Source organism: Chitinophaga niabensis (assembly GCF_900129465.1).
Taxonomy (GTDB): Bacteria; Bacteroidota; Bacteroidia; order Chitinophagales; family Chitinophagaceae; genus Chitinophaga; species Chitinophaga niabensis.
Map to the genome: position 1 here is coordinate 2,270,510 of NZ_FSRA01000001.1, position 57,671 is coordinate 2,328,180.

General features: G+C 44.0%; 53 protein-coding genes and 1 tRNA gene (1 of these 54 cut by a window edge). 20 read left to right on the top strand and 34 right to left on the bottom strand.

Annotated elements, in window-relative coordinates:
• Window positions 1-60: 60 nt before the first annotated feature.
• From BUR42_RS08735 to BUR42_RS08745, 3 genes are all read right to left on the bottom strand, one after another.
• A complete protein-coding gene (locus BUR42_RS08735) occupies window positions 61-738 on the bottom strand; it encodes a hypothetical protein (RefSeq protein WP_074238862.1) in 678 nt (225 codons plus the stop codon).
• A 157-nt stretch (window positions 739-895) separates the two neighbouring features.
• Window positions 896-2,842 carry a beta-L-arabinofuranosidase domain-containing protein gene (locus BUR42_RS08740; protein ID WP_074238863.1) on the bottom strand — a complete coding sequence of 649 codons (1,947 nt, stop codon included), beginning with the start codon at window positions 2,840-2,842 and terminating at the stop codon, window positions 896-898.
• A gap of 73 nt (window positions 2,843-2,915) precedes the next feature.
• A complete protein-coding gene (locus BUR42_RS08745; RefSeq protein WP_074238864.1) occupies window positions 2,916-3,665 on the bottom strand; it encodes a sialate O-acetylesterase in 750 nt (249 codons plus the stop codon).
• 129 nt (window positions 3,666-3,794) lie between these two features.
• On the opposite strand from BUR42_RS08745, the gene BUR42_RS08750 reads away from it, so the two are divergent.
• The 4 genes from BUR42_RS08750 to BUR42_RS08765 all read left to right on the top strand — a co-directional run bounded on the left by BUR42_RS08750 (window position 3,795) and on the right by BUR42_RS08765 (window position 7,505).
• Window positions 3,795-4,622, top strand: coding sequence for a COG1470 family protein (locus BUR42_RS08750; RefSeq protein WP_074238865.1), 828 nt, complete (start codon window positions 3,795-3,797; stop codon window positions 4,620-4,622).
• 6 nt (window positions 4,623-4,628) lie between these two features.
• Complete coding sequence (locus BUR42_RS08755; protein WP_074238866.1) at window positions 4,629-5,627, top strand: ABC transporter ATP-binding protein; 999 nt, start codon at window positions 4,629-4,631, stop codon at window positions 5,625-5,627.
• On the top strand, window positions 5,569-6,576 hold the full coding sequence (locus BUR42_RS08760) for an ABC transporter permease (RefSeq protein WP_074238867.1): 1,008 nt from the start codon (window positions 5,569-5,571) through the stop codon (window positions 6,574-6,576). The genes BUR42_RS08755 and BUR42_RS08760 overlap by 59 nt, the downstream gene beginning before the upstream one ends.
• Window positions 6,577-6,695: 119 nt before the next feature.
• Complete coding sequence (locus BUR42_RS08765) at window positions 6,696-7,505, top strand: alpha/beta fold hydrolase (RefSeq protein ID WP_234979627.1); 810 nt, start codon at window positions 6,696-6,698, stop codon at window positions 7,503-7,505.
• Here BUR42_RS08765 and BUR42_RS08770 read toward each other — a convergent pair.
• Entirely contained in the window at window positions 7,497-8,360 is an 864-nt protein-coding gene (locus tag BUR42_RS08770; protein WP_074238869.1) for an alpha/beta fold hydrolase, read from the bottom strand. The genes BUR42_RS08765 and BUR42_RS08770 overlap by 9 nt on opposite strands.
• Window positions 8,361-8,419: 59 nt before the next feature.
• The gene (locus BUR42_RS08775; protein WP_074238870.1) at window positions 8,420-8,986 is read right to left on the bottom strand and encodes a Crp/Fnr family transcriptional regulator; all 567 of its coding nucleotides are present in this window, start codon (window positions 8,984-8,986) and stop codon (window positions 8,420-8,422) included.
• A 29-nt stretch (window positions 8,987-9,015) separates the two neighbouring features.
• Here BUR42_RS08775 and BUR42_RS08780 point away from each other — a divergent pair, with 29 nt between their 5' ends.
• Window positions 9,016-9,768 (top strand): HNH endonuclease, encoded by a 753-nt coding sequence (locus BUR42_RS08780; protein ID WP_074238871.1) that lies wholly within the window; start codon window positions 9,016-9,018, stop codon window positions 9,766-9,768.
• A gap of 368 nt (window positions 9,769-10,136) precedes the next feature.
• On the opposite strand, the gene BUR42_RS08785 is transcribed toward BUR42_RS08780, so the two are convergent.
• From BUR42_RS08785 to BUR42_RS08800, 4 genes are all read right to left on the bottom strand, one after another.
• Window positions 10,137-10,949, bottom strand: coding sequence for a hypothetical protein (locus BUR42_RS08785; RefSeq protein ID WP_143197393.1), 813 nt, complete (start codon window positions 10,947-10,949; stop codon window positions 10,137-10,139).
• 203 nt (window positions 10,950-11,152) lie between these two features.
• Window positions 11,153-11,617, bottom strand: coding sequence for a hypothetical protein (locus BUR42_RS08790; RefSeq protein ID WP_074238873.1), 465 nt, complete (start codon window positions 11,615-11,617; stop codon window positions 11,153-11,155).
• A gap of 5 nt (window positions 11,618-11,622) precedes the next feature.
• Window positions 11,623-12,084 (bottom strand): hypothetical protein, encoded by a 462-nt coding sequence (locus tag BUR42_RS08795; protein WP_074238874.1) that lies wholly within the window; start codon window positions 12,082-12,084, stop codon window positions 11,623-11,625.
• Window positions 12,085-12,312: 228 nt separating this feature from the next.
• Window positions 12,313-13,239 carry a hypothetical protein gene (locus BUR42_RS08800; RefSeq protein WP_234979628.1) on the bottom strand — a complete coding sequence of 309 codons (927 nt, stop codon included), beginning with the start codon at window positions 13,237-13,239 and terminating at the stop codon, window positions 12,313-12,315.
• A 42-nt stretch (window positions 13,240-13,281) separates the two neighbouring features.
• Between BUR42_RS08800 and BUR42_RS08805 the strand changes: the two genes are divergently transcribed.
• The 3 genes from BUR42_RS08805 (at window position 13,282) to BUR42_RS08815 (ending at window position 15,901) form a co-directional block, all read left to right on the top strand.
• Window positions 13,282-13,635, top strand: a complete 354-nt coding sequence (locus BUR42_RS08805) for a hypothetical protein (RefSeq protein ID WP_074238875.1) — start codon at window positions 13,282-13,284, stop codon at window positions 13,633-13,635.
• Between the two features lie 8 nt (window positions 13,636-13,643).
• On the top strand, window positions 13,644-14,297 hold the full coding sequence (locus BUR42_RS08810; protein WP_074238876.1) for a hypothetical protein: 654 nt from the start codon (window positions 13,644-13,646) through the stop codon (window positions 14,295-14,297).
• Between the two features lie 89 nt (window positions 14,298-14,386).
• Window positions 14,387-15,901, top strand: coding sequence for a family 43 glycosylhydrolase (locus BUR42_RS08815; RefSeq protein ID WP_074238877.1), 1,515 nt, complete (start codon window positions 14,387-14,389; stop codon window positions 15,899-15,901).
• Between the two features lie 84 nt (window positions 15,902-15,985).
• Here the strand turns inward: BUR42_RS08815 and BUR42_RS08820 are convergent, their stop codons facing one another.
• Window positions 15,986-17,551 (bottom strand): family 43 glycosylhydrolase, encoded by a 1,566-nt coding sequence (locus tag BUR42_RS08820; RefSeq protein WP_074238878.1) that lies wholly within the window; start codon window positions 17,549-17,551, stop codon window positions 15,986-15,988.
• A 153-nt stretch (window positions 17,552-17,704) separates the two neighbouring features.
• Between BUR42_RS08820 and BUR42_RS08825 the strand changes: the two genes are divergently transcribed.
• The 5 genes from BUR42_RS08825 (at window position 17,705) to BUR42_RS08845 (ending at window position 22,857) form a co-directional block, all read left to right on the top strand.
• The gene (locus BUR42_RS08825) at window positions 17,705-20,872 is read left to right on the top strand and encodes a ligand-binding sensor domain-containing protein (RefSeq protein WP_074238879.1); all 3,168 of its coding nucleotides are present in this window, start codon (window positions 17,705-17,707) and stop codon (window positions 20,870-20,872) included.
• 6 nt (window positions 20,873-20,878) lie between these two features.
• Entirely contained in the window at window positions 20,879-21,646 is a 768-nt protein-coding gene (locus tag BUR42_RS08830) for a response regulator transcription factor (RefSeq protein ID WP_074238880.1), read from the top strand.
• Window positions 21,647-21,707: 61 nt separating this feature from the next.
• Window positions 21,708-22,076 carry a nuclear transport factor 2 family protein gene (locus BUR42_RS08835; RefSeq protein ID WP_074238881.1) on the top strand — a complete coding sequence of 123 codons (369 nt, stop codon included), beginning with the start codon at window positions 21,708-21,710 and terminating at the stop codon, window positions 22,074-22,076.
• A 50-nt stretch (window positions 22,077-22,126) separates the two neighbouring features.
• Window positions 22,127-22,516 carry a hypothetical protein gene (locus BUR42_RS08840; protein WP_074238882.1) on the top strand — a complete coding sequence of 130 codons (390 nt, stop codon included), beginning with the start codon at window positions 22,127-22,129 and terminating at the stop codon, window positions 22,514-22,516.
• A 71-nt stretch (window positions 22,517-22,587) separates the two neighbouring features.
• A complete protein-coding gene (locus BUR42_RS08845; protein WP_234979629.1) occupies window positions 22,588-22,857 on the top strand; it encodes a hypothetical protein in 270 nt (89 codons plus the stop codon).
• 114 nt (window positions 22,858-22,971) lie between these two features.
• Here BUR42_RS08845 and BUR42_RS08850 read toward each other — a convergent pair whose 3' ends face one another.
• The 5 genes from BUR42_RS08850 to BUR42_RS08870 all read right to left on the bottom strand — a co-directional run bounded on the left by BUR42_RS08850 (window position 22,972) and on the right by BUR42_RS08870 (window position 31,701).
• Entirely contained in the window at window positions 22,972-27,792 is a 4,821-nt protein-coding gene (locus tag BUR42_RS08850; protein ID WP_074238884.1) for a DNA repair ATPase, read from the bottom strand.
• A 13-nt stretch (window positions 27,793-27,805) separates the two neighbouring features.
• Entirely contained in the window at window positions 27,806-29,833 is a 2,028-nt protein-coding gene (locus tag BUR42_RS08855; protein WP_074238885.1) for a flotillin family protein, read from the bottom strand.
• 63 nt (window positions 29,834-29,896) lie between these two features.
• Window positions 29,897-30,568 carry an OB-fold-containig protein gene (locus tag BUR42_RS08860; protein ID WP_074238886.1) on the bottom strand — a complete coding sequence of 224 codons (672 nt, stop codon included), beginning with the start codon at window positions 30,566-30,568 and terminating at the stop codon, window positions 29,897-29,899.
• Window positions 30,569-30,574: 6 nt separating this feature from the next.
• A complete protein-coding gene (locus BUR42_RS08865) occupies window positions 30,575-31,285 on the bottom strand; it encodes a PspA/IM30 family protein (RefSeq protein WP_074238887.1) in 711 nt (236 codons plus the stop codon).
• A gap of 23 nt (window positions 31,286-31,308) precedes the next feature.
• Window positions 31,309-31,701, bottom strand: a complete 393-nt coding sequence (locus BUR42_RS08870) for a YbjN domain-containing protein (RefSeq protein ID WP_200798238.1) — start codon at window positions 31,699-31,701, stop codon at window positions 31,309-31,311.
• Between the two features lie 103 nt (window positions 31,702-31,804).
• Here BUR42_RS08870 and BUR42_RS08875 point away from each other — a divergent pair, with 103 nt between their 5' ends.
• Complete coding sequence (locus BUR42_RS08875; RefSeq protein WP_074238889.1) at window positions 31,805-32,482, top strand: helix-turn-helix domain-containing protein; 678 nt, start codon at window positions 31,805-31,807, stop codon at window positions 32,480-32,482.
• 71 nt (window positions 32,483-32,553) lie between these two features.
• On the opposite strand, the gene BUR42_RS08880 is transcribed toward BUR42_RS08875, so the two are convergent.
• From BUR42_RS08880 to BUR42_RS08920, 8 genes are all read right to left on the bottom strand, one after another.
• Window positions 32,554-34,902, bottom strand: a complete 2,349-nt coding sequence (locus BUR42_RS08880) for an FdhF/YdeP family oxidoreductase (RefSeq protein ID WP_074238890.1) — start codon at window positions 34,900-34,902, stop codon at window positions 32,554-32,556.
• Window positions 34,903-34,909: 7 nt separating this feature from the next.
• Window positions 34,910-35,749: a formate dehydrogenase accessory sulfurtransferase FdhD gene (fdhD, locus tag BUR42_RS08885; protein WP_074238891.1), complete on the bottom strand. Its 840-nt coding sequence runs from the start codon at window positions 35,747-35,749 to the stop codon at window positions 34,910-34,912.
• 120 nt (window positions 35,750-35,869) lie between these two features.
• Window positions 35,870-36,847, bottom strand: coding sequence for a hypothetical protein (locus BUR42_RS08890; protein ID WP_074238892.1), 978 nt, complete (start codon window positions 36,845-36,847; stop codon window positions 35,870-35,872).
• A gap of 126 nt (window positions 36,848-36,973) precedes the next feature.
• Entirely contained in the window at window positions 36,974-37,966 is a 993-nt protein-coding gene (locus BUR42_RS08895) for a nucleoside hydrolase (protein WP_084185471.1), read from the bottom strand.
• Between the two features lie 415 nt (window positions 37,967-38,381).
• Window positions 38,382-38,597, bottom strand: coding sequence for a hypothetical protein (locus BUR42_RS08905; RefSeq protein ID WP_074238895.1), 216 nt, complete (start codon window positions 38,595-38,597; stop codon window positions 38,382-38,384).
• An 11-nt stretch (window positions 38,598-38,608) separates the two neighbouring features.
• Window positions 38,609-39,130 (bottom strand): hypothetical protein, encoded by a 522-nt coding sequence (locus tag BUR42_RS08910; protein ID WP_074238896.1) that lies wholly within the window; start codon window positions 39,128-39,130, stop codon window positions 38,609-38,611.
• Between the two features lie 116 nt (window positions 39,131-39,246).
• Entirely contained in the window at window positions 39,247-39,948 is a 702-nt protein-coding gene (locus tag BUR42_RS08915) for a hypothetical protein (RefSeq protein ID WP_074238897.1), read from the bottom strand.
• Window positions 39,949-40,027: 79 nt separating this feature from the next.
• Window positions 40,028-41,011 (bottom strand): DUF3871 family protein, encoded by a 984-nt coding sequence (locus BUR42_RS08920; protein WP_074238898.1) that lies wholly within the window; start codon window positions 41,009-41,011, stop codon window positions 40,028-40,030.
• A gap of 363 nt (window positions 41,012-41,374) precedes the next feature.
• On the opposite strand from BUR42_RS08920, the gene BUR42_RS08930 reads away from it, so the two are divergent.
• Window positions 41,375-42,112: a hypothetical protein gene (locus tag BUR42_RS08930; RefSeq protein ID WP_074238900.1), complete on the top strand. Its 738-nt coding sequence runs from the start codon at window positions 41,375-41,377 to the stop codon at window positions 42,110-42,112.
• A 68-nt stretch (window positions 42,113-42,180) separates the two neighbouring features.
• Here BUR42_RS08930 and BUR42_RS08935 read toward each other — a convergent pair whose 3' ends face one another.
• The 7 genes from BUR42_RS08935 to BUR42_RS08965 all read right to left on the bottom strand — a co-directional run bounded on the left by BUR42_RS08935 (window position 42,181) and on the right by BUR42_RS08965 (window position 49,145).
• Window positions 42,181-42,519: a hypothetical protein gene (locus BUR42_RS08935; protein ID WP_074238901.1), complete on the bottom strand. Its 339-nt coding sequence runs from the start codon at window positions 42,517-42,519 to the stop codon at window positions 42,181-42,183.
• A 152-nt stretch (window positions 42,520-42,671) separates the two neighbouring features.
• Window positions 42,672-43,514 carry a hypothetical protein gene (locus tag BUR42_RS08940; protein ID WP_074238902.1) on the bottom strand — a complete coding sequence of 281 codons (843 nt, stop codon included), beginning with the start codon at window positions 43,512-43,514 and terminating at the stop codon, window positions 42,672-42,674.
• A gap of 273 nt (window positions 43,515-43,787) precedes the next feature.
• Window positions 43,788-44,447, bottom strand: coding sequence for an Asp23/Gls24 family envelope stress response protein (locus tag BUR42_RS08945; protein ID WP_074238903.1), 660 nt, complete (start codon window positions 44,445-44,447; stop codon window positions 43,788-43,790).
• 63 nt (window positions 44,448-44,510) lie between these two features.
• The gene (locus BUR42_RS08950) at window positions 44,511-45,695 is read right to left on the bottom strand and encodes an AlbA family DNA-binding domain-containing protein (RefSeq protein ID WP_074238904.1); all 1,185 of its coding nucleotides are present in this window, start codon (window positions 45,693-45,695) and stop codon (window positions 44,511-44,513) included.
• A 68-nt stretch (window positions 45,696-45,763) separates the two neighbouring features.
• On the bottom strand, window positions 45,764-47,329 hold the full coding sequence (locus tag BUR42_RS08955; protein WP_074238905.1) for a hypothetical protein: 1,566 nt from the start codon (window positions 47,327-47,329) through the stop codon (window positions 45,764-45,766).
• A 406-nt stretch (window positions 47,330-47,735) separates the two neighbouring features.
• Entirely contained in the window at window positions 47,736-48,956 is a 1,221-nt protein-coding gene (locus BUR42_RS08960; protein ID WP_074238906.1) for a tyrosine-type recombinase/integrase, read from the bottom strand.
• Between the two features lie 115 nt (window positions 48,957-49,071).
• Window positions 49,072-49,145, bottom strand: a tRNA-Pro gene (locus BUR42_RS08965).
• 164 nt (window positions 49,146-49,309) lie between these two features.
• Between BUR42_RS08965 and BUR42_RS08970 the strand changes: the two genes are divergently transcribed.
• Genes BUR42_RS08970 through BUR42_RS08990 form a run of 5 tightly spaced genes read left to right on the top strand, consistent with a single transcriptional unit; the run spans window position 49,310 to window position 54,165 of the window.
• Window positions 49,310-50,575, top strand: a complete 1,266-nt coding sequence (locus BUR42_RS08970) for a dihydroorotase (RefSeq protein ID WP_074238907.1) — start codon at window positions 49,310-49,312, stop codon at window positions 50,573-50,575.
• A gap of 16 nt (window positions 50,576-50,591) precedes the next feature.
• Window positions 50,592-51,077, top strand: a complete 486-nt coding sequence (locus BUR42_RS08975; RefSeq protein ID WP_074238908.1) for a DUF4199 domain-containing protein — start codon at window positions 50,592-50,594, stop codon at window positions 51,075-51,077.
• Between the two features lie 4 nt (window positions 51,078-51,081).
• The gene (locus BUR42_RS08980; protein WP_074238909.1) at window positions 51,082-52,023 is read left to right on the top strand and encodes a glycosyltransferase family 2 protein; all 942 of its coding nucleotides are present in this window, start codon (window positions 51,082-51,084) and stop codon (window positions 52,021-52,023) included.
• Window positions 52,020-53,150, top strand: a complete 1,131-nt coding sequence (locus BUR42_RS08985) for a glycosyltransferase (protein WP_074238910.1) — start codon at window positions 52,020-52,022, stop codon at window positions 53,148-53,150. The genes BUR42_RS08980 and BUR42_RS08985 overlap by 4 nt, the downstream gene beginning before the upstream one ends.
• A gap of 28 nt (window positions 53,151-53,178) precedes the next feature.
• Window positions 53,179-54,165, top strand: coding sequence for a hypothetical protein (locus BUR42_RS08990; RefSeq protein ID WP_143197394.1), 987 nt, complete (start codon window positions 53,179-53,181; stop codon window positions 54,163-54,165).
• Window positions 54,166-54,228: 63 nt separating this feature from the next.
• Here the strand turns inward: BUR42_RS08990 and BUR42_RS08995 are convergent, their stop codons facing one another.
• The 4 genes from BUR42_RS08995 to BUR42_RS09010 all read right to left on the bottom strand — a co-directional run.
• Window positions 54,229-54,555, bottom strand: coding sequence for an ArsR/SmtB family transcription factor (locus BUR42_RS08995; RefSeq protein ID WP_074238912.1), 327 nt, complete (start codon window positions 54,553-54,555; stop codon window positions 54,229-54,231).
• Window positions 54,556-54,667: 112 nt separating this feature from the next.
• A complete protein-coding gene (locus tag BUR42_RS09000; RefSeq protein WP_074238913.1) occupies window positions 54,668-57,205 on the bottom strand; it encodes a DNA gyrase/topoisomerase IV subunit A in 2,538 nt (845 codons plus the stop codon).
• A 25-nt stretch (window positions 57,206-57,230) separates the two neighbouring features.
• Window positions 57,231-57,644: a hypothetical protein gene (locus tag BUR42_RS09005; RefSeq protein ID WP_074238914.1), complete on the bottom strand. Its 414-nt coding sequence runs from the start codon at window positions 57,642-57,644 to the stop codon at window positions 57,231-57,233.
• A 5-nt stretch (window positions 57,645-57,649) separates the two neighbouring features.
• A protein-coding gene (locus BUR42_RS09010; RefSeq protein WP_084185472.1) for a DUF1835 domain-containing protein crosses the window boundary here: on the bottom strand, window positions 57,650-57,671 show its end. The gene runs 833 nt beyond the window's last position; the window shows 22 of its 855 coding nt (coding positions 834-855); its start codon lies beyond the right edge, outside the window — the gene reads right to left on this strand; the stop codon is at window positions 57,650-57,652.

The window sequence follows — 57,671 nt, forward strand, 5'->3', positions numbered from 1 at the left end:
AGCAATCCCCCGGGTTTTAAGCCGGGGGATGTTTTTCTCCATTTGCAATACAGCATCCGATTATCTGTTAGGTATAGTAGCGAGGATCGCGTTTAAAGCTGCACGGTCCAGGCCGTCATGATCAGAAATAGACCACACCAGGTCCTGTACATCTGAATTGACGTCTAAGTAGTCATTGTATACAGGGTATTCACTTTGTTCCAGTTTCTTGTTCTTCAGCAGGTTGATCAGCTCTCTCATCAATACACTGTTAGAAACAGGGCCTAAGGTGTAGATAGCGCTTTCCCGGCTCGCATGTTTGGTTGCATTGATACAATACGAATCGAGGCTTACACGGGTAAGTTTGTTCGCTTTCAGCGTAATACGCGTTTCCTGGATAACAATACCATGCTGGTATTCCTGGGCATTGGTGGCAAGGATGATAAGGCCGGCTGGTATAACGAGCGTGACGTCTTCCTGTTTACTGTTGAAGATAGCCACACAAACTTCTACGAGGCTACCACTACCTACCTGGTAAACAGTGTCACAGTCGTCACCTTTAATAGTTCCTACAACTGAGATACCTGTTGGCAGCACGAACTGTTCTCCATCAGGCGTTCCCGTGTTCTCTCCCATTCCCCGGATCTTACCGGGTTGTTCTGTGGGTTTATTATCGCCTCCCTTTTTCTTACAGGCGTTAAAAGTAAAGGCCATTAATAGGGCCGCCGTTAACAATACAAAGGATTGTTTCATTTTCATATAGTTTGGTTTCCGGAGGCAAAAATAATACCCTGTGTGTGATTATTTTGCAGCAGGTGCAAAAATACAGGGATACCGGGAAGGATGATCTACTGGTTTTTTGGTAGTTTTTCTGACAGAATGAAATAAGGCAGGTGAAGATCACCTGCCTTATTACCTAACGTTTGTTTAATACGGGAAACTGTGAGATCCTCAGGTTCGTGCAGCCATAGGGCACCAGGGTGATCTCTTCTTCTTCCTTCGCAGATTCAAACCGGTACGTCATGCTGTAGGGCAAGGGGCCTGCCATTTCGTTGTATAATTGCCAGGAGGGAATGCGCCTCGCTTTGGTTTTTATGCTGATGGGTGCATTCTCCAGGTTCCAGGGATATTTGTTCACCGCATTACTTTGCGATACTTTGTAATGGTCCTCCATTTTATCCCTGCCGGTTTGGATCAGGCCATAATTCCAGGGTGTGGTGGGGCGTACTTCGTAGAATTCTTCGCCACCATAGGAACCGGGAGGGTTAGGGTTTTTCACCATTTTCATTTCCTCTCCTATTTTTAATCCGTAAGTAAGCGGGCCGCGTTCTATGGAAACGGAATTCTCCTGCCAGGTGTTCCTGAAAATATGCATGGGTAAATGAAGTTCCACCACATCACCGGATTTCCATTCACGATCTATTTTTACGACCTGGTTTCCTTCTGATTGCTTCCAGGTTTGGCCGTTTATTTTAATAGTGGCGTTCTTACACCATGCAGGTACACGCAGGTGAAAAGGGAACTTTGACTTTTTTACGGCACTAAAGGTGAATTTGATATCCTCACTGAAAGGGTAATTCGTTTCCTCCTTAATGGTAACCTCTTTTGTTTTTACTTCACTGGGAGAATATACCAATGCAGCCAAACCGCCGTCTGCCGTGGCATACCAGAGGTTCTGCGTGAATTTCGGCCAGCCCTGGTGCATGTTGGCTGTGCAGCAGGGATAACCGGTGAGCAGGCCGTAACATACATCGGTACCATCATGATTGGTGTCAAAGTTGCGCATTTTGGTAGTTGCCATTACCTGGTTGGCCTGCTGGAAGTACTGGCGGTACATAAAATCATCTGTGGCCTGTGCAGGTAATGCATTGAAAGCGATCTTTTCCAGGTGATCTGCATAGCTTACCTGGCCCGTGATCTCCAGGATGCTTTCCAGGGAGAACATCATCTCTACTGCCGAACAAAATTCAGAACCCTGCGTGGGATTGTTGCCGTGGAGGGCTTCGTCTCCTCCGTATAATCCATGCGCCAGGCCATTGAATTTGCGGATGTCAGCAAAACCGGTTCTTACGGCGTCGAGGTATTTTTGCTCTTTGTGACGTTGATAGTAAATGATGGGCTCCTTGATGCCTTGTGCAAGATTTACACAGTGAATGCTTCCGTTAGTGGCCAGCATATTCCTTTCCAGGAATGCGGTGGTATAATCGAAGGTTTGTTTGTGAATGAGTTCACCGAGTTCTAACAGGAAAGGTTCCTTCGTGATATCGTAAAGCCAGTATACCACCATCAGGTTATCCCCGCCGCGGTATCTTGCCCAGAAGGTCCATTTATCGAGCGGATTGTTGGGGAGTTCTTTGAGTTGATAGCGGAAATAATTGGTCATTAGCTTAATAACTCTTTGATCCTGCGTGGCAGAATAGTATTGTTTGAGTACTTTCAGCATCACCATTTTTGGCCACCAGTCACGGCTGTTATCTCTTTGTACGCCAGGTTCGGGGCCGTAATCTTTTGAGGGGCCGAAATAGCCATCCGGCTGCTGGCTGTTGATGGTCCATTCTATCCATGGTTTGGTTTTGGCAATGAGTGCTTTATCATCCAAAATATAGGCAAGTGGCAATAGGCCGTCTATCCAGTAAGGGCCCCGCTCCCATTGGTCGCCATCACCTCCCAGCCATCCGTTGCGGTTGTTCATCACTAAGGGATAAAGTTTATCCAGGTTGCCGGTGGAGCCGGTTTTCTGGCGTACCAGCATTTCTTTGAGCCATCCATCGGCTTTGATGGCGCCGAGGGGGAGTTCTTTGTAAGGGTTCTGAGCGCTTGTTTGCAATGCGCACACGAGGAATAGTAGGAATAATGATCTCATGCGGGTTAAATTAATGCGATAAAAGATAAAGAGATAGTCAATTTGCATCATAATCTCATGTATTCGTATCAAATTATAGCTGCTTCATTTTTTCCGCATACCTTTTTCCGAATAAACGCTGCGAGGCAGCATCTATATGCAGGTTGTCCGCATTAGGCGTGAGCCCTTTCCCGGATACCACACCATAAAACTTTAATTTTTTGCCGGCCTCGTATAATTGGGTATTTATTGCTGCTGCGCGTTTATTGAATTCAGGGAGTTCGCCTGCAATGAATGGTAATTTAGGCAGGTTAAATTCTTTCCTGAACCTGATCACCAGGCTTTCCAGTTTGCCGGCATAGCGCGCTGCTTTTTCGGGTGCGGAATCTGATTCGCCCTGGTGCCATAAAATTCCCTTCAGGGTTCCTTCCTTCATGGCGAGTTTCGTTCTCATGATAGCATTATCCCAGGGGTAGGATTTGGTTTGTTCCCAGTATTGGTTATAGCGCCAGTGATCTATCCCGGAGCCACCGGCGGCACAGGGGATCAGGCCTATTACGATGTCCGGGTCCTGCTTCAGCATTTCGCGGGCAAAGCTTAATCCCGGGCCCACACCGGCGGCACTTTTATCGAAATGAACGGGGTCTTTGGCTATTACCCAGTTGCCTTCTTTGTTCAGGCTCAATATTCGCGGGTTTCCGATGGTGTCTTCCGGTTCCACGATACCTCTTCCTGCCATATTGGACTGGCCCGCCAGGAGGTATAGATGGAAGTTTTGCTTTTTGGTTTGGGCATGCAGTGCCGCTGTAGATAAGAGCGCTATGCAAAAAAGGATCATTTTCATGTATGCAAAGATATTTTTAATGGAATTTTAAGTTTTGCAAATAATTTTTTCTTTTTAAATTGTTCGCCGTTTAGGAAAGGTAAATAGCTATTATTTCATAAAAGAATATAATCATTATTTATTAATCTTATGTTAGCACGTAAAGTAAAGTACCAGCGGCCGATCAAGGCACTTTTTCTATTCTGCGTTTTATTCAGTTTTCAGGGGATGGCACAACAGACCAGCCCGCCATTCACAGCAAGGTTGATCAACCTTGAAGCAGCAGCCAACACCACGTTCACCTACAATGCCAGGCTTACCAATTCCGCCAAAGTTCCGCGGGTCTACCAGCTCTCAGCCAATGTACCTCCCGGGTGGAACATTGCCTACAAAACGGAAGGTTACCAGGTAACTTCCATCAACGTTGATTCGGGAAAAACGCAGGACATCAACATAGAGATCAATCCTGCTTTAGAAACCAAACCGGGTAAATACAACATCACAGTTACTGCATTAACGGGAGCAGATTCCCTCAAACTAAACCTGGAAGCGGTGGTGAAGGGTACTTATAACGTTACACTTTCCACGCCCTCCGGCAGGCTCAGCGATGATATCACAGAAGGCAGCCGCAGGGAAATACAGCTGGTGGTAAAGAACACAGGCAGCATAATGCTGGACAACCTGGAACTTTCCGCACAGGCCCCTCCCCAATGGGAAGCCAGCTTTTCGCCGGCTACCATTAAACAGCTGGAACCCAATAAGGAATCCACGGTTACCGTTACACTGAAAGTACCCAATAAAACTATCGCCGGTGATTACGTAACTACTTTCACCGTTAAGAATAACAACGCCACATCAAATGCCGCTTTCCGCATGACGGTTAAAACCTCTATCCTCACGGGATGGCTGGGCATACTGATCATACTCGTAGCGCTGGGCGCTGTTTATTACCTTATCCGTAAATATGGCAGGAGATAGTACGTTATGGAACAACCAATCATCGAGATCGTTGGGCTGACCAAATACTACGGCTCCCTGAAGGCCGTGGACAATCTGCATCTGTCTATCAACAAAGGTGAGATCTTTGGATTGCTGGGTCCTAACGGGGCCGGTAAATCCACTACCATACTCATGTTGCTTGGTTTAACAGAACCATCCTCCGGCATGGCGCAGATCTGCGGCATCAATGCCTCCCGTAATCCCATTCCTGTTAAACGCAAAGTGGGTTATATGCCGGATAACGTAGGCTTTTATAATGAACTCACTGCGCTGGAAAACCTTACCTATATAGGACGGCTGAACGGCATCCCGGCAGCAGAAGACCGGGCCCGTGAAATGCTTACGGAAGTTGGGCTGGAAGCTGCCATGCATAAGAAAACAGGTACCTTTTCCCGGGGCATGAAGCAACGGCTTGGGCTGGCAGATGTATTGATCAAACAACCGGAAGTGATCATCCTGGATGAACCTACGCTCGGGATTGACCCTACAGGAGTAAGGGATTTCCTGGCACTCATCCAGCAGCTGAGTGAGCAGCGCGGGCTTACCATCCTCCTCTCCTCTCATCACCTGCACCAGGTGCAACAGGTATGTAATCGTGTAGGCATCTTCGTGGGCGGGCAATTACTGGCAGAAGGGAATGTAAACAAGCTGGCGGCCGAACTGTTTAAAGCGGCTCCTTATGTAGTGCAGATAACCGGTTCCGGCAAAGTACCTGAAAGCGAAGTACTGCAAATGCCGGGAATTGAAAAGGTGACGGTAACAGATGCGGCAGTGGAGATCTCCGGACAGCAGGATATTACGCCGGACCTTGTGCGGCTCTTTGTGAGCAAGGGTTTTGATATCAGCAGCGTGCAGAAGAAAAGTTATGGCCTGGATGAGATCTATCAACAATATTTTGAAAATAATATAAAGGAAAACGTTTCTAATGAAAAGTCAAGCGGCCTTTTTCAACGGTCTTTTTTCGGCAGGTTCAAAAAGCGTTAGTCCCTCTCCGTTCTTTGTAATGGTGAGAAAGGAAGTGGCAGACCAGGTACGCAGCTGGCGGTTTATCATCCTGGCGGGATTGATACTGCTTACCTTCTTTGCGTCCATGTATGTGTCTATGATCAATATCAGCAAAGCCGTTTCAAACTATGACGATCCGGACAGGTTGTTCTTATACCTGAAACTGCTGACCACATCGGATGGAGCGCTGCCGCCTTTCCATGTATTCATTGGTTTCCTGGGGCCATTGCTGGGGATCAGTCTTGGTTTTGATGCTATTAATTCCGAACAGTCCAATGGTACGCTGATCAGGCTGATGGCGCAGCCTGTTTACAGGGATTCCGTGATCAATGCTAAATTTGTGGCATCGCTGATCGTGATCAGCACCCTTTTCCTTTCCCTCAACCTGCTAATGATCGGCGGCGGACTGTATATTACCGGTGTAAGCATAGAGCCATCTGAATGTATACGGATCCTTGGCTTTGTATTACTGAGCATTATTTACGTGGCATTCTGGCTGAACCTCTCCATACTTTTATCCGTTAAGTTCAAACAGGCGGCCACCTCAGCGCTTACGGCGATTGCTATCTGGCTGTTCTTTACGGTGTTCTACCAGATCATCCTGAATATTGCGATCAAGGCATTCCTGCCTGATCCCAATCAGCTCACGCAGGACCAGGTGATCTCTTATAACGGCATCATCTTAACCTTCCTGCGTTTGGTACCGAGCCAGTTGTATGCGGATGCTACCACTACCCTGCTGATGCCTTCCGTGCGCAGCCTGGGGCCATTGACCATGGAACAGATGGCGGGGGCTATTCCTTCTCCTTTATCAGTAAGGGAAAGCCTGCTGGTGGTATGGCCACAGGTGAGCGGGTTGATCGCAGCTACGGTGGTATGTTTCGCGCTTTCCTATTACCTCTTTATGCGGAGGGAGATAAGAACGTAAGCTGCTTAGCTGTTTTGTCGGAAATCACCCTTAAGTTGTCGTTATTGCACCGGGTCAAACCCCGAAATGTGTTCCATATTTGGGGTATGAAAATTCTATTCCTTTTAATTGCAATAATTATGACAGCATCTTCATCAAATGCCCAGATCAAACCTCTGGACAGCGGCTACGCAGCGGTTAATGGCATCAAAGTTTATTACGAAGTATATGGTGAGGGCCGGCCTATCGTTTTACTACATGGCGCTTATATGACCATTAGCAGCAATTGGGGTCAGTTGATCCCCGAGCTGTCTAAAACGAGAAAAGTGATCGCCATCGAATTACAGGGGCATGGGCATACACCGTATTCAGAGAGAAAACTATCCCGTGCTACTTTAGCAAGCGATGTGGAAGGCGTAATGGACCACCTGAAAATAGACAGCGCAGATGTACTGGGCTATAGTTTTGGTGGCTCAGTGGCCTACCAGTTCGCCATTCAAAGCCCTCAGCGCTTAAATAAATTAGTGATCATTTCTGCTGCTTATAAAAGTACCGGCTGGATGCCCGAAGTAACCAATGCGTTTAAAAACCTGAAGCCCGAACTTTTTGAGAACACGCCTATGCACACGGCATACGATGCAGTGGCGCCTGATAAAACAAAATGGCCAAACTTCCTGGAGCAGATGATGGCTTCTGCCCGTGAACCATACGATCTGGGGGACGACAACATTGCGAAGATCTCCGCACCCGTATTGATCATCTCCGGCGACAATGATGGCATGGATAAAATTGAGCTGATAAAAACATATCAACTATTGGGAGGTGCCGTGATCGGCGATTTCGGAGCCATGCCAAAATCACAACTGGCCGTTGTTCCTGCGCAGAGCCACGTTAGCCTGATGAAGCAGACCAAAACGATACTGGGCTACCTGGATAGTTTTTTACAGTAGTGATAAAAAACTGCGTATCGCATTGGTTACTTTTACGGGTTGCTCTTCCTGCGGGAAATGCCCTGCGGTTTCCAGTTTTACCGTTGTGGCATTGGGGAATCCGGTCAGGAACTTATCCAGGTAAGCCGGTTTGATCACAGGGTCTTTCATACCCCAGATGAACAGTGTTGGTTTGTTTGCTATAGGTTGCTTTGTTTGCCATAGCGATTCAAACCAATCCTGATCGTTGAGCAATGATCTTGCAAAAGCGAGTGCTCCCATGCGCTCGCTTTTGTTTTGAAAAGGTTTTGTGTATTGGGATAATAACGCTTTGGGAAGTTTGTTATCGCCAAACGATTTTGGTAAGATGAATTTTGGAGAGAAATTCAGGTAGCGGTATAAGAATGGCAATAAGGGACTGTTCAGCACCTTACTTACTTTAATGAAGTCCGGATCTGCTTTGCTGCTCCATAACCAGGAGTTTAAGACGATCATGTTCTTTATTCTGCCGGGGTGTTTTATGGCTACGTTCAATCCTATCGGGCCACCGAAATCATGTACCACTAAAGTGATATCCTGTAAGTTCTTTTCTGCGATGAATGCTTCCAGCGTTCTGCTGTGGTGCTGCGTGGAGTAATCATATTTTCCCGGCTTATCGGAAAGCCCGAAGCCGATGTGATCAATGGCAATACAGCGGTGGGTTTTCCTCAGTTCCTTCATGATGTACCGGAAATCGAAGCTCCAGGAAGGGGTTCCGTGAATGAATAAAATAGTTTCCCCCTGCCCTTCTTCGATGTAATGCAGTTTGTGCCCGTTGATGTGGAAGTATTTGGAGGGGAAAGGATATTCGCTCTTATTTAGCCAGTCGTGTTTCATCTCTTTTTATTTGCAAAGTTGGGGTGTACTTTCCAAATAAAAGTTCTTCTATACCAACATCAGATCTTCACCGTATTAAACAACTTGCTGAAATTGGTAGGGCTGATACCTAAATAGGATGCGATATATTTATGGCTTACCAGGTGCAGCAGATGGGCACTTCGCTGGCAGAAGGCTTTATATCTTTCTTCCATGGTCAATGCCTTTAATTCATGATGGCGGTTGATGACCCCTGCCAATACGGCTTCCGTCATCTTCCTGAACAACCTTTCTATCTGCCGGGACTGGTCGAACAGCTTTTGTAAGTCTTCAAACGAGATGTAATCCAGTTCGCTGTCAGTTAAGCAGCTGAGGTAACATTTTGAAGGGATTTGAAATGAAAATGATTCCGGGATAGCGCAGATGTTCGGGGGATAGGTGAAGGCAATCACTTCCGGTTTCTTTTCTGCGGCGAAGTAAGACATCTGGATGCCGTTCTTCACGAAGTACAGTTCCTTCTGCGTTTGGCCTGGAACAATGATGAGTTCGTTCTTTTTGAATGACCTTGTTTGCAACTGCGCTGTCAGCAGATCATCATCTTCCCTGCTGATGTTGTGAAAAAGCCTGAAGTATTCATATTGTGTCATCACCCGCCAAATATATCTATTTTTGCCGCATGAACTGTTACAATTGTGGCGTTATCCTGAACAGGAAAAACAGGTCGGTGGAGCATATCATCAATGCTTCCATTGGTGGTTTCAGGAAGGGGTATAACCTCTTATGCGCTCCCTGTAATAAAGCGTTCGGGCGTACGATCGATTTTGACCTGGGGAGACAGCTGGGTGTTTTTGGGCGTTTGCTGAACATTCCCTTAGATCGTGGAGCGCATTCTTTGTCTTCTGAGATCGGTGTGATTGATTGTGACAGGGCCATTGCCAAAATAGGTCTTAATTATTATTTGTCGAAGGGGTATGCCAAAGCATATATTGGCCCGGTGAGGGATTTTGTTCGCGGGGGTGCTGAACCTGTTTCCTATTACTATTTACCTGCTTCCGATATACATGAAGAAGACGAGGTTTCCCATATCATACATCTGCATGGTGGCGGCGGGGTTTTGTATGCCTATATTGAGCTGTTCAATATGCTGAACCGGGTGATCATTTTCAGTATGGATTATGCGGGGGAAGATATCCATGTTACTTACTGCCGGGATGTGGTACACAACCGGGAGTTGGCGAAGGGTGTGGATTTTCGTTTGGGGAGGAAGGAGTTGGAAGGGCTGCGGGTGGCTTCCGATCTGCGTGGTGAGGGGCTGCGGGTGGCTTCAGATATGCGTGATGAAGGGCTGCGGGTGATGGAGGCCTCCCCTGTGCGGTATGAAAGGCTGATAAGGCTCATTGAGCGCCGCAGGGGCTCTACCGGGGCATAGGCTGCCAGGAAGAAGCTGTATGGGAGTGATCATTAGGTGTAGTATATGGGGAAGATACAGGGCAGATAAGGGATTGAAGGAGGGCAACCGGGAGATTGGTGGAGATGGGGTGAAAGGGAAGTTAAAGGGATGTTGATCCCGGGTAACTGGCCTGTGCCTGGGGAAATTGGGGGCATTTTGAATAAGATGGCGTCTGTTTTGGGCATGATCTTATGCCGGCGCCTTTAAAAAGGGTTGTTTTTTGAGAAAGACCTTTCATTGTTCAGTGTATTTTTTGCTGAGTTCAGTGCATTTTTTGCTGAATTACATAGTTATCCCGCCGGAGGCCTATACTTCACGTTAATTCCTGTCACCCGCCTCCTTTGGCCTTATTCCATTTGGGGTACAACAAGGGTATCCTTCCACATGAATACCGGCTTTTGTTCCCGTTCGATGTTGTACGTTGGTAAAATAATTTCCTCCGGCAGTGAGGGAATGATGTCGATGATATCTGCCGCAAAGTATTTACGGTTCCCCAATGCATACAGCCTCCCTCCTTCTTCGCTGAAGGCCTTCACCTGGAACACCACAATTGTTTCTGCCTCTCCTGCTTTAAACGGAAGCACCAGCTCAGTTGCTTCCGCAGGCTGGCGGATGTCGATCATTACTTTGGCTGAAACGGCCTGTTCATAATCGCCTTCACTGAAGTTCACGCCTACTGCAATGGCTTTTAGCTCAATGTGTGTGGTGTTCTTTGCATGCCGGATACTGCCCTTTTCAATGGCTGGTATGGCAATGCGGAGGCTGTTCACGTTCTGCGCCACTGCAGGCTTCAAGGGCAGGAGTTTACCCAGCTCCGTATCCTCGTTGAGCTTAAAGCCTGCCAGCATGTTCAGGTGTTTACGCTGAATGCTCCTGGCCCCTCTTTGCTGGCTGCCTGCATAGAGGACTTTCAGCAGCGAGGTGTTCAGCCGGTTGGTGAGATCACTGTCGTGATGGATCCCCAGCTCCGGCTTCAGTGCATAACGTACCAGTTTCCCGGCTTTGCTGGCGGTGCCGAAATCCGTTGCAGAGAGCTTGGTGGCCTCACTGATGTTTACGTGTTCAGGAAGGCTTCGCATGCAGAGCTTCCCTTTGTGGTAATAGCCGACCGTGTTGCCGACCCTACCAGTGTACCTTACGATACTTGTTTGTTTTCCCATAAGATTGTTTTTTGGTTAAGTAATCCCCAAATTTACGGGTATTACCCCCCTAAAATCTTGATATACATCAAGTTTCGAGCGTATCTAAGGGTAGTGCATGGAGGATTAGAGCATATCAAAAGGGAGTGCAGGGAGGATTAGATATTATCTGTTAAAACGACGCGCCGTTGTGCATCAGTTCCCGTCATTTGGCCCAGGACTGGTTATCCCTTCGCCCGGTTCCGGTTCAGCGTATAACTGTATTTCTCATTGCCTACCAGGAACATCTTTTGTTTATCGAGGATGAACAATACCTGTTCGTCCCCTTTCAGTAAAAACAGGCTTACTTCTCCCATGTCCAGCCGGTATACTATTGCCTCCGGGTGACCAGGTATTCCTTTCTCTATTGACCATTTCCCTGTACCGGACCTTATGCCCAGGCCACCTGCTTTGTAGGTGGAAGGAAGCTTGGTAACCTTATCTACATACAACACCATCCAGATCTTCCGTTTAGCACATTCTTCCCGGTCTGGCATATTCAGTGCCTGTAAAAGTTCCCGGCAGGCAGTTCTGCCTTCATAAAAAGCCAATATGGAGGAGCCTGGCGGAACGGTATCTTTGGGGGGAACCTGTGCCTTTAATTGTATGGTAAGTGATACAAGCATGATCAGCAATACTATCTTTTGCATAGGAACTATTTGATGCGGTTAAGGGTATAGCTTTGAAAAAGATCACCGGTCATATAACGGCCCTGTTCATCCAGCAGGTGCAGGAGATCGTCGCCCAGTTTTACAAAGCGTACTGCGGCTCCTTTTTCGGGGCTCAGCTGATAGATGAGGAAGCCGGTGTAATTTCCCGTCCCCTGCTGAATGCTCCATTTACCGGCAGACTCACTTTGAACATCCGGCTGAGAGTGCGTATTATCCGGCAGGATATGACAGCTTTCCCCTGTTAACCTGTAAGTGGTGGGCTGCTGCGTACGCGGGTCATGAAACAGGGTGAGTTCCCATTTCACAAGGGCACAATCCTTATTGGCAGGGATATTATGCAGTGGCCTTATTAACTGGCCACAGGGTGTGGTACCGGCAAATACTTCCCTGGGACTGGGGGAACCCAACATGGAAAGAAAGAGCCAGGCAGATAAGAACAGATGCATAACATAGAATTTATCACAAGCTACTTAAAACGTTGCGCCGTATATATCTTTTACATGAAATGCGGGATTTCCTTGATGAAGTGTTGTTGCTTTTACCGGGTTATTGATGAAGCGCTTTACCGGGTTATAGATGAAGTGCTGTTCCCTTTACCTTGTTATTGATGAAGCGCTTTTACCGGGTTATAAATGAAGTGCTGTTCCCTTTACCTTGTTATTAATGAAGCGCTTTCACCTGGTTAACTGATGCAGGACCTGAAAGCCGATCCCCATTGTCATCATCCGTTCCTTTTTGTTAGCCAACAGCTGCTGCGTCCAGTCCAGCAATCCGCCATCGCCGATCTCATACACAACATCGTTCAGTACTATTTTCATCTTTATCCTGAAGCCATAGTAGTAATTATTACTATTGTCCGGCTCAACAACAGAGATTGCCGGAATATCCGCTATCATGCTGCTCAGGCTGTCGAATCCTTTGGCCGGGATGATCTCAAAGTACATCTCCTGTATGCCAAAGACCTCTTTGCAGATCCGGGATGACATGGATATTTGTTTCAGCAGTTCTTCCCGCTCAAAATTAAAACTACCCGTATCCATGCCACAGGAAACCAGGCAAAGCACCGAAAAATGAGGAGTGAAATGAGGATTGGAAACTGCCTGTGTGCGCAGTACCCTTGAAATATTGCTATAGTTGCAGGTTGTTTTTCCTAACGCTCTTTTTTTCTTTAACCAGGCATAATGCAAGGCTATTGCGTTGGTGGGGTCTGCCTGTACTTCTGTATTCCTTAATGCTGTGAGTACTTTCTTCTGATCCACCGTAGCTATCACACTGCTCGTTCCCAACTGGGCAACCGGTGAGAGTTCTACAGGCTCAAATCCTTTTGACGCTAATAACTTATAGCAGCTTAATTCATCCTCTTTAAACTTTATAACATCTGTTTCAAAAGGTTTAACCAGCTTATTACGGGCATATTTGTTCAGCAAAGAGGAAGCCGTTTCCTGTTGAAGACGTTTGCTAAATACATCCAGCAGGATGGTATTCAATTCTGAACCGCTTAGTTCGGCAGATAAGACATTGACAAAGCTCTGCAAATCTAACCTGCTGATAATATGAGTGCTGATATTCTTTTTCATATTTTCCAGGAGCTGTAAGTTCAAATTTATCTGTATTTTCGGAGACACCCTAAAATCTATGAGCTTATGCCCGAAAGTTTTTTAAAAGAAGAACATGGAACTGATCGTGCCGGAGGTAGGCTTATTCCAATAAAAGCAAAACTGACCTTGAAGAGAACTGAAGAAGGCGGGCGGAAAAATGGTATTATCAGTGGCTATAGGCCAAATCATGTTTTTGAGTACGATAAAAGTGGACAATTATTACAGACATTTATTGGCGACATCGTTTTCGAAGGACAAGCGACCATTGAACCTGGTGAAACAAAAGATGTAATCGTTCGCTTCCTGGTCAACCAACCAATAGAAAAATACCTTACCAAGGGAAGAAAATGGTGGATCCATGAGGCATCAAAAGTTCTTGGAGAGGCTATAATTTTATAGATCATTTTATGGATCAGGTAATAAAACAAACATTAACGCCAACAGACATCCTTAATATATTTATTGAACAACACCGGCTCTGCAGTCCGCTGGACCCTGAAGCAGACCCAGGTGAAGAACTTTCCTTTCTCTCTACCATTGATGAATGGAGGAATGCAAGAGACCTTTTACCATGGCAACCGCTTTCTGTGGTTTTAAATGAAGAATTTCAGATCTCAGCAACAGCGGTAGAATGGAAATCAGTGTTAACCCCTTCAGACATCAAGACCTTAAAAGACGTTTGTGCATTAATTTCAAGTCATGTGTCCCGGCAGAATATCCTTCCAAAAAAGTTGTTCGGGCAGGAATGCCTTAGTGCAGCTGTTTTTCTGACTTTAAAGAAATACCTGGAACAATGTAAGGTAAACGTAACAGAAATCCGGCCATCTACGCCCGTAGCCCCATACCTTGAAAAACATTTCTCTGAAATAATGCAGCAAACAACCATTATTTCAAATGGTAAAAAAGTTTTTGAGCAGTTGGATATCAAAATAAAAAAACCGGGACTTCTGAACTACATAAACATCTTCGGCAAAGACCGTTATACATTTCTGACAGGGGATATAAAAACATTCAGGGACCTGGTTTTAAAGATCATAGCAGTGAACCAGGAAAAGGTTTAGTATCCTGCAAAAACAAGTTGCATGGTGTAATAATTTATTGTATTTTAATCCTGTTGTCCACGTTACTTTAATCGTTAATCCAAAACTCCATGAAAACAAACATCACAATTTGTTTGCTGGGCTGCCTAAGCCTTGCGCTCCTCTCTGCGTGTCAAAAAAAGATCGCTCTCGAACGCCCCCTGTTGCTTAGTATGGTGGATAGTGTTTCAGAGGACGATTTTAATGTTGAAAGTACCTTCACCAATCCGCTGAAATCGAGCGGCGCCGATCCCTGGGTGTCTCAAAAAGATGGGAAGTATTATTTCACCTATACTCAAGGGAGTAAACTGGTGCTTTATGAAACAACCGCCATGTCCGAACTGGCATTGGCCAAATACGATGAAGCCTGGGTACCTCCAACAGGTATGCCCTACTCTAAGAACATCTGGGCGCCGGAGCTGCATTTCCTGTCTGGCAAATGGTACATCTACTTTGCTGCGGACAATGGCAGTAATGCCAATCACCGTATGTATGTAGTAGAGAACAGCTCAGCAGATCCCATGCAGGGAACCTGGACGCTGAAAGGAAAAGTAGCCGATTCTACCGACCAGTGGGCGATAGACGGAACCGTTGTGGAGTATGGCGGGCAATTGTATATGTTATGGTCCGGCGGTAACGCAGGTGCTGCACCACAGCGGATCTACATTGCTCCCATGAGTGATCCCTGGACAATTTCAGGCCCCAGGGTTGCTATCTCCAGCCCTTCTTATTCCTGGGAAATGAATGGCAGCGCCATCAACGAAGGACCGCAACCGATCATCAATCCAGGCGGACAATTACTGGTGGTATATTCCGGCAGTGGCTACTGGGTGGATACCTATTGCCTGGGATTATTAACGCTTCAGGCAAATGGCGATCCGTTGAATCCTGCGCATTGGGTTAAAACGTCCACGCCTGTTTTCTCCATGAATGCTGCCAGCGGTGCCTATGGGCCAGGGCATAATGGATTTTTCAAATCGCCTGATGGTACGGAAGACTGGCTTATCTATCATGCACGTAGCGCTGCTGGTGGCGGAGGCCGTAATGCACGCATCCAAAAATTCACCTGGAATATGGATGGTTCGCCGAACTTCGGGATCCCCGTCGCTATTAATTCTCCTGTAACCAAACCTTCCGGAGAACCCATACGGTATGTCTATAAAAAAGCCACCTGGTCTATTGCCGGTTACAGTTCACAGGAGCTTAACAATAACCGGATTGCTACCAAGATCATAGACGATAATGTATTAACTCCCTGGATAGCACGTTATTCCTCTCCGGCAACCAGTTATCCAGACCATTGGATCGCAGTGGATATGCAGGATACGATCCCTGTAGATGGTTTCATTTTTGTGCAGAAAGATGGCGACCGGAAAATAAAGGATATGGAAGTGCTGGTGGGCAATGATAATGCAACATGGGAAAGTCTTGGTACTATCCAGTTGCTGAACCTTCATCCCAACAAACAGTATTTCACGCTTCCGGTGAGAAAGCAGGCCAGGTATTTTAAACTGGTACCGGTTTCAGGCCACGATACGCAGCCGCAGCCAGGTTTGGCAGAAGTGAGTGCTTTCATACTTGATTAAATAAAGGAAGCCCCGGTAAACCAGGGCCTCGTTCGTTTTAGTAGAATTACCAGAACCTTTCGGGTCTGATAAGAGCATCTTTAATCAATCGCCAATCGGGATCGGATTACTAACACCCGTTGCCTGGGCAGTGCCGAAGTTTGGTGACCCATCTGTATTCCATGTTAGTTTTTGCATCCTTGCTGTTCTGGAACCACCGGTGGTGGCGGCTACACTGCGTGCATGATATACAAACCAGTTTTCAGTATGTAACACCCCGTTTGCATCCGTATAACTACTCACAAAAAAACTGTTGTGGCCCGGCCCATACACCGCATTTGCATCGTTCCTCACGAAGACCTGTTTTTTATTGATCCAATCCGCTGCTACAGTAGGGTTCCCGCCGCTTTTCAATTGTATTTGCGCCAGGCAATAGTTATCGCTCGTGTAACGGCTGGCGGAATATATTATAAACACCGGGCTGCCCGCATCTTTTTGTAACATGATGGGCCCTTCATTAACACCCAGTCCTATGGAACTGGGCTCATGTTTTTCCCAGGTATTGGTGGGTGATGATATGGCCACCCTTGCACCGCTTATTGTCCATGGGTTAGACATGGGGGCCAGGTAGATGTATTGTTTAAACTTAGTAGCCTCGCTTTCCCAGCCAGACCATATAAAATAATTGTTCGTACCAATGGTCAGCACAGAACCATCAATTGCCCACTGGTCCGTTGCATCAAAGATCTTTCCTTTGAACGTCCAGGTGCCGGTTGTGGGATCCGCATTGGCATTCTCCAGTACATACATGCGGTGATTATCTCCCGTTGCTGCATCATCCGCAGCAAAATAGATATACCATTTGCCTGACAGGAAATGCAATTCAGGAGCCCATATGGCAGTGGAATAAGCGGTGCCGGTGGGAGGCGTCCAGACGATGGTTTCTGTCATCGCTGCTAATAAGGACATGGATGGGGTTTTGGTAATGCCTATCTTATTGCCTTTGGTATACAGGAAATAATAATACCCGTCTTTCTGCGCTACATGAGGGTCTGCACGGCTGGCATTCACCAGGGGGTTCACAAAATAAAGGTTACGGAATTCAAAGAGGTCCTGCGTACCTGTTACACTGCTTTTCTGCCTGAGCTTCCTGCCAGGCACCGTATCGTCAGGGTCCAGCACCATTTTCATGCCCGTTTGTTTATTGGTGAGTGAGAAAAGATTAGTACTGCCGGCGGAATAGGTAATAGCCCAACGTTGTGCGTCTGTGCCACTATCCGTTCCCTGCTGCAATACATCGCCTGAAGTGGCAGATGGGGATTCCAGGCATTTATTACTGGTAACATTGATCACCTTGTAATAAGTGGCATCTGCCTTTACCAGCTTCCATTTCTGCCCGTTATTAGGGAACCATCCCCATTGCTGGATTTTTGCACCGGCAGCAGTGGAGTTGCCGGTTACTTCAACTACAGGGCCATTAGGTAACGACACTACGGGCCGGATACGATAAATACCACTGTCTATCACTGTTCCTAATGGAGGTGCGGCACTTATCAACTGATCCGGCAGGCGGAGCTTTTCTTTTGTGATACTGTCCGGCTGGTTCTTTTGACAGCCGGCTGCCAGCCATGCGATGGCAATCAGGATTTTGGTAAATAATACTTTTTTCATGTGGAATTGTTGTTAGGTTATCAATACAGGACTTACTGCCAGTTAAAATAAATAATAGCCGGTGCTTAAATTGTTCAACTTTTTGCCTGTTTGTCTCATGCCTGAACTAGCCTCATGTAAACAGTTGATTTTTATTATATTTGGTTACCCGTTATGCGATTATACTTATGCTCCCTTTTATTAAGCCTGGTGTTACTGCTTGCAACGCTACCCTGTTGCGGAAAATACTATTTTACACATTACCAGGTTGAAGATGGATTGGTACATAATGCAGTGACTTCCATTCTACAAGACAGCAAAGGCCTGATATGGATCGGTACCCGGGGAGGGTTAAGCAGGTTTGATGGTTATACTTTCAAGACCTGCAAAAATTCCCAAAACAAATTTGGCAGGATAGGGAACAATCTGATCACAGTTATCACCGAGGATAAAAAGGGCATGTTATGGATCGGTACGGGTAAGGGCATTTTTATGTATAATCCCTATAATGAAGTTTTTACCTTACTCGAAGCTGCCCCGCAAACCTACATCAGCCACTTGTTGACAGATAGCGATAACAATCTATGGTTCGTTGCTAATTATTCCCTCTACAAATATGATCAGGGTGAAAAAAAGGTGGAGCATCTGAAGATCCAGGCATCCTGCATAGCCCTTGACAGTAGCAGGAACCTATGGGTAGGTAATGATGATGGCGTTATTGGCATCTACTCACATGCCAGCCGTGCTGTTGCCCGGATCCGGATAATTGATCAGCGGGTACCTGCAAACATGCGTTCCATCAGCAAAATATACCCTGTCAATGAAAAGGAGGTCCTGGTAGGATGTTTTAAACAGGGGCTGAAAAGTTATAACACGGCAACGGGAACCATCAATTCTTTACCTCTTCAGCACAACAACAAAACCGATATCTATGTAAGGGATATTACGGCGGGCTGCCATGAGCAATACTGGATAGCCACCGAATCAGGGATCTACCTGTACGACCCTGCCACTAATACCAGTCAAAACCTGCGCAAACAGATCAGCGACCCTTATTCTCTTTCAGACAATGCGGTGTATACAATCTGTAAAGATTCCCGGGGAGGTATGTGGGTGGGTACTTATTTTGGCGGGTTAAATTATTATTCAAAAGAAAATGCACGTTTTGAAAAATATTATCCCCTGCAAGGTACCAATTCCATATCAGGCAATGCCGTGAGAATGATCTGCCCTGATACAAGGGGTAACTTATGGATCGGTACGGAGGATGCGGGGATCAATCAATTTAATCCCAAAACAGGGCTATTCACACATTATGCTGCCACCGGGAAAAAGGGAGATATTTCCTATCCCAATATCCACGGCCTGCTGGCCCTGGGCCACCAGTTGTTCATTGGCTCGTTCTTACACGGCATGGAAGTAATGGATATGCGTACCGGAAAGGTAACTGACCATTTTGAATTCATTGGTGATAAAAATGATAAGGTGAGTGACTTTGTGCATCGTTTCTATTTCACCAAAGACAGTACCTTACTCGTTGGTACCGCTTACAATGGTTCCGGCCTGTTCCATTACGACAGGAGGCGCAGGACCTTTAACCGCATTAAACAGATCCCGTATAACTCGTATGTTTTCGATATCACGGAAGATAGCGAAGGGAATATCTGGACGGGCAGCGTATCGCAGGGAGCGTTCTATTACAATCCCAAAACCGGCCGGCAGGGGAATTTCCGCTTTGGCGATACCATCAATGAATTTCCCGTACATTATATCTTTGAGGACAGCCAACATTCCCTCTGGTTTGCCACTAACGGTGGCGGCCTGATAAAATTAGCGCCGGACAGGAAAACCATCAAAAAATTCACCACAGAAAACGGCCTGCCCAGTAATGTGGTGTTCTGTATCCTGGAAGACAGTTCGAAACATCTATGGATAAGCTCATTAAAAGGGCTTATATCCCTTGATATGGGTACAGGCCAGTGCAAGACCTATACGCAACCGGACGGGCTCATAACAGATCAGTTCAATTATAATTCCGCTTACAAGGCCGCTGACGGAAAAATGTATTTCGGCTCTGTGAAAGGAATGATCGCTTTTAACCCGGCTGAATTTGACCGGAAGAACGTATCTCCGCCAACCTACATTACCGGGTTTAAAATAGACAACAGGGAGATAACACCCAGCGATAAAGATGGCCCACTCCACAAGTCTGTGCTGTTTACAGATACCATTGTACTCGCGCACGATCAGAATAACTTCAGCATTGAATTTGCGGCGCTGAACTATTCCTCCGCCAGGGCCACAAAGTATAAATATTTCATGGCCGGCCTGGATAAGGAATGGACCTATCTTAACACCAACAGGAATGCCTGGTTTACAGACCTTTCACCGGGGAATTATACCTTTACCGTACGTGCGGAAAGTAATGTGGGCGATTGGACCGGCGAAGAAAAACGTCTTTTCATCAGCATTTTACCTCCCTTCTGGAAGAGTGGTACGGCCTATATATCGTATGTATTTTTATCAGGAATAATACTATTCCTGCTGGTCCGCTATTACCACAGTTACCTGAACAGTAAAAACCTGGCTAAACTGCAACTGTTCGAACACCAGAAAGAAAAAGAGATCTACCAGTTTAAGATTGATTTCTTCACCAATATTGCGCATGAGATACAAACGCCCCTCACGCTGATCGTAGGGCCCATAGAAAGACTGATAAAAATGGCAGAAGATCAGCAGCCTATTAAAAAGGGCCTGCTCACAGTTCAAAAGAATGCCCACCGGCTAACAGACCTCACGGGGCAGTTGCTGGATTTCAGGCAGACTGAAATAGAGCAGTTCGGATTAAACTTTGTAAACGTACACATCAATAAGCTGCTCCGGGAACAAACAGACGCATTCAGGGAATTCGCTAAAGAGAACAACATCCTTTTAACTATTGATCTTCCCGAAACCGATATTGTAGCATTTGTAGACCGGGAAGCCCTGGTGAAGATCTGCGCAAACCTGCTTTCCAATGCCATTAAATATGCCGCATCTTCCGCAACCGTAAAGATGGCATCGCTGCATACCGGTGATGAAAAATTCACTATCAGCTTTTGTAACGATGGCAAAGAGATCCCCCTGGCATTCCGGAAAAAGATCTTTGAACCGTTCTTCAGACTGAACAATAAAACAAAGCCCGGAACAGGCATCGGATTGCCATTGGCGAGGTCATTAACAGAACTGCACAAGGGATCATTAGAACTGGTTTCCGGCAATAGCAACAATATTGTTTTCGAATTAACATTACCCATACATCAGCAGTTCGAGTTTAACCTGAGCGGCTGGAAAAAAGTATAAATAGTTATGACAGAGAGCATTTTAGTGGTAGACGACAACCGGGAGATCCTGGAATTTTTATCAGAAGTGCTGGGGGATACCTATAAAATACACCTGGCAGAAAGTGCTGAAATAGCCCTGCAGGTGATGGACACAGAAGTGATCCAGCTCATCGTATTGGATGTTATGCTGCCGGGGATGGATGGTTTTGAGTTATGCCAGCTGGTTAAATCCAATGTTGAATACTGCCATATTCCGATCGTACTATTAACCTCGAAAAATAGCCATCGTTCTCATATAACAGGGCTGGAAGCGGGTGCAGACGCTTATATCAGGAAACCCTTCTCTCCCGAGTTCCTCCAGGTACAAATTGCGAACCTGCTCAACAACCGTTTGAAAATAAAAGCGCACTTTGCCACCTCCCCTTTTGAAGATGTACGGGTGATGGCGCATTCCAAAACAGATGAAACTTTCCTCAAACAACTGGATGATTATATTCGTAAGAACATCCAGGATTCTCAAATAGATATTGATAAGCTGGCCGAACATATGAATATGAGCCGGCCTACTTTTTACAGGAAGATCAAATCCCTTTCCGCACTATCGCCCAAGGAACTGATTGATATCACCCGGCTCAAAAAGGCAGCCGGCCTCATTGCAGAAAACGCATACAGCCTGGCTGAGATCTCCCGGATGGTTGGTTACAGCACACAAAGCCTTTTTAGCAGGAATTTTCAGAAACATTTTAAGGTATCTCCCAATGAATACCTGAAATCACTGCCATTGGCCAAATAGCCCTGCTGCAAAGTCCGGATAACCCCCTTTCGAAGAAAAAGCAGGGCCTTAAATTTGTTTTATGAAAAAAACACTAACAACCCAGGAAGTAGCAGCCAGGTTCAATGAACTGGCTAAACAGGAAAAATGGTTTGAGATCCAGGACGAACTCTTTGCCGAAAACGTAAAGAGTATAGACCCTGAGCACTCTCCTTATTTTGGAAACGCTGAAGGAAAGGCTCCCGTGCGCAGGAAAGGTGAAGACTTTGTATCGCGGATCAAAGAAGTTCACAGCCTTTATACAGGCGAGCCTGTTGTTACCGGCAATCATTTTGTGGTAGTAAGGGAGAAGGACATCACGGTGGAACCGCATGGAAGGATCCAGATCCATGAGATCATGCTGTATGAAGTAAAAGACGGGCAGATCGTACTGGAACAGTTCTTCTATTGAGGATACCAAGTTTCCTTGTAACTTTTGTTTTGCTCCTCCGTTCCACAAGCATGCACAAAACTATACTTATCCTTGGCTTAATTGCCTTTGTTGCCTGTAAGAAAAGTAAAACGGAAGCACCTCCTCCTGAGCCTCCCGGCCCACAGCAATACCACCCGCTTTCTATTGATGGCTTCTGGCGGATCGTGATCGATAATAAATACGGGCCAAACGCGATCGCCTTCTATACCCGGGACAGTATATACGAAAGGCGCTCTGCATTGACGCCTGGTATGAAGGAACAGGGACAGTTCCATACCCGGAGCTATGGTAACCCGGATAGCCTGGAGGTGCACCTGCTGCATGATACACTGATCATCGAGCGGCTGGATAATTCACGGATTGAGCTTACTGCAGGAGATTCAACACGGGTGTATAGAAGGTATACTATGCCGGGGTAAGCAGCAATGGTAAGGTTTTTGTTTCACATATCATGGTTCCCGTTCTAAAGGGGATTTTGAATATGGAAAAAATGCAGAAACTGGAACTGATGGATAAGATCCAGCGTGAACTGGAAGACCTTCAAAACAGTCAGACCTCGATACTGAAAAAAGTATCTCAGATAGCGGCAGACAACATTACGCTGGGTGCGGCTTTATTAGACGAGAAACTGCCGGAGCTGCAGGATGAGGTGGATACCAGCCTGAATGTTATCAAAGAATTGTCTGAAGCCTTCGCTGCTCACCGGGATAAATTCTTCGCGGATAATAACCTCGCGGCCCAGGTAGATCCTACTGCCTGATGTTCAATGGTGTGGTATAACCCCATTTCCGGCAATATATTCCCCGGAAATGGGAGAAGTACGCATGTTACGCCCAGAAAAAAAGGCCACCATTGCTGGTGACCTTTTCTGTTATTACTTCTTACTCATTGCGTTGGCGATGGCCTCCAGGTGTTCGTTAAATGAACTTAACTGCATTAACATCTGCCCGGAAGTATCGTTGGCTTCCAGCCCGCCGAACTTGTTGTTCTTCCTGAAGATCTCTTTGATATGTTCCCAGCGTGCGGCTTCTTCGGCAGACAAAAACCCGGCAAGTTCCTTCAGCTTGAGCAGGTTCGCTTCTGCATCGGAAGTGAGTGTTTGTGATTCGCCTTCGTAGTGCGAGCGGATCAGGGTATCAATTTCCTCCACATTCATGAGCGGCACTACTTTACCTGCCATTTTATTCATGTTCCGGTAAGAACCCTGCAATTTGAAGGCAGGTTCGGTACGGTATGCATCTTTCATAGCGGCACTGGCAATGTATTGCTCATTCACACGGATCACAATATCGCGGATGCGGAGAATGTTTTTGAGTACCGCTACGGCATCATCGCATTCCTGCGAACTGTAGTTGCCTTCCAGTTCAGGCAACAGATCGTTGCCGGTTTCAATGCCTTCAATCAATTTGTACAGATCATCGAAGCTGCGGTTGGCGATGCGTTGCACGAAGCTGTTTTCTGCCACGCTGTTTTCGATCAGGCTCAGCCTGAAAAGCTGGTCCGATCCACCAATTACATCACCCAGGTTGTATACATCGGCGCGGTTGGCCAGCATGTCCGGGATCTTAAACTGTTCGCCGCTTTCCGTGTAGGGGTTGCCCGCCATTACCACGCAAAAGCGCTTGCCACGCAGATCGTATGTTTTGCTCTCGCCTTCAAATATGCCGTCCATTTTACGCTGCCCATCGGCCAGGGAAATGAACTTCTGCAAAAACTCCGGGCTGCAGTGCTGGATATCATCGATGTATAACATGACGTTATCCGCCATTTCAAAAGAGAGATTGATCTTCTTCAACTCTTCTCTTGCGCCGGAAGTAGTAGCCTCCAGCGGATCAATGGAAGTGATGTTGTGCCCGATGGTAGGGCCATTGATCTTCACAAAATGCAGTCCCATTGTTTTGGCCAGGTACTCCATCAGGGTGGTTTTACCATATCCCGGCGGCGATACCAGCAGCAGCATGCCCATTCTGGCCGTACGTTTATCGTTGCCTGCTGCGCCGATCTGTTTGGCCAGGTTGGCGCCAATCAATGGAAAATATACTTCGTTGATCAAACGGTTCCGTACAAACGAGTTCAGCACTTTAGGCTCAAATTCCCGTATCTTCAACTGCTGGCGGTACTGCGTGACCAGCTGTTCTTTCTGTTGGCTGAACGCCGCAAAGGCAGGCACAATTGTTTCAAAATACCCACTCAGCTTTTGCATGAAGAGATGAAAGTTCAGCACATACTTCCCTCCTTCCCGGATAGCCGGGTGGGTACCTTTGAGGCCTTCCAGCACCAGGCTGTCTGAAGCCGCTTTTTCCTTATAGGCATGCTCCCTGAACAACAGCAAACAAACTGCCTCATCTACATACTGCTCATCTACAACCTCCTGCTGAGATTGCAAAAATGCGAGCAGCCAGCTGCGGATCATGTAAAAACGTTCCAGCGTACTGAATTCCGTATTATCCGTTTCTTTCAGGAATACTTCAGCGCGTTTTTTCGCCTGCAGGTATTCTTTGAATTCCTTCTTCAAATGGGCGGCCTGCTGACTGCAGGTGAAATTAGGTGTTACCGCCAATTCCCTGCACAGGTAATCTGCCACATCCTGCGCATTTACGGGTGTGGGAGATGGCAACGACAGTTTAAACCGGTCGGCAATCTCCTTTTCCACGAAGGGCGCGCGGTGGCTTTGCGGGAAGCTTACCTGGATAGTATGCGCTGCCGCGATAAGCTGTTGCAGTTTGTGCTTAACAGCATCTTCCAGTGCGAACCAAAACAGTTGCGCTGCTACGCGTACGGCGGGGTTGAACTGGAGAATGCCCAGTTCTTCCTGTAATGTTTTCAGGCCTTTTGTGATCAGCAAGGCATCTGCATTGTGCACGCCTTTGAGGTAAGCGGCGGCATAATCGCGCTCTGTACGATCGTTGATGTATGTTTCGTAATCGCTTTGTGCAAATGCCTGGTACGCCAGGTATTCAGAGCGGTACACGGTATTGTTCTCGGAGATCAGTTCCTGCTCCCATATGGCGCGGTGCTGATAAAGTGTTTCGGACGTTACTTCCTTGTAAAAACTGGTACCGATCAGGTGATAGAACAGGCGTTCGTTACGGCGGATAATTGTAAGGTCCAGCACCTGTTTGTTCACTACGAACTTATAAGTGCCCAGTGATATGATGTTGTTGCCATCGGCAAACAATTCCGATTTGTCCCGGAGGTTGCGGAGGGCACTCTCCTGGGCCACCTTTACCAGGTTTTCCAGGTTTTCTGCTTTGGCCACATCACCAAGGCCTTTCAATTCCTCCACGAGATCGCGCACTTTGTCGATCATCAGATCTGTGGAAAAGAAGGCGTAAATGCTGGCTTTATCGTTGAAAGACTGTGCTTTGTTTTCAATGTTCTTTAATACCCGTATACCGATCTGTTCCAGTGCGGTAGCCCGTTTGCTGATCTGCGCCATCAGCATTTCCTTCTTGCCGTTGAAAGCTTTGATCACTTCGTCGCGCTTATCAGCAATCTTGTTAACGAACGCTTCAAAGTCCGCGAACTTGCTTTCCAGCTCTTCGATCTGTACGCTGATCTTTGTAAAATAGTCTTCGCACTTTTCGGGAGAGGTGGACAGATCGAGGAAATTAACGGTGCTTTGGTCCAGCAGGGTTAACTGCGCATAGAATTCTCCGGTGGACTCTTTGGAACGTAATGCCGTGGTTACCCTTACCAGGTCTGCTTTTACTTCGTTCAGTGAAGCGAAGATCAGCGAAATTTTTTCTACGATCCGGGTGGTTTGGGTGGTATCGCCAATTTTGAGGCTGTTGAGAATGTCTATCAGCATTTCGAGCCCGGCTGCAATGTTCTTCACAGCATCGTCTACCGGTATGGCATCCACTACTTTGGTTACGCCGGCCACGGCCTGCTTCTGCACAGCCACTTTAGCCTCATATGGTGCCAGTGCTTCTTCTTTCAGCAGGAATTGAATAGTGTCCTGCGATAGCGAACTGTTATATTGCTGCAGCGTTTCCTTCAGTGCATTTACCGCATCCGCATTAATGTAGCGGATATTCAGCAGATCGATCACGGCGCCCTGCATGCTGCGGATGGCAGCCAGCAGTTCCACCAGCTGGTCCAGGGAGGTAACGGTTACATTCTTAATGTTGATCACCAGCTGCTCCACCTTCTTTTCCACTGCCTGCAAAGCTTCCCGGGCGTGCTGGCGTTGTGCCTGCACCTTCGCAAATTCATCGATGGCGGTGTCCGCAATTTCGCGGATATTGGCCAAAGGAGCGGCCATATTGAAGGTAGCTTCGTCCTTTATCCAGAAGTAGGCATCCAGCAGGTCGTTGGCTCTTTTGTAGATATCTTCATAGAGATTTTCGTAACTATCCTCCTTCTGCAACAGCAGGATCACCTCCTGGCTTTCGCTCATAGCACTTACAATATCTTTGTTCCCGATCTTGTAAAGTACATTGCCGGTCATGGCGGTATTTTCCTGGAGAGCCGCCGTATACGGCGTTTGCCAGATCTGCACCTGGTGGTGCCTTACCGCTTCGTTTTCCGAGCGGAAATACACCAGCGTACCATCATTGAATACTGTGAAGCCATTACAGATGATGGGTGTTTCCACCTGCTGCGCAATCATATTGTACGACATCAGCAGGTAGGTATTGGTAGTTTTCTGGTAGAAAATGTACAGAAAATCTTCTCCGTTAGGCGATGCAATGCTGCGGACAAATTCCAGGCCCACCAAATCCGATTCGAATATTTTGTGTTCTCCGTTCTGGAGATAATATCCGTTGGCGAAGATCACGCCCTGATTGTCTGGCAGCAATACGCCTGCATCTACCAGTGCGGGGATAGGCACAACCTGCTTGGTGCGTACATTGAAAATATACGCGCGAAAAGTTTCCTGGTAGGGCTTTATTTTAATGGCGATCAGGTTACCCAGATCGGCATAGTGATATTCCGCATCATCGAGTTGCTGATCACTGTTCTGCACCGGTTCGGAGAAAATACCTTTTCCTGTGTCTGTGTTGTTTTCAATTTTGAAAGTGATATCGCCGTGAAGGGCTTCAATAAAAACCTTGTCCAGCACCGAAATATGCGGATGCCTGCCGAGGCGGCGGTTGCTCAGATCTGTCTGGATCCAGTCAAAATCGTGCTGCGCTGCTTTCTTTACTTCATGAATACTACGATCGTCCACATACAACAACTGATGCTCTTTTATCAGCCATTTGAATGCTTTTCTGTCGTCCGGGTTCTTGCTCGTCTGGAAGATCATGTAGAGATAATTTTCCGTGCGCACGAACCGGGCGAAGATGGAATCGCGGTAGTATTTGTACAGATTGGTGAAATCCGTGATGAAGCCGGCATCTTCTATCAGTACCAGCGGCTGCGGCTCAAAGTGGCTGCCACTGAACTTATAGATGCTGAACACATCGCTCAGTTTGATATCTTCTCTTAAACCAAAATGAACGTTATAGGCAAATATGGTCAGGTTACCGAGCGCTACGATACCACGCGCCACACCGTTATTTTCTGTGGTGATACGCTGGTTGGCGATGAGCTGGAAGCCTTTGGAATTGAATATTTCCTTACGGGCAACGTTCAGTTTTGCCAAACGCTGCACCAGGTCCTGCCGCTGCTCGTTTAAACGGTTCCGGATGATCTCATACGTACCTGCATCCAGTATGGCTGTTGTGTTGTTTTCAGTACCTGCCATGCTATCTTCTTAATTACAACTTCTTATTAGATATACCCAGGCTATTAGCCAGTGCTGCCAGGTTCAGCAGCGAAGAGCGGTCGCTTTCCGTGCTGTTCTGTTGCATTTTCAGCAACAGGCTGGAGATTGTCAGGTTTTTAATATCGTTGGATGAAATGTTGTATTTATCCGCAAAATCCCGGATACGTACCAGCAGATCGCCACCATTGGTGCCATCGCCGAGGAGGGCCGTTTTGAGATGCGTAGCATGTTCGCTTTCGTTGATCAGGCGGTCGAAACCTTTGGCATTTGATACCTGGTTGATGATGTTCTGGAAGAACATGGTTTCACCACCTACGATATCAATCCTGGCAGATTTGAGTGCATCGCCCAATACAGCAGCCTGTGCATCTGCAATATCTTTCTGGATACTGATCTGCGCCAGTGCGATATCTTTTTCTTTGGTGAGCAGCAATTTGAACTCTTCGTGCTCCTTGCCTACTGCGTCCAGCTTCTTCATGGCTTCCGCTTTTTCTTCTATACCTGCAGCTTCCGCCAGGGCTTTCTCTTTGGTTACTTCTGCCTGGGAAAGACCTTCCTTTCTTCTCGCCTCCGCCACTTTCTCAATGATGTTGGCATCTGCGATACCTTGCCTTTCTGTAGCCTCTGCTTTGGCAATCATTACTTCAGCTTCAGACAAACCTACAGCAGCTTCTTCCCTCGCCTGCGCTTCCGCCAGCATTTTGCGGGCTTCTGCTTCCTTGATGGCTGATTCTTTCTTCGCTTCCGCGTCGATCACCATTTGTTTGGCTTTTTCTTCTGCCGCTTTCTTTTCAGCTTCGGCAGCTTTCACCGTGTAGATCAGTTTTTCTTCCGCCTGCTGGGTGGCTTTAGTGATACCTACTGTTTTCTCACGTTCAACACCACGGAAGGCTTCCAGGTCTTTTACACCCTGTTGTTCTTCCACCACACCTTTCTCCAGGCGTACGCGGTCGCGGATCACGTCCTGGATATTTTTGCGTTCCACCTCCAGGGTTTTCTCCTTTTCGATCTGCGCCAATGTTACAATTTTCTCACGCTCAGTGGCTTCCAGGGCGCGGTCTTTCTCCACTCTTTCTGTTTCTACCGCATCCGTACGTTGTTTATTTTTCTCCGCAATGATGATCTGGCGAAGTTTGTTTTCTTCCTGTACTGCCAGCGATTCATCTGTTTTAATACGGACAGATGTGGATCTGAGGCGTTCCTCTTCACGCACCTTTATGATCTCTGCATTTTCGCGGGCACGGATGTTGTCGATCTCTCTTTTCTGCTTCTCTTCTTTCTCCGCCATTTGACGCTCCAGTTCAAGGATAGCTTCCCGTGCTTCCACGTCCTGCTTCTTGATCACTTTTTCTTCCTCCCGTTTGATCAGGTTCGCTTTGATATTTTGTTCCGCTGTGAGTTCGGTGATCTTTTTGATACCCTGTGAATCAAGGATGTTCTGTGCGCTCAGGAATTTCATTTCCGTTTGCTCCAGGTAGTCGATGGCACAGTCATCGAGGATATAGCCGTTCAGATCGGTACCGATGATGTTGAGGATCTCTGTTCTGAATTCACGGCGTGCTTCGTACAGTTCAATGAAATCAAATTTCTTACCAACGGTTTTCAGGGCTTCAGAGAACTTGGCCTCAAAAAGGTTGCGCAGCGTGTCTACATCACTGGCCCTTTCCGTGCCAATGATCTGTGCCACGTTCAGTACGTCGTCTATATTTTTGTTCACCCTCACAAAGAACGCTACTTTGATATCTGCACGGATATTATCCTTACAGATCAAACCATCCGTTTCCATCCGGTCGATCTGCAGTTTCTTAACGGAAATATCCATGATCTCCATTTTGTGCAAAATGGGGATCACGTACATACCTCTGTTAAAAGCCACTTTGCCGCCACCTACACCGGTACGTACAATAGCTTTGCCCTGAGGTATTTTCCGGTACCATGCAGCGAAGGCATACAGAATAATGAACAACAGAAAAACAACACCGCCAACAAACAGCAAGGTGATTCCTCCTAAAGCTCCCATAGTCTTGAATTTGATTTTAATGTTAAGATTGATGTATTTTCATTCAGGTAAAGAGAAGTATGCCTACACAATATTTGCCAGGTTAACTTCGGGCACTACGATATAATATTTTTTATCCGGCGATTCATCCATGATCATCACATCAGCATCGAAGCGGATGGCTTCACCGGTTTTGCTTTTTACGTTGATCCGCATTACATCCCCCTGCACTTTCAGTTCCGCGAACCCAATGGTATCGCCGGAGATGCTGGACAGCATGCGGGCATTACGGCCCAGCAGGTCCTGCGCCTCTTCTCCGTTATAGCCCATGGCGTGATATAATTTAATGAGTGGTTTGGTAGCGAAGCGGGTAATGATAAAAGCTACGAAAATAACGGGTAACAGGATGAAAACGGACATCCAGCCCCAGGTAACAAGGTTAAGCACAATGGACGAGGCCAGCGTAATAATCCAGGCTATTAGTTTGAAAACAGATAAAACGATCATGAAGGGTACTTTGCCTACGTTCACAAAGGACAACAGTTTATCCCAGGTGGAGCTGTCGCCTCCGTGGTCGAGGTCTGCATCGGTATCCACATCTACATCCGTGTCAATGCCGTCTGCATCCAGATCGCCATCGCCCAGTACACTGCCGAAAATGAGGTTAAAGATCCAGTATATAACGGTAACGCCGGTGGTTACCGTCATGATGGCGTTACTGAGCGGATTAAATAACAGTTCAACTATATTAGCCATAGATCATCAGGGATTATCAGCGATACCCAGTTTTTCCTTGATCGCTTTCAAGTCTTTTTCGATAGATAAAGCGTCGTCTTTTAAAAGTGTATCCAATTCATCTTTCAGTGTATTCTTTTCGCGGGCAATTTCACCATAGGCTTTGGCCAGGGCTTCCTGGTCTTCTACCTTGGCTTTCATCCTTTCCAGCATGGCAATGGTTCCGTTATTATCCAGCTGGGCGAGTTGTTTATTCACCTGTTCGGTAGCTTTGCTTACTTTGGCCCTGGCCTTGAGCGTTCTCAGTTCCTTTTCCCACTTATCCATATTATCCCTGAGGATCTCCGTGTTTCGGAGCATCTCGGCGGAGGATTGCTGTAAAGCCACTACCTGTGTGCTCAGTGCTTCGGATTCCGTATAAAATTTACGGCGTAAAGAAAGCGCTTCCCGGGCTAATTCTTCTGCTTTCACCAGGTCAACTTGTCCAGCCTGGGCTTTTTGCATGATCAAAATAGCTTTTTCTCCATAATTAAGCGATTCTTTCTGGCAATTGGCCTGTTCATTTTCCGTGCGGATAGCGAGGGCCTTTACTTTCGCGTAGGCTTCCGTTGCGTCCACCAGGTCTTGCCGCAATTCACGCAGCCCCTGCTCCGTCATTTTAACAGGATCTTCCATTTTTTCCACCGCGGCATGTATTTCCGCCTGGCCTATTCTGAAAAGTCGTTTGAAAATGTTCATGGCTTAATGTTTTATTTATATTCCTATAATTTCGAAAAATCAATGATCTGTTGCGAATATTCGCTTAGCAGCAGGCCCAGGGAGTTGATCGCACCTTCAAATTCATTAAAGTCGATATTCCCCAGCTGCATGGTGTAGCGGAACAACACTTTATTACCTTCTTCATTAATAACAAAGGCACCGTGTATGGTATCCCTGTTCTTCTGCAGCAGTTTTTTAAACATTTCCGCATGATCCCCGCGGAACGAAAAAAGGAACTGCTCCATAATTAAGATAGGTGGAGCGATGCCGATGATCAGGTTATTAATACCATCAGGCTGATTATCGATCTTCAGGATGCCATTCTGCTCGTTTTTATAAACGATCCGGCAATTGAGCCTGGTAGCAAAATCTTCAATGGTATCGATATAGTTCATTCGGGTTGTTTTATTCATTTCCTTATCAAATGTACAAAAACAAAACACAATTGCAAATTAAATTAGCACAATAGATAAAATAATTTGCCTTATATTTGTGGGGATGACAAAAATAGGAGCCAATATCAAGAAGATAAGAACAACGAAAGGCCTTAGCCAGCAGGCTTTTGCCGATCTGTTTGAACTTACCAGGGGGAATATTTCGTCTTACGAGGAAAACCGGGCGGAACCGCGGATCGATACCGTGGTACGCATTGCCAATCATTTTTGCATTCCGCTGGATAATTTTGTGAAGCAGTCCCTGACTATCAACGAGATCCTGCAATTCAACGGGGACAAGCTCATCGATGATGCCAACCGTATCATCAACCTGCAGATGCGGGAGGTGCCCTTTATGAACGATAATATTTACATGAAATGCAGTCACCGCGAGCTGCAGTTTAACGAATGGGGCACATTCCCGAAACTGGTACTGCCGGAGGCGGGCAACCTGCAGCTGGTGGCGCTTACTTTTAACCACAACATTCCCCGTCATGCTTCTACTTCCCAATTCCAGGTGAACGATGTGTTGATCTTTGAAGAAGTAACCCAGCAAAACATTCATTTATGCCAGCATAAAACAGGGCTGTATGCCGCCGAACAGGAAATTATGATCGGACAGTTTGAAATGAAGGACGGGCAAATAGACCTTGTATTAAATGATTTCAAGAAGCATCGTTTTAATTTCAAACAGGAGAAGTTGTTCTGGAAGCTGTTTGGGGTGTATCAGCGGGTAGGCTGATAACCTGCGCTGCATTGATCAGGAAAAGGTTTGCGCTGCCATTGACCAGGAAAGGGTTTGCCCTGCATTGATCAGGAAAAGGTTTGCGCTGCCTCCAGTTCTTTCACCCGTTCGTATATTCCGGGGCTGTGTTTTCTGATCTTAATCTTCACATATTTTGAGGCGGGCATATTACTTTCCTTCACCACATTATTAACGGAAACCAAAACGTTTGTCTCAGGGAAATAGGTCACCGTATTTTTCTCAGGTATCGGGTACGCAATGATGATGAATAAGGGGGCAATCCGCTCTTTGTTATCATCGTAGTTGAAAAGATCTACCTTATCCCCTGCTTTGAAACCTGCCTTCTCAATATCCTTTTCATTCATAAATATTACCCGGCGTTCGTTCTTAACACCCCGGTAACGATCATCCAATCCATAGATGGTAGTATTAAACTGATCGTGCGTACGGGTAGTAGCCATCATATATTCATCATCCGCAAGGCTGGTTTCAGGTAAACCTGTTAGCGTAAAGGGAACATGATTTCCAAATTCTTCTGTAATAAAGTTCCCATCCCGCGCCGCATTAGGCAGATAGAACCCTCCTTTTTCCCGTACCCTTTTATTATAATCCTCAAAGCCGGGGATACATCTTTCAATATCATCCCTTACTGCGTCGTAACTATCCGCATAACGCTGCCAGTTTACAACGGTGTTCCGAAGTGTGGCTATTGCCAGGCGGCAGGCAATCTGCGTTTCGTTAATAAGGTTATCAGATACAGGCGTTAACATTCCTTTGGATGACTGCACAACGCCCATTGAATTTTCTGTGCTGATGATCTGTAATTCTCCATTTACAATATCGAGGTCACTACGGGATAAGGTAGGCAGGATAATAGCCTCTTTGCCGTGTATTAAATGCCCCCTGTTAAGTTTTGTGGAAACCCAGGCTGTTAAATTCAATTTCCGGATTGCTGCAGCGGTATAGGTAGTATCCGGCGTAGCAGATAAGAAATTCCCACCCATACAAAAAAGCACTTTCAGCTTTCCCTCCTGCATTGCTTTTATGGCCCTGACTACATCATACCCATGTTTGCGCGGAGGGTTAAAGCCAAAAACCTGCTGCATGCGGTCTAATTGCGCATTGGTGGGTTTTTCATTGATCATCATCGTTCTGTTCCCCTGCACATTGCTATGCCCTCTCACCGGGCAAACGCCGGCTCCTGGTTTCCCTATACTTCCTTTTAATAAAAGTATATTGAGCATTTCTTTGATCATGTCTACCCCATTGGGCTGCTGGGTAATACCCATCCCCCAACATATAATTATGCGTTTTTTATATGCCAGCATCTGAGCGGCTTCATAAAGATCTGCCTGGGATACACCGGATGCTTCTGCCAGCTCTTCTAAAGTATAATTTTCAAATTGCCGGATAAAGGCATCATAACCTACGGTCTTTTCTTCTATAAATTCACGGTCAATTACCTGGCCGGGGGATTTCCCCTCAAGATCGAGTAATAACAATTCAATGGCCTTTAACAATGCCATATCACCATTTATTTTCACAGGCAGGTAAAGGTCCGCCAGCTTACCGCCATGGCCGATAACACCACTAATCTCCTGGGGATTTCGGAAGCCCATTAATCCGGCTTCCGGCAAAGGGTTTACGGCGATGATCTTAGCGCCGTTCCTTTTACCCTTTTCCAGTGCACTCAGCATCCTGGGAGCATTGGTACCCGGGTTTTGCCCGATGATCATAATTACATCCGTATCGTAAAAATCTTCCAGTTTTACCGTTCCCTTTCCGATCCCTATAGTAGGACGCAAAGCAGTTCCCGATGTTTCATGACACATATTGGAGCAGTCCGGCATATTGTTGGTGCCATACTCTCTGACAAAAAGCTGGTAGACAAATGAAGCTTCATTGCTCGTTCTCCCGGAAGTGTAAAAAGCAGCCTCATCCGGGGAGTTCAATGCGTTCAGATGACTGGCTATCTTCTTAAAGGCATCGTCCCAGGTGATCGGCTGATAATGGGTTCCGCCTTCCGGGAGATACATAGGTTCCGTTAGCCTTCCTAAACGGCCGATTTCGTAATCATTCAATCTGGCCAGGTCATAAACGGAATTATCTTTAAAGAACTCCGCAGTTATTTTTTTGGTGGTGGCTTCTTCAGCCAAAGCCTTCACGCCATTCTCGCAATATTCACCGAGGGGAGATCTGTCATCATCAGGGTCCGGCCATGCGCAGCTTGAACAATCAAAGCCGCCAAACTGGTTCATTTTGAATAAGGCTTTTGTTCCGCGAAGAGGTATGCCCTGCTCAAAAAGATCCGCCAATGCTGCTTTAACAGCAGGAATACCGGCAGCCCATTTTTTCAGCGGCGTTAGCTTCAGGCCGGTTAATTTATAGGGGTTTTCTGGGTTGGGTTTTTCTTGCATGTTATTCTCATTTAAAATTTATTTGACCTGCATTGTAGATATTAAACCTGTTTTCCTTCAGGAATCCCAGGAGCGTCATATCAAATTCTTTAGCAAGCTCTACGGCCAGGCTTGATGGAGCACCGATAGCGGCAACAATTGAAATGCCTGCCATGGCTGCTTTTTGAATTAGTTCAAAACTTGCTCTTCCGCTAAGGAGTAAAATATGCTGGTTCAATGGCATCAGCCCTTCGAACAACGCGCTGCCGATCAATTTGTCCAGGGCATTGTGCCTGCCTACATCTTCCCGTAACAGCAGCAATGATCCATCCAGGGAGAAAAGGCCGGTTGCATGCAGGCCACCTGAGGCGGCGAAGCCTCTTTGTGCTTCTCTTAATTTATCCGGCAACTGGAAGAGGAGATCGGTAGACAGGTTTAACTGAGGTTTATCTAAATGACAAAATGCGTTGACTGTTCTTATGGATTGGATGGAATCTTTTCCGCAAACACCGCAGCTGGAAGTTGTATAGAAGTTCCTGTCCGATTGTACCAGGAAAGGTATGAATCCTTCTGTAAGTTCTACCATCACGGTATTATTGGTGTGGGAGATGATTTTTATATCATCTTTGGAAGAAATGATGCCTTCTGTGAATAGGAAACCAGCAGCCAGCTCCTGGTCGTTGCCGGGGGTGCGCATGGTAACGGAGATGTTCTTTTGCGTTCTGTTTATTCCGGCATCATAGGCGATCTTTATCTCCAGGGGCTCTTCCACGGAAAGTATATCGGAAAACTCTGAGATTGATACGCCATCCATCCTTCTGATAACAACCTGTTTGATGGAAGGCATTTCAAGACTGTTTATTTCCATGATCAAATTATTAATGTGCTCCTGAATTTACGATATTAGTGAGATACGGGGAACAAAAAGGCCGCCTGATTTCTCAGATGGCCTCAAAGTTCGCCGGGAACCAGTGCCCCCGTACGATACTTATAGCGAAAACACCTTATGAAAAGTTTCCATAATAACTTTCAGGGTAAAGGAATAATTTTTACCTGATGAATCGCTTAATTCAACACGCTCCTTTTCTTCGTTTACTATCACTTTTGCAATTGGTCCCAGACCTATAAAATCTTTATTTAAGCGTATTACAAAACCTGATACAGGATCAATAATAAACAAATTCACGTCTCCTGTATTAATACTTTGTTTCACCAATAAGAACTCACGGATCATTTGAACTTCATCAATTGAAGGCCATCTTAATTTATCGTTTGCGTCAAAAAGCCTGTTATCGTTTACAAAAACCCAGCTATATCCTTTATTGTTCTTAATCACAACACCATGCGAAGTTGTATAGATCCGGTTTTCACCCTCTCCTTTTGTGATCCTGAAACCTTTGTGGTTATGTGGGTTGTAATCAATCCAAAAAGATGCTGATTTCATTTTGTTAAAATCAAAGCCAGGTGAACCTTCTGTGTTCTTCAGCAACTTTTCGTACTTATAATTACTCAAAATCGCATAGTAGCCCTGGGGGATCTTTGGCTCTCCTGGTATCCATGCAGGCGTATACTTTGTTGAAAAATCTACCAGTTGTGATCCTTTCAGGCCAACCTTGTTGGAACAAGCCTCTATTAACCAATTTAATGATGCGTCAATAGTATCTTTCCTGCTAAATAATATCTCCCCGATTGATTCACTACCAGAACTACCTATGACATCGGGGATATTGCAAATTCCAAAGAAGCTCCCAAATGAATAAAACATAGAAAAATCGTATTCCTTCTTTGTTTTGCCGTCAAAATATTGAATTTCCTTTGATGAAAATGCAGGGCCTCCATCCTCAACTATAGTAACCTGGTCTATTACACCATCTTTGTTGAAGTCTCTTTTACGGGACTGGGGCTGGCCATATGTTGAAATGGATAAAAGGAGAAAGGAGAACAGGCAGATTGTTAATTTATTCATAGGTATCCAGGGCTATTTAATTAAGCCGAATTTACGTTATTAAATCCTAACGCAAAAAAAAGGCCGCCTGATTTCTCAGATGGCCTTAAAGCATCCCCGTTTAGTTTTTCAGGGAATCATCCGATTCTATTTCTCCTTTTTTTGCATCACCATCAGTAAATCGAACTTTTCAGCTATCACTTTGGGATCAATACCTTCTGCGAACTCACTGACGAGATAATGCCGCTCATCGTTTGGTGCTAAACGCCACAAGTTCGTTCCGTTTTCGAAAATATGGTTATAGCCATGTTCTTCCAGTTTGAAATAAGGCAAGTGCCCTCTGACGGCCACATAAACGGCAATGATGTCCGCGCTGTGGTGCCAGTTCCTTTTCCATCCCTCAAGGAATAATTTATACGCATGAGCCATTGGGGTGTGCTTATATTTTTCATTGAAAAAAATCTTTCCCGTAGGTACACTGTCTGCAAAAGCTCCCCCTCCGGTGAAATATATGCAGGTGGGCCATGCTGCGGCAACATGCTGGGTGGAGCGCGGATCGGTCTTGAAATTACCCCAGGGTCTCGGATCCTGATCAGCCGGGTATCTGCCGCCCATACATACCAGGTGCTTCACTTTCTTCTTAACCAGGTCAATGCCTTTTAATTGGCTAAATTGATCTGCCTCTGAGTCCAGCAGTTTGGAAAGATTGGTGAGGTCGCCCACTGTTACCACAACCACGCTTGAATCCGGTTGCGATGATAATATCTTCCGGTATAACGTTGTCGCCTCTGGCATATCCTCTCCCAGTTTAACATCTGGCTTAAAGTCCCCGCAAATCCTGCGTGCATATCTGGATTTATTATACACGCCGAACCGCTGCACGGCGCCGATAGGAATATCCGGTCTGCCATAATAGGTATTGATAACATCCACTACTCCCGGCGACCATGGGTTGAGGCTGGAGACCATAACGGCCAGGATTTCCGCTTCTCCGAGGCTGGCAAAACCGTGGAGCATCGCCAGGGCTCCTACGTCATCCACATCGGAATCCATGTCTGTATCGAAAATAATTTTTACGCGCTGCGCTAAAGTAAGATGGCATAGCATCAGGCAAAGGATCAATAGTACTATGTTTTTCATATGTGGCTGTATCGTTTTTCAGTTTACGTGGCACTTTCATAAAACAGACGCGCAACGAGTTATTTGGGACCTATCGCTGGGAAAAAATCATTGAGTGGGAATGCGCTGTGATAAGGAAAGCATTGTATTCCGGTTTTGCAGATGCTGCACTGTTTTTTGAAGAAGAGGAAATTTTCAGGCAGCCCTGGCCTCAAAATTAAAAAGGCCACCCGATTTCTCAGATGACCTTAAAGCTTGTCGGGACGACTAGATTCGAACTAGCGACCTCTTGCACCCCATGCAAAGCTGGTTACAAAGCCAAATCCTATCTAATCGTCTAATTATCAGTCAATTGAATAAAATTCAATAATAATTCTCCTGTTTCGCTAAAAGGTACTAACCCAATTTGACCCCAAAATAATATTATTCCCTGATTTTATCGATTCCTATGTTTGTTTATACAATCAGTGATCTCATCTACCAAGTGTTCTGCCATTTCTAAAAACACTGCTCTTTCTGCATTGGATAATTTTGATTTTTTAAAGAAAGACAATTTCCTGTAAAAGGTAGCTTCTGAATATCCACATTCTATAGAAACCATTTCCCTAAAAGACTTTCCAGAATTTGAAAAAAGCTGGTGAATATCTTTCATAAATATGATGTTTAATAGTTATGCAATTCCTCAAAAACTTCTAAAAGGGTAGCCTCCCTGGACTGATATTCACCTAAAAAACTGGTTATACCCCAGAAATTGCAGCCAAATTCTCTAAAAACCACTTCTCCTAAAGAGATCAATTCATCTCCTAACCAATGAGGGATTAATAACCACTGATAGACATACCTATAGCTACTTCTAGCATCTTCCAATAATTTAAGGTCATTCTCAATTTGCAATTTCCTTTGCAAGAAAGCATTAAGGAACAAATCTTCCAGTTTCAGTATAACCTTCCTATTGATTTCAGCTAACTCTTTTTCCAACTCTTTCTGCTTTTCAGCAATTATAGCTTCTGTACCAAAAATCTCTTCATCAGATAATCTAACTCTGTATTCTTCCCTGTTATAGATGGAATGGAAGTATTTCATATCCTTATCTGCATACAGGGTTATATTTACAAGGTGTGTTTGATCCTGTAAAATGGATTTATTCAGGAACTCCAGAAATTGAATAATTATTTTCTCCTCCATGTCTGTTTTATTAGGGCGAAATGAAAAGGGGGCAATTACGCCCCCCCTGAACTTATAAAAACTAAAAAAGCCTCCTGAACATCTATCAGGAGGCTTAATATTTAAAGATTGATTCCTTATTTCTCTTTCAAAGCTTGCAGACTTTCAATTAATTCTTGCGTTGCACTGCCCACAAAATCTTCCCAGAAAGGCTGTTCTACAACTTGGTATGGCTGAACATCCTTCTTGCTTGAATAAGGAAATTTAGGCCCCCTTTTGCCTATAACAACTTCACATCCATCAGAGCAGTAAACTTTATTAAAATTGTAACTACCTGCAAATTCATTTTCTCCAATAAGAACTACCTTAAAGGCTACTGAAACTCCTTTAACTGAAATACTCTTCCCCTCACTGAAAACACCTTCTTTCCCACTGTTAGTATAATACTTATTGGTTCTATAAACTACATTTTTGTCAAGCTTAGTCAATTCAAGAATTAAATCAGTATCAGTTTGCTTCTTTATTTGAGAATAATCTATCTTCTCCCCTGACTTCTTTACAATCTCACTAAAAAGGGCTCTATCCCTGACAATATAGCCAGCCTTCAGAAATTCCTTCTCAATTATATTATAAATAAAATCATTATTGTCCTTCTGTGTTGTATTGTCCTTAGTATCAGGTACTCTTAATACTACTTTAGGAATCTTGTTTTCTTTCAAAAAGGTTTCAAGTTTCTTTGTAGTCACCACTTCTGGCTTGGGGGAAAACTTAATGAACTTTTGAGTTGAACATGCAGAGAGAAGAACTATTCCAATAGATAATAGGTAAGCTGCTTTCATTTTGGTGATTTTGGGTGATTAAACTTTTACAATGTGAGCAAATATACATTAACTCATCTAAGATTAATCATTATATCTATCACTTTATAAACCAACTTGTTTGTGTGCCATCCATTGCATTTTTTATTTCATCAACAAACATGAAAGCATTCATTGATCTGTCCAGGAAAGTATCTATATAAGAACTTTTGTTAGCACCTGTGAATAGGTTATACATCTTCCAAAGATTAATATTCCCTGCTTCATTCCTGCAAAAACTTTCATCTTTGAAATAGTCCTTGCAGATAGCACTGATCTGGTTATCCCCAAAGAGCAAAGGAGATATACCTGCTTTTATATGTGCTGGCAAATAGTTGTACAGCTTGCATCTCCCAATCAATTGAACAAACCGCCTTTCTGATAAGTTATAATTTGTAAAATCTTTCATTCTTTTAATGTGCAGGGATGCATTATACTGCTGGATTAGTGAGTATATAGCATTTTTAAGTTGTTCAAGACTTTTGACCCTTAGATCTGCTTTATAGCCATCACTCCAAACACACAGATTTGTGCAGACCAAGTTTTTGAAGCCTATGAAAACCTTAAATGTTTCATCAGAGCCTTTCTTGCTGTTCAGATTATCCAGGGAATAAGACTTTACACCTCCAATGGTTAGAGATAGGGTATTGCCATCAATTGTATCTGAAATAGTAGGAACTTCTATGACAAAAGCCATCCTTTCATAATAAAGGGTCTTTTCATGCTCTAAAAGGTCTTTAGCAGCTTTATTTTTAGCTTCTGGCACTCTGCCTTTAATTGGATGGCTTAATCTAATAGAGGGGCTTAAAATAGTTTCCCTATTAAAAATATCTCCTGTAACCTGTGCTGCTATATCCATAAAGTCACAATGAGAAATTAATGGCTCATTATCCTTCGCAAAACAAGGGATTGTATGATAATTCCTTATTTCAGTTAAGGTGAATTCCTCAGTATTGGCTTGTAGAAAGGGCTTGGATGTGGAAACTTCTTCAAAATCAATGTAGGAATGATTTCCAAACTTATTTATAAGAGAAACTTCATTCATAAAATAAATTATATGATTTGAAATGGAGATGATAAATAGGTTAAAACTGCATTAGAATTTGAAAGTGCCAATGGAAGTAGGGTTTTCCATTAATGACGTAAATTATTATGTCTTGAAGATTTGTATTTACTTCTTCCACAATCATTCTAGTATCTGGTGGAATATCATCCAACTTTGCAATGGTGATAACTCCAAAAGGACAAAACAAACTTTTCAATTCCCCCTTCTTATTTACGACCAGAATGCTACAAGCATAATTAAATAGTGGTTTCTTGTTAAAGTCCATAATTATTAATTAAATTCATAAAATATATTTAGCCAGTTTAAGCGAGACACTTAGTCTTTCACTTATTATTAAAGAGTATGCAAATTAACAGCAAAGCGCTTCCCCTAGCACATGCTAAAGAAGTAGAGGATTTTATTAAGCAATTCAGATCTATTCAGAAAAGCTATAGTGATTTCACTATTATATCTGAACCAGAGAAATTTATTTTTGAGGTAAAGGATAGGGACGAAACATCAGGCTACTATTTTAGAATAAGCATGCCTGTTAAAGATCCTTCTAAAAGTGGCAACTACATCTATACTATTACATTATATCCATCTAACACCAACTCTCTCAAAGAAAGTCAAATAACACCTGACAGAATGGGGGCAATAGAATACTTCCACAAGTGGATAAACATAATAGAAGAGCATAATAAAATATCATTTACTGAGGAAAATCAGTTTGAAAAACAATATGAAAAGGAATTTTTTGATGATTTTCAAATTATAGATGAAGATGCAGATTCAATGGCTTTTGATTTACCCAGGCAATTAGCTATTGATAATTTCTTAAATAGTGTTCAGGTTATCTTAGAAAGCAATAGAGAAAAGTACGATACTTCTGCTTTAATAGAAGAAACTAAAGAAATAAGGAGTGAAATTACTTCCTCAACAAAGAAAGGAACCATTAAAAGAATAAGTAAACTATTCTCAAAAATACGAATCAAAAAGTTTGGTCTTGAATTATTAAAGGATATTTTTAAAGATGGCGCGAAAGAAGTACTAAAAATCGCTTTTGAAGCTGCTATAAGATACGTTAGCAATCCTTCTTAATATAGATAAAAGCAGACTCTCATTAATGAGTAATCTACTTTCTAACATTTTTAGTTATCCATTATTTCTCAAACTTGGTTTGGACTGTAAACTGTTTGTTTGTGTACCAAAACCTCTGGCTGATATGAATAAGTATGCGCTAAAGTAATTACTTCCCCAGTAGAAGGCACTGTATATTCATATACTGGACATTCCACCCTTTCTATTGTTCCTCTAAGCTGTTTTCCAATAAAGGAAGTGGCTTCTTCTTTAGTAAAAGTTGATGGGATATAGCATTTCTTAGCAGTCAGAAAGAAATTGCCTGTAGTTTGTGATTGAACCATCTCTACATCACCCTGTAATTGAAAAGCTATAAAAGTTTTCCCCTCCCTAGTTGTCCTTTGAACTGCATTGATAATAGTTACCATAAAGAATGATTTAACGATTTAAGTGATAGGATTAAAGGATCAGGTTCTACAATCCACATAGGGGGTACACCTGATCGCAAAGGAAGGAAGGGTGGGATGAAATGAGTAGGGTTCTTTAGGAACGCATATATAATATAGGCATTAGACGTAGTCTATACTAAATTTACTTGAATGCCATTATTTTCAATTGTAGGGTCAAAGTTTTGTCTTATAATATCTATAAAGAAATCAATTCTAGTGCTTATAAGCAGAGATTTATTTGCTATATATTCACGATTAATTCCTATTAACCTAGCAGTATGTAGATCAGATTTATCTTGCGATTCAACTAACCATAGTCCTCCACCACTCATTCCATAGGGGTTAGGCCCTCTTTTCTTTTTCCCAGTATTTGTAAAGCTTGACACTTTGCCAATCGAGTAGTTCACTGCGAAATGGTGGTCTTCATTATAACCTGGGATGTTAATATCACTTTTAGATAATCTTGTTACTAACGAGTACCCTGGATTTGAAATAAATACAGAACTTGATATTATCTCTTTCTTGGTATACGAAGATGGATATCCAATACACATGCACAAACTATTCTCTGTTTTTATATGGCCTGTTTTAATATGCCCCATTTCAAAGAACATATATTTTCTTTGAATAAAATCAATTGTACTATCGTTTAGTTTTATTACAGCAATATCATAATGGTCTTGTTTTCTGTTTCCCCAAAAATGAGGATTCGTTTGGCAAATCTTCCCTCCAATCGTTGAAACTTCACCATTCATAAGAAAGAATGGGCCTATCTCCCCCTTCAAGTCACACAATACATGGGCACATGAAAGAAGGTAGTGATTACCATTATGTCTAAGCAGCAATCCAGAACCCCATGGGATGAGAATTTTTGTATTCTTTTTATAAATAAAAAGTTCACAGGTAGCAGTTAGTATAATTTCTGAAAAATGCTTTGTTATACTTTTTAAACTTTCAATTTTCTCATCATTCATTTTACAGCACTATTGAGGAAACAATTAAAATGAAATTAATGCTATTATATATATTATGGAAATAGGGTTTTGTTTTTTCATCTATAGGCTTATATCTCTGGTAAAGAGCATGGCTAATAGATGCTGATGAACTGTTTAAGTTCTGATTATCAGCTTCTATCCAATTCTACAAGTCAATTATCTGTATCTGCTGTATAAAGACAAATGTTTTCGAGTAGACCTTGAGTAAACATAGGCCTCTTAACTCCAATTTCAGCCATGATAATTATCATTTTAATGTCTGTCAAACCAAATTAAATCTCTTTCATATTGAGGCATTCTATTATTATACACATCACTATATTCAATTATAAGTTTATACCTACCAAGAGTCCTTCTTAATGTTGTTCTATCTTCTTCAAATTTCAAAAGATAACTTTCTTCTAAGTCATGAATTGAATATTTTAACAACTCATACTTCTCTTGAGGAGATAAGACTACATTATTCAGATTCCCTGTGTAGTTATCAAACATTGTAGCTATTCCTGATAAACAATTAAATATGCCATCCTTAATTTCTCCAGAATCTCTATCTTCCAAATAATAGTTATTTATGATCAAGGGGCCAATACCTTTATTCTGCATAAATAATTTAATTTTATCCTCTCCATCAAAATAGCCTACATGCATTAATGGCCTTTGCTTTTGTTGATCAAGAATAATATTTGACTGATTTCTCTGATCAGCAATTGTTCCAAGAAGTAAAGTAATTAATACTCCAGCTAAGGCAATAAGAGGCATAAAAGTTCCATTTAGATATTCACCTAAATTTGCCCAATCTTCAATATCGTCTGACAGCTGGTTATTACCAAATTTTACATAGAAAACAAAAAAGGGGAGGATTAGTAAAACTAGACCAACCAGGAATATAATAAATCTCCAAAAATTGCTCATAAGTAAGGGTTAAATACATTAGTGATTAAAATAAACTTATACAGAAACTGTTTGTATTAAAGGTCATATTTTTTGAAGAATATCAGAAGGGCACATTTCATATCCAGCACTTTGCCATATTACATGAAACATAGAAGCTATTGCCTTCTTAAAATCTTGCTCAAAAGACTGAATAACTATAACAGGAAACTGAATATTGGGAGTTCTAAAGCTTTTTCTTTGCCTGTAACTTCCAGAAAAAGGCACTCCCTCTAAATTATTCAGAGCCAAAGAGATACAAAAAGGGCCTTCAACTTCTATTGTAGAAAAATAAACAAATGCTTTCTTTAACTGTTCTAGCAAACAACTAGCTAATAGTTCTCCAGACAAGCTATAGTAACCACTTCCATCTTGGCTAAAAACACCTGTAGTGAAAATTTCAATAGAACCATCTCTAAAGATTAAATTATAAGAATAAAGGTCATTATATGGATGAGAATGAATAATAAACCCCTCAAAACAATGATTATAATTATATCCTTCTGACATAATAGGAGACAGCATCTGAATCATATCATTTTGTGCAGTACTTGGCAAGAATTCTAAAGTAGAATTACCCATGTTTGACAATGGAATAATATGTATTAAAATTCCTGGCACTAAACCAATATTATCCCAGAAATGATTATTGCGAACTTCATTTATCCTAGAATAAATAAATTCTTTCGCTTTTTCTCTTATTTCCATATTTTTAATAAAAAGGCTATATAATTCATGAGTGCCAAGTAAATATTTCCCAGCATTTCCTCTTCTATAGAATTTACTAGATTTTCTGAAACTCACCCTTGTAGGTAATGATAGATTTTTAGGAATAGATATTGCAAATACTTTACATCCATTAACTACCAATAGTTCACTAAAGGCTAAATGGTTCAGTTGAGGATCTGTACTATTTCTGACAATTTCCTCAATTTTATTTTTCTCATTGTCATAATTATCTATAAGAACTCCATTTTCAGAAGGTAATTTAGGGATTCCTGTATTCTGATTATTCTCATTCTTTTCATCCTCTAGACCAAAAATAATTATCCCCCCTTCTGTATTGTGAAAAGCAGTTATATCAGCTAAAAACTCTGATTTTTCACCATCATCTTTTAGCTTAAAATCCCTTTTATAATCTAGAGTTAGAGATTCAGGAATCTGATCGTCTATTAACGACAAAATATCTGCATTTAAAAGTTCAGTAACCTTCTTCCCTCTTAATAACATATTTATAATTTATAAACTAACAATACCTTATACACAATATTTACTAAATATACCTATATAAATAATAATTACATTATCTTTCCTAAATACCACCCCAACCCTGTATAGTTAAGCATTTCAGCCATATTCCCATAATTCATTCTTAAAATTTCCCTTAGTAACACTCCCTTCCCCCAGTATTCCCTTTTCATACTTGGCTTTAAACCAATACACTTTTCCAGTTCCTCAATGGCTACCTTTTCTACCAGATCTACATGGGTAAGAGTAGTTACTACTGAATCATGGATTGTCCAGAATGGAACATTGGGATGTTCTTTGGCTATTCTCAAACCAATCCTTTTTAAAAAGATGTAACTTTCTATCTGCTGCAATAATATTGGCAGATTCTCTTTCTGGGCTGATTTAATCAATTTAAAACAATTATAGACTGTTGGGTATGTTTCCTTAAATAACCTCTTATATCCAGCCTCCTTTTGGCCTAAAAACCTATTGTCTGTGAATAGCACCATGAACATCAAAGGTTTCAATTCTTTTTGTATATCTAACTTATCTCCTGTTTTCTCCAAAATATTCTTTTGGAATTTTTCATAAAACCTTCCACTGGATACAGCATCTATAAATTCTTTAAGATCAGCTGGAATGCTTGATAATAAAGGGGTTGATGTACTTTTAAGAAACTTAATGAAATATTTATGTTTATGTGTTGTAGGAAATATGGTAGTTATAGGGAGGTATAGGTTAGATATCGATAAGTTAGGATTTTTGTTTTCCCAAAATTCAGGATTGAATAAGATTGTGCTTAAATATGGCTGTGAATTTGACAGATCTATAGCAACCAAACTTTCACCTTTGTAACTTAATGCATGCCTAATTTCCTTCTTGCTATAGGTTAACACAGAATGAAGCCTATGAACGTTATCATCTGTATGTGGGTCTAAATCTCCATTCTTTACCCTGTAGATATTTCTCACCATATTGGCATTCTGATTAAATGGGTGCTTTACCCTACCTGTTTTATGATCAGTATCCCATCTACTTTTATCTGCTTTCTTATATTTAAACACCTTCTCTGCATATTCATTTGCCAATTTATCATCAATCTCCAATCCACCATCCTCATACCATTTGTAAACCCCTTTAGTATAAGCCTTATCATAGGGAGGTATAGCAAAAAGCTGCTTTTTACCTATTGTTTTTATCTCCCTTGTTTTGCCTATATTCCTATTGCCTCTTTTTATGATCTTGTTTTTCCTATTAGCTATTAGTTTTTTTTGAAGGGTAAAATCAGTAATTTCAGTTGGGATAACACTTGTCTGGTATTGCTCTGTAAACCTATATCCCTTTGATTTTTCATCGACTACATACTGATTATCACACTCTATAATTCCTTCATCAAGCAATAGCTTAATGTAATCCAGATAATTGCTACCAAGGATGTTCTTTAAAATGGTTGCATTTATAGGGATAAAGCCATTCTTCAATTCAATATCCTTGTTATTAGCAGGGATTTCTGTTATTACATTTAATAAGTAAAGCAGCTTATCCTTTTTAAATGGTTTGATGGACATTTCCCCTTTATCCACCAAACCATTAATATTTATATTATTAGGTACAAATAGTACAGTGTTTGCCATTTAGTCACGCTTTAAGTATAACAAGGCTATCAAACGTTAATCCAATAGGGCAATTAGTGACGTATTTGGGGGAAATAAGGTACAGGATGGTTGGTTGGTCTGACAAATTTGCATTATTACAGTGGGGTAGTCATACTTTACAACTAACTGACAGCCTACCTCGTACACAAAATGCTAAATACACGCTACATTTTTAATGAGAACCAAGTAAGCAACAGCACAACAAAGCCTATAACCACTTCAATTATAGTATCCTTTAAGCGCCTGGGATAATTATTACAGTTAGACCACGAAAGGATTACTCCACCAATTATCCAGCATAATAATAGAATTAAAGGAAGCGAAAGTATAAGGCTGGAAATATCACTCATTGAATAATTTTTTAAATATTAGAACCACCAAACTGTTAGTTCCTGCTCAAATTGATTGCAGGAAGGCTAACAGCAGGCTTATTTACACTGACATAATTCCTCATAGCTGTCTCTATAGTACTATGCCCCATTAAATAGGCAACATCAGTAACAGGCATACCTTGTTGCACTGCTCTTGTTCCAAAACAATGTCTAGCCACATACAAGTCCTTATCTCCAATACCCAGCTTTATCATTACAGGCTTAAATATTCTCCTTTGCAGCATTCTATCATCGATTGATAGACCATAAGGTGATAAGAATACAAAGTCATCAGGTGCCTTCATTTCCATCTGGGGTATAAGAAGTAGTCTCAGGTCATCACTCATGGGTAAATATCTAGTATTCCCCATCTTGGTATCCTTCCTGATCCTTGCAGCATGATTAGCCCCTTTTATAGTACGAGCAAAAGCCTCTGAAATTTCAATCTGCCCTTTCTCAAGGTCAATGTGCCTCACCCTTAGCCCTATAGCTTCTGCATTCCTTACACCAGTATGAAATATGAATAGAAGGAAAGGATAGTAGTAAGAGTGTTTAAACCTGGATGCAGGAGGACAATATGTATCATTCCTTATAGCTTTTAAAAAGCTGGAAATCTCCTTTTCAGAGATAGGCTCTCTTCTGGCAGTTTTCTTCTTATTCTTATCCTTTTTCCTACATACATCAGCTAAATAGTTTTGCGTAATAATCCCATTAGTCAGAAGCCAGATAAAGAAGGTTTTCAGATAGTGTAATCTTCTGTTATAAGTAGTAACAGCCCAATCTTCTGCATTCAGCTTTTCTGCTATAAGTTCGATTGGTACATCTACCCATTTTTCCAGCACCTTCCTTGTATATAGATAGTCAATGGAATTTTCCACATCAATATTCCTGATGTTATTACCCCAAACATTAAATTTTGCTGCCAGTTCGTGAAGAAAGAGAAGATGTACAGGCCCTGCAATAACTGCTGGTAATTCTTCTAAGGTTTTGACCTTTGCTGGCTTAATTGTTACAGGAGGTTTGTACTTTTCTAATGAAGGATCAAAGTACCCTTTCATTATATCAAGCTTGATTTCTGCTGCTTTTACTGTAGCATAGTGGATATTTTCTGGGGTATAAGAATAAGGCAGGTTTAACTGATGCCTTTGCTTATTATGCCTCCATCGTAATCTTATCCTACCCAAATGGTTATCTATGCTTATCTCTCCTTTAGGAGTCCTTTTTCCATAACCCATTTATACCCCAAATTGAAGGTGAAGGGGCCAGATTGGGTTATTTCTTAATTGAAGAAGGAAGAAGTGACAAGACACAAAAAAAGGCCATACCATTTCTGATACAGCCTAAAGCTTGTCGGGACGACTAGATTCGAACTAGCGACCTCTTGCACCCCATGCAAGCGCGCTACCGGGCTGCGCTACGTCCCGAAAACCGGTACCCGTTCTATTTGACGGGATGCAAAAGTAAACATTAATTTGATTTATAAAAATTATTAGCCCCCTTTTTATCCCAATTTCAGGGAACAGACGAAAGCATAAATGCTTACATTTGCACCTGACTGGGATAAAACAAAAAGATCACTTTTTCTGCAATGGACATTTTACTCAAAAACGTCAGGATAGTAGCACCTCTCTCCCCTTTTCACGGGCAAACAAATGATATTCTTATACAAAACGGGATCATCACTGATATCGCCACCAATATCAAGGCAGATAACGTGAAAGAGATCTCCGGAAAGAACCTTCACGTTAGCGCCGGATGGATGGATGTTTTTGCACATTTTTGCGACCCCGGCCAGGAATACAAGGAAGATCTGGGCAGCGGAGCCACTGCAGCAGCGAAAGGAGGCTTCACAACGGTAATGATCGTGCCCAATACCCAACCCTCCCTTTACACCAAAACCCAGATAGAATACGTACTCAGCAAAACCCGCTACGGCGTGGTGAACGTACTCCCCATCGGCGCCATCAGCAAAAACGTAGAAGGCACTACCCTGGCGGAAATGTACGAAATGCGGCAAACCGGCGCAGTTGCCTTCTCTGACGGTCTTAAACCCGTTCAGTCTTCCGGTATCATGCTCAAAGCCCTCCAATACGTTAAAGCTTTCAACGGCACCATCATACAGATCCCTGACGATACCAGCATTTCCGGCCATGGCCTCATGCACGAAGGGATCCACTCCACCCAGCTGGGCATGCCGGGCAAACCGGCCATCGCAGAGGAAATTATGCTCCGCAGGGATATTGAACTGGCTAAATATACCGATTCCAATATCCACTTCACAGGCATCAGCACCCGCCAAAGCGTGGAACTGATTGCCGCAGCAAAGGCAGACGGACTAAAAGTGACCTGCTCTGTAACCCCCTACCACCTGCTCTTCACGGATGCAGACCTGGGTACTTACAACAGTTTCCTGAAGGTAAATCCGCCACTGAGGAGCCAGGACGATGTGAATGCGCTTAAAGATGCCATCCGTAACGGGGTGATCGATTGTATCGCTACCCACCATCAGCCACAGGACTGGGACGCCAAACAAGTGGAATTTGAATATGCCAAACACGGCATGATAGGGCTGGAAAGCTGTTTCGGCGCACTCCGCACAGCCCTGCCGGACCTGGGCCTGGAAAAGCTCACAGAACTGCTGAGCACTGCCCCCAGGAGCATCTTTGGCCTCCCAAATGTGATCATTGCCAAAGGGGAACCCGCCAACCTCACCTGGTTTGAGCCGGATACCACCTATACCTTTACGGATAAGGAGATCGGTTCCAAAAGCAAAAACTCTCCCCTGCTCAATACCGAACTGAAGGGTAAAGTGCTGGGGGTGTTCAATAACAAGCAATCTTACCTTAACTTGTAATCCTAAATACCCTATTATGGAAAACAAAAATCATATTACTTACGGCCTCATCGGTACAGCTATCTGTGTTGTATTGTTCCTGAGTCAATGGTTTGCCAAAGTGGCGCCTGACAATGCAGCTTTCAAATGGGGGTCTGTCCTCATTTTGGGTATCATTATTATCCTTAGCTGCATCAACTTCAGCAAGATCAACGGCGGAGATGTTACTTTCGGCCAGGTATTTGCCAACGGTTTCAAAACAACGGCAGTGATCACGGTACTCTTTACCCTGGTCTATATCATATTTTACCTGCTTGTGCCCAGCTACAAAGAATCAATGATCGAATTCAGTACCAAGCAGCAGCTTGACGCTGGAGCTACCGCGGACCAGGTAGCAGCAGGCAGAGAATGGATGGAAAAATACTTCCTCGTAGTTGCAGTAGGTGGCATTGTTTTCCTTGACCTGTTGATTGGGGTAGTTGCCTCTCTCATAGGCGCAGCCATCGTAAAAAGAAAGAAATAAACTAATGGACATATCCGTAATCGTTCCTTTAAAAAACGAAGAAGAATCACTGCCGGAACTGGCAGCCTGGATCGCACGTGTGATGCAGGAGAACAACTATTCCTATGAAGTATGGATGGTGGACGATGGCAGTACGGACGAATCCTGGGAAGTGATCCGTAACCTGTCTGCTGAAAACCCGCATATCAAAGGCATCAAATTTCAACGTAACTACGGAAAATCCGCCGCTTTAAATGAAGGTTTCCGCAAAGCCAAAGGCGATGTGGTGATCACCATGGATGCGGACCTGCAGGATAGTCCTGATGAAATTCCGGGCCTTTACAAAATGATCAAAGAAGATGGGTTCGATCTCGTAAGCGGCTGGAAAAAAGTACGCTACGATAACACCCTCACTAAAAATATTCCTTCCAAACTATTCAACTGGGCCACGGTGAAAATGAGCGGTATCAAGCTGCACGACTTCAACTGCGGCCTGAAATCCTACAAGAATAAAGTGGTGAAAACGATCGAGGTGTATGGCGAAATGCATCGCTATATCCCTGTGATCGCCAAATGGAGCGGCTTCCGGAAGATCGGCGAAAAAGTGGTGGAACACCGCAAACGCAAATACGGTACCACCAAATTCGGGCTGGAACGTTTTGTGAACGGGTTCCTGGACCTCGCATCCATCACCTTTGTCGGAAGATTCGGCAAACGCCCCATGCATTTCTTTGGCGCACTGGGCACGCTGTTCTTCATCATCGGTTTTGCCATCGCCTTCTACCTCACCATTGAAAAGATCTTCTACCTGCAATACAAAATGACGGAAAGACCGATCTTTTTCCTGGCTATGCTATTACTGATCATCGGTTCACAGCTTTTCCTGACGGGCTTCCTCGCGGAAATGGTGAATCGCAATGCACCGGAGCGCAACGCTTACCTGGTGGAAGAAACATTGGAAAGATGACGAAACTGCAGCACAAAAAAATTGTGATCATAGGTCCGGCCCATCCCTTACGGGGCGGGCTGGCTGCTTTTAATGAGCGCCTTGCCCGTCAACTGACAGCACAGGGCAATGAAGTGAGCATTCACACCTTTTCCTTTCAATACCCGGGTTTTATGTTCCCCGGCAAAACGCAGTATGCGGATGGCCCCGCGCCGGATGGGCTGCACATCGAGCGGACTGTTCATTCCATGAATCCCCTCAACTGGCTAAAGACCGGCAGCAGGATCAGGAAAGAAAAGCCGGATATCGTGATCATCGCTTACTGGCTGCCGTTAATGGGCCCTGCATTGGGCACCATTGCCAGTATCATCCGTAAGAATAAACACTCCCGGATCATTGGCCTGGTACATAACCTTATCCCTCATGAAAAACGGCCGGGAGACAAGCCCTTCACCCGTTATTTCGTGAATCAGTGCCATGCTTTTATTACCCTCAGTAAAGAAGTACTGGCTGATATCAAACAACTCACCAATAAACCGGTGGTGTATTCCCCGCACCCGGTATACGACAGCTTTGGCGACCCTGTTCCTGCAACCGTTGCAAAACAACACCTGGGCTGGGATGCGAATAAAAGATACCTGCTGTTCTTTGGTTTTATCCGTGCCTACAAAGGATTAGACCTCCTGCTGGAAGCCTTTGCAGACCGGCGTATCCAAGCTATTGAGAACCTGGAACTGGTGGTGGCGGGAGAATTCTATGAAGACCGTAAAAAGTACGATCACCTGATCACTGACCAGGTAAAGATATGCTCGGATTTCATTCCGAATGAGGAAGTGAAATACTATTTCTCAGCGGCTGATCTGATTGTACAACCCTATAAAACAGCTACCCAGAGTGGCATTTCCCAGATGGCCTATCATTTTGAGAAACCCATGCTGGTAACAGCCGTAGGCGGATTGCCGGAAATTGTACCCGATGGAAAAGCGGGTTATGTAGTGGCGCTAGACTCAAAATCTATCGCAGATGGTATTCTGCGCTTCCTCGCACAACCTCCGGAGGTTTTCAGTAGTTTTATCAGGGAACAGAAGCAATTATATTCCTGGGAACACTTCGCGGATTCGCTTGGATCTTTAACAGACACACAATAATCTGCGGAATTTAATGTTATACCTTACTATGAAACGTCTTTTTATCATACTGCTTAGTTTCTCCTCCTTTTCCGCTGTGGCTCAACGGCTGTCTCCGGCAGACAGGGCTGCGCTGGATAAGCTGCAGGATTCCCTGCGTGCTATCAGTTATGATGTGATCAACGGAAAGGAACAAAGCGTGCGCGAAGAACGTAACGATTACTTCATTCCCCAGCTGGTCAATGCCCTCAAAACCAGCTATTCCTACTACTACCCTTTCGATTCCCTCAAAACAGTAGCTAAGATCTATCCGCAGGATAGTACTTTCCGCATCTTTACCTGGCCGCTGGAAAATGACAACAGTACTTTCCGCCACTTCGGGGTGATACAGATGAACACGAAAGACGGCGCTTTAAAGCTCTTCCCGCTGTTCGATAATTCCGACTTCTCCAAAAATATGGATACCATCACCAACAACAGGGGTTGGATCGGTTGCCTGTATTATGCCATGATACAAAAGCGCTATTTCAATGCGGAGTATTATACGCTTTTCGGATGGGATGCCAATTCCCAGACCAGCCAGAAGAAAGTGATTGAAATGCTGACATTTAAGAACGGAGAACCTGTATTTGGCGGGCCCTTCTTCAGCTTTGCAGAAGATACGGTGCCTAAACCTGCGCGTAACCGCTTCTTCATTGAATACAAAAGGGAAGCGGTGGCAGCCATGAACTATGATGCTGAAATGGATATGATCATCTTTGATCACCTTATCTCTGAAACCAATGAGCCGCTGAAGAAATACACTTACATTCCCGATCTTGATTATGAGGGTTTCAAATGGCAGGCCGGCAGATGGGTACACGTGGAGAAGGTGTTCCACGACGCATTACAACTGGGTAAATATCCCATCGGGCAGCCTGCGGATAAGAAAAGAACAGATTATGTAAAGCCGAAGATGGATTTTGAGATCCAGGAGGAAGAAGCTGCAAAAGCAGCAGAAGCGGCTAAAAAAGGGAAGAAAAAGAAGAAAGACTAATAAAGGTTCTTTTGAGCCCGGCTTTAGCTCATTATTCAGCCGCCGTTGCATTGCACGCTTCAGCTATTTCTTTTTCTTCCGGCCTTGTTCCTTTTCCAGGAAATCCTCTAAGGCATCCAGTTTCTTCGTCCAGAAAACACGGTATTTTTCTGCCCACTCGGATACCTGTCTCAATTGCTGTAACTCTGCATGGCAGAAACGTTCCCGCCCTTGCTGTTTAATGGTTACCAGGCCACATTCTGTCAATATCCTGATGTGTTTGGATATAGCAGGCCTGCTGATATCAAAGTTCTCTGCTACTGCGTTCAGGTTCAGGGATTGGTTGGCCAGCAGGCTGATGATCTCTCTGCGGGTTGGGTCTGCGATCGCCTGGAATACATCTCTTCTCATCTTGAAACCGTTTGGTTACAAAAGTACAAAAAAATACCGGACATGAAGCCCGGTATTCGGTGTGATATGTTCAACAGCCGGCTGTAATCAGCCAGGTTTGTGTTTGATCTGTTTAGAACAGTTCCCCCTGTACATTGCCTTCCTCTTCAGGTGGCGCCTCTTCCTCATCTTCCGTCAGCAGTTCCACATCTATGAAGTCGTCTCCCGCCACCTTGGTCCCTACAGCTTTCCAGCCGGTTACCTCAATGGTTTCATGGAGGGAAATTTCTTCTTCTTCCGGATCACGTTTCTTACCGGTCCTTAACAGCACAATGGGTTCTGCCTGTGTGGTCACCAGTTCAAGGTGATTGTGCGCGCCTTCTTTGATAAAGAGGAACTTGTTGTTCAATGTCTGTGTTTCAATCACAAAACGTTTGGCATTGTACTGTTTCTTGTCCCCATCAAAATAAATGGCCGTAACCACCTTCTCCGGATTGAACTTCTCTATGTACACTGCATCGTTGGATTCGTAACGGTTGGTGATCTCGTAATTAGTGAGTTCATATGTACCGTTCTTATAGAACACCAGGATCTTATCATCTCCTTCAAAACTGCCTACATATAAACCACGCTGTTCGGTATTCAGCCTGCCCACTGCATCATCATACCAGATCTTGATACCGGATAAAGTGGAAACACCTTTTTCTTTGAACTTCACGCTCTTGATCGGGTATTTGGTTACCACATTACCCATGGAGCTGCGGCCTTTAATGGGAATCGTTTCGAAGTAGAAGTCAAATTCCTTTTTCTTGGCGGCACAGTTCGGGCTGAGGCGTACGGTCACTACTTCTGCTTCCCCGTTAGGGTTGGCACTGAAATAATGCACTTTGGAATTCTTCTCCCCTTTCGTGAGATCGTATTCCTTATCACGTGTGATCCCTGTTACATTAAAACGTTTGGCAAGACTGTACCCCGTTTTATTGTCAACATAGATCATGTTATAGGTCATGCGTTCATCGCCTTTGCGGAATACATCTATATGAATGATATCCTTGCCCACAAAGGTTTTATCTGCCACCTTGGTCACCAGCATCTTGCCATCCCTGCGGAACACGATGATGTTATCCAGGTCAGAACAATCTGCTACAAATTCATCTTTCTTTAAAGAGGTCCCGATAAAACCATCGGCACGGTTAACATAGATCTTGGTATTGGCAATGGCTACCTGCTGCACCTGGATGGTATCAAATACCTTGATCTCCGTTTTGCGTTCGCGGCCTTTACCATACTTCTTCTGCAGGCCTTCATAATATTGCACCGCAAAGTCAGTAAGGTTAGCAAGGTTATGTTTTACCTCTTTGATCTCTGCTTCGATGTTTTTGATCTGCTCCGTAAGTTCATTGATATCCAGGCGGTAGATCCTGCGTACAGGCTTTTCCGTTAATTTGAGGATATCTTCTCTTTCTATCGCGCGTTTCAGGTTCTTCTTATAAGGAGCGAAACCTTTGTCTATTGCTACCAGAACGGCTTCCCAGTCCTTGTGCTTTTGTTCCAGTTCCTTATAGATGCCTTTCTCGAAGAAGATCTTTTCCAGTGAGGTGTAATGCCACTTCTCTTCCAGTTCCGCCAGTTTTATCTCCAGTTCCCGCTTCAGCAGTTCTTTGGTATAATCTGTGGCGTATTTCAGCAGTTCTGTAACGGTGATAAAGCGGGGCTTTTCATCAATGATCACGCAGGCATTCGGGGAAATGGACACTTCACAGTCCGTGAATGCGTACAAGGCATCGATGGTGATATCCGGCGAAATACCGGGTGCCAGCTGCACTTCTATCTCTACTTCCTTCGCCGTATTATCTATTACCTTTTTGATCTTGATCTTACCATTGTCGTTGGCCTTCACGATGGATTCCATGAGGGCCGTGGTGGTAACGCCATAGGGTACATCTTTGATCAGCAGGGTCTTTTTGTCTTTCTCTTCAATATGTGCCCTTACGCGCACTTTACCACCTCTTTTACCATCGTTGTAGCTGGCTATATCTATCATACCGCCCGTCAGGAAATCCGGGTAGAGTTCAAACTTTCTGCCTCTGAGGTATTTGATGGAAGCATCTATCAGCTCATTGAAGTTATGTGGTAATATCTTGGTGCTCAAACCTACAGCAATACCCTCTGCGCCTTGTGCCAGCAGCAGCGGGAATTTCATGGGCAGGTGGAGCGGTTCGTTCTTTCTGCCGTCGTAGCTGAGCTGCCAGGTAGTGGTTTTGGGGTTGAAGGCTACATCCAGTGCAAATTTGGAGAGGCGGGCCTCGATATAACGCGCTGCGGCAGCATCATCTCCGGTGCGGATATCTCCCCAGTTACCCTGGGTTTCTATCAGCAGTTCTTTCTGCCCCAGGTTCACCATGGCATCTGTAATGGAAGCATCACCATGCGGGTGATACTGCATTGTTTGCCCGATCACGTTAGCCACCTTGTTAAAACGGCCATCATCCATTTCCTTCATGGCATGCATGATGCGGCGTTGAACAGGTTTAAAACCATCTTCTACCCCCGGTACTGCGCGCTCCAGGATAACATAGGATGCGTAGTCCAGGAACCAGCCTTTATACTTGTCATCTACGTGCTCTCTGCCATGCAGCGATTCTTCCGGTGATTCGATTGTGTTACTCATATGATCCTTTAAAAACTTTCTTTAATTATAATGATGCGGTCCTTCTGCCAGCCAGGAAATCATTCCTCCAGATCCTCACGGAATCCTGTTTCACATCATCCAGTGTATTCAGTTCTATGAAAGAACAATCTGTCAGCGCTTCCAGTTCGTGCCATATATGGATGGCAATCTCCACTCTTGCCGGTGCTTCGATGATCTCCGTCCGCAATTCACTTTCTGTTATGGGGCACCAGTGCAAAGCAGCTTTTCCGCTGAGCAGGTACATGATCTCGGGGTTCTTGTAATCACTGTTCCCTTCATGATAATGCTGCCCGCTGCTGGAACCGGCGTTGCGGTAACAGAGAATGAAAGTGCCGGTGCGGAATGTTTGCCATTCGTAGCCCTGGCCCCTGTCATCAGAGCCTATCAGGTTTAAGGGAGTAATACTGATCTGTGCCATAGGTTTTATGCGTTTTCAACGGGACTT

What these genes read in the sequence shown, in the direction of transcription:
- BUR42_RS08735 (WP_074238862.1), bottom strand. Translation starts at nt 738, where the DNA reads ATGAAAATGAAACAATCCTTTGTATTGTTAACGGCGGCCCTATTAATG.
- BUR42_RS08740 (WP_074238863.1), bottom strand. Translation starts at nt 2,842, where the DNA reads ATGAGATCATTATTCCTACTATTCCTCGTGTGCGCATTGCAAACAAGC.
- BUR42_RS08745 (WP_074238864.1), bottom strand. Translation starts at nt 3,665, where the DNA reads ATGAAAATGATCCTTTTTTGCATAGCGCTCTTATCTACAGCGGCACTG.
- BUR42_RS08750 (WP_074238865.1), top strand. Translation starts at nt 3,795, where the DNA reads ATGTTAGCACGTAAAGTAAAGTACCAGCGGCCGATCAAGGCACTTTTT.
- BUR42_RS08755 (WP_074238866.1), top strand. Translation starts at nt 4,629, where the DNA reads ATGGAACAACCAATCATCGAGATCGTTGGGCTGACCAAATACTACGGC.
- BUR42_RS08760 (WP_074238867.1), top strand. Translation starts at nt 5,569, where the DNA reads ATGAAAAGTCAAGCGGCCTTTTTCAACGGTCTTTTTTCGGCAGGTTCA.
- BUR42_RS08765 (WP_234979627.1), top strand. Translation starts at nt 6,696, where the DNA reads ATGACAGCATCTTCATCAAATGCCCAGATCAAACCTCTGGACAGCGGC.
- BUR42_RS08770 (WP_074238869.1), bottom strand. Translation starts at nt 8,360, where the DNA reads ATGAAACACGACTGGCTAAATAAGAGCGAATATCCTTTCCCCTCCAAA.
- BUR42_RS08775 (WP_074238870.1), bottom strand. Translation starts at nt 8,986, where the DNA reads ATGACACAATATGAATACTTCAGGCTTTTTCACAACATCAGCAGGGAA.
- BUR42_RS08780 (WP_074238871.1), top strand. Translation starts at nt 9,016, where the DNA reads ATGAACTGTTACAATTGTGGCGTTATCCTGAACAGGAAAAACAGGTCG.
- BUR42_RS08785 (WP_143197393.1), bottom strand. Translation starts at nt 10,949, where the DNA reads ATGGGAAAACAAACAAGTATCGTAAGGTACACTGGTAGGGTCGGCAAC.
- BUR42_RS08790 (WP_074238873.1), bottom strand. Translation starts at nt 11,617, where the DNA reads ATGCAAAAGATAGTATTGCTGATCATGCTTGTATCACTTACCATACAA.
- BUR42_RS08795 (WP_074238874.1), bottom strand. Translation starts at nt 12,084, where the DNA reads ATGCATCTGTTCTTATCTGCCTGGCTCTTTCTTTCCATGTTGGGTTCC.
- BUR42_RS08805 (WP_074238875.1), top strand. Translation starts at nt 13,282, where the DNA reads ATGCCCGAAAGTTTTTTAAAAGAAGAACATGGAACTGATCGTGCCGGA.
- BUR42_RS08810 (WP_074238876.1), top strand. Translation starts at nt 13,644, where the DNA reads ATGGATCAGGTAATAAAACAAACATTAACGCCAACAGACATCCTTAAT.
- BUR42_RS08815 (WP_074238877.1), top strand. Translation starts at nt 14,387, where the DNA reads ATGAAAACAAACATCACAATTTGTTTGCTGGGCTGCCTAAGCCTTGCG.
- BUR42_RS08820 (WP_074238878.1), bottom strand. Translation starts at nt 17,551, where the DNA reads ATGAAAAAAGTATTATTTACCAAAATCCTGATTGCCATCGCATGGCTG.
- BUR42_RS08825 (WP_074238879.1), top strand. Translation starts at nt 17,705, where the DNA reads ATGCGATTATACTTATGCTCCCTTTTATTAAGCCTGGTGTTACTGCTT.
- BUR42_RS08830 (WP_074238880.1), top strand. Translation starts at nt 20,879, where the DNA reads ATGACAGAGAGCATTTTAGTGGTAGACGACAACCGGGAGATCCTGGAA.
- BUR42_RS08835 (WP_074238881.1), top strand. Translation starts at nt 21,708, where the DNA reads ATGAAAAAAACACTAACAACCCAGGAAGTAGCAGCCAGGTTCAATGAA.
- BUR42_RS08840 (WP_074238882.1), top strand. Translation starts at nt 22,127, where the DNA reads ATGCACAAAACTATACTTATCCTTGGCTTAATTGCCTTTGTTGCCTGT.
- BUR42_RS08845 (WP_234979629.1), top strand. Translation starts at nt 22,588, where the DNA reads ATGCAGAAACTGGAACTGATGGATAAGATCCAGCGTGAACTGGAAGAC.
- BUR42_RS08850 (WP_074238884.1), bottom strand. Translation starts at nt 27,792, where the DNA reads ATGGCAGGTACTGAAAACAACACAACAGCCATACTGGATGCAGGTACG.
- BUR42_RS08855 (WP_074238885.1), bottom strand. Translation starts at nt 29,833, where the DNA reads ATGGGAGCTTTAGGAGGAATCACCTTGCTGTTTGTTGGCGGTGTTGTT.
- BUR42_RS08860 (WP_074238886.1), bottom strand. Translation starts at nt 30,568, where the DNA reads ATGGCTAATATAGTTGAACTGTTATTTAATCCGCTCAGTAACGCCATC.
- BUR42_RS08865 (WP_074238887.1), bottom strand. Translation starts at nt 31,285, where the DNA reads ATGAACATTTTCAAACGACTTTTCAGAATAGGCCAGGCGGAAATACAT.
- BUR42_RS08870 (WP_200798238.1), bottom strand. Translation starts at nt 31,701, where the DNA reads ATGAACTATATCGATACCATTGAAGATTTTGCTACCAGGCTCAATTGC.
- BUR42_RS08875 (WP_074238889.1), top strand. Translation starts at nt 31,805, where the DNA reads ATGACAAAAATAGGAGCCAATATCAAGAAGATAAGAACAACGAAAGGC.
- BUR42_RS08880 (WP_074238890.1), bottom strand. Translation starts at nt 34,902, where the DNA reads ATGCAAGAAAAACCCAACCCAGAAAACCCCTATAAATTAACCGGCCTG.
- fdhD (WP_074238891.1), bottom strand. Translation starts at nt 35,749, where the DNA reads ATGGAAATAAACAGTCTTGAAATGCCTTCCATCAAACAGGTTGTTATC.
- BUR42_RS08890 (WP_074238892.1), bottom strand. Translation starts at nt 36,847, where the DNA reads ATGAATAAATTAACAATCTGCCTGTTCTCCTTTCTCCTTTTATCCATT.
- BUR42_RS08895 (WP_084185471.1), bottom strand. Translation starts at nt 37,966, where the DNA reads ATGAAAAACATAGTACTATTGATCCTTTGCCTGATGCTATGCCATCTT.
- BUR42_RS08905 (WP_074238895.1), bottom strand. Translation starts at nt 38,597, where the DNA reads ATGAAAGATATTCACCAGCTTTTTTCAAATTCTGGAAAGTCTTTTAGG.
- BUR42_RS08910 (WP_074238896.1), bottom strand. Translation starts at nt 39,130, where the DNA reads ATGGAGGAGAAAATAATTATTCAATTTCTGGAGTTCCTGAATAAATCC.
- BUR42_RS08915 (WP_074238897.1), bottom strand. Translation starts at nt 39,948, where the DNA reads ATGAAAGCAGCTTACCTATTATCTATTGGAATAGTTCTTCTCTCTGCA.
- BUR42_RS08920 (WP_074238898.1), bottom strand. Translation starts at nt 41,011, where the DNA reads ATGAATGAAGTTTCTCTTATAAATAAGTTTGGAAATCATTCCTACATT.
- BUR42_RS08930 (WP_074238900.1), top strand. Translation starts at nt 41,375, where the DNA reads ATGCAAATTAACAGCAAAGCGCTTCCCCTAGCACATGCTAAAGAAGTA.
- BUR42_RS08935 (WP_074238901.1), bottom strand. Translation starts at nt 42,519, where the DNA reads ATGGTAACTATTATCAATGCAGTTCAAAGGACAACTAGGGAGGGGAAA.
- BUR42_RS08940 (WP_074238902.1), bottom strand. Translation starts at nt 43,514, where the DNA reads ATGAATGATGAGAAAATTGAAAGTTTAAAAAGTATAACAAAGCATTTT.
- BUR42_RS08945 (WP_074238903.1), bottom strand. Translation starts at nt 44,447, where the DNA reads ATGAGCAATTTTTGGAGATTTATTATATTCCTGGTTGGTCTAGTTTTA.
- BUR42_RS08950 (WP_074238904.1), bottom strand. Translation starts at nt 45,695, where the DNA reads ATGTTATTAAGAGGGAAGAAGGTTACTGAACTTTTAAATGCAGATATT.
- BUR42_RS08955 (WP_074238905.1), bottom strand. Translation starts at nt 47,329, where the DNA reads ATGGCAAACACTGTACTATTTGTACCTAATAATATAAATATTAATGGT.
- BUR42_RS08960 (WP_074238906.1), bottom strand. Translation starts at nt 48,956, where the DNA reads ATGGGTTATGGAAAAAGGACTCCTAAAGGAGAGATAAGCATAGATAAC.
- BUR42_RS08970 (WP_074238907.1), top strand. Translation starts at nt 49,310, where the DNA reads ATGGACATTTTACTCAAAAACGTCAGGATAGTAGCACCTCTCTCCCCT.
- BUR42_RS08975 (WP_074238908.1), top strand. Translation starts at nt 50,592, where the DNA reads ATGGAAAACAAAAATCATATTACTTACGGCCTCATCGGTACAGCTATC.
- BUR42_RS08980 (WP_074238909.1), top strand. Translation starts at nt 51,082, where the DNA reads ATGGACATATCCGTAATCGTTCCTTTAAAAAACGAAGAAGAATCACTG.
- BUR42_RS08985 (WP_074238910.1), top strand. Translation starts at nt 52,020, where the DNA reads ATGACGAAACTGCAGCACAAAAAAATTGTGATCATAGGTCCGGCCCAT.
- BUR42_RS08990 (WP_143197394.1), top strand. Translation starts at nt 53,179, where the DNA reads ATGAAACGTCTTTTTATCATACTGCTTAGTTTCTCCTCCTTTTCCGCT.
- BUR42_RS08995 (WP_074238912.1), bottom strand. Translation starts at nt 54,555, where the DNA reads ATGAGAAGAGATGTATTCCAGGCGATCGCAGACCCAACCCGCAGAGAG.
- BUR42_RS09000 (WP_074238913.1), bottom strand. Translation starts at nt 57,205, where the DNA reads ATGAGTAACACAATCGAATCACCGGAAGAATCGCTGCATGGCAGAGAG.
- BUR42_RS09005 (WP_074238914.1), bottom strand. Translation starts at nt 57,644, where the DNA reads ATGGCACAGATCAGTATTACTCCCTTAAACCTGATAGGCTCTGATGAC.